The 54,501-nt window shown below is 73.3% G+C and carries 59 protein-coding genes (2 of these 59 only partly in view); 35 read left to right on the forward strand and 24 right to left on the reverse strand.

Annotated features, from left to right (window positions below; all coding sequences use genetic code 11):
- Both egtC and egtD read left to right on the forward strand, forming a co-directional pair.
- A protein-coding gene (egtC, locus tag ACQEVB_RS26245) for an ergothioneine biosynthesis protein EgtC (protein ID WP_432976354.1) crosses the window boundary here: on the forward strand, positions 1-91 show its 3' end. The gene continues 671 nt to the left of window position 1, outside the view; 91 of the gene's 762 nt are visible here — the last part of the coding sequence; its start codon lies beyond the left edge, outside the window; the stop codon is at positions 89-91.
- Positions 88-1,083 carry an L-histidine N(alpha)-methyltransferase gene (egtD, locus tag ACQEVB_RS26250; RefSeq protein ID WP_432976357.1) on the forward strand — a complete coding sequence of 332 codons (996 nt, stop codon included), beginning with the start codon at positions 88-90 and terminating at the stop codon, positions 1,081-1,083. Before egtC ends, egtD begins: the two co-directional genes overlap by 4 nt.
- Before the next feature lie 4 nt (positions 1,084-1,087).
- Here egtD and ACQEVB_RS26255 read toward each other — a convergent pair whose 3' ends face one another.
- A complete protein-coding gene (locus tag ACQEVB_RS26255) occupies positions 1,088-2,299 on the reverse strand; it encodes an FAD-dependent monooxygenase (protein WP_432976360.1) in 1,212 nt (403 codons plus the stop codon).
- Between the two features lie 114 nt (positions 2,300-2,413).
- On the opposite strand from ACQEVB_RS26255, the gene ACQEVB_RS26260 reads away from it, so the two are divergent.
- The 5 genes from ACQEVB_RS26260 to ACQEVB_RS26280 all read left to right on the forward strand — a co-directional run bounded on the left by ACQEVB_RS26260 (position 2,414) and on the right by ACQEVB_RS26280 (position 6,624).
- A complete protein-coding gene (locus ACQEVB_RS26260) occupies positions 2,414-3,334 on the forward strand; it encodes a TetR/AcrR family transcriptional regulator C-terminal domain-containing protein (RefSeq protein WP_432976363.1) in 921 nt (306 codons plus the stop codon).
- The gene (locus tag ACQEVB_RS26265; protein ID WP_432976366.1) at positions 3,331-3,792 is read left to right on the forward strand and encodes a cupin domain-containing protein; all 462 of its coding nucleotides are present in this window, start codon (positions 3,331-3,333) and stop codon (positions 3,790-3,792) included. The genes ACQEVB_RS26260 and ACQEVB_RS26265 overlap by 4 nt, the downstream gene beginning before the upstream one ends.
- Positions 3,765-4,142, forward strand: a complete 378-nt coding sequence (locus ACQEVB_RS26270) for a DNA polymerase ligase N-terminal domain-containing protein (RefSeq protein ID WP_432976369.1) — start codon at positions 3,765-3,767, stop codon at positions 4,140-4,142. Before ACQEVB_RS26265 ends, ACQEVB_RS26270 begins: the two co-directional genes overlap by 28 nt.
- Positions 4,139-5,389, forward strand: a complete 1,251-nt coding sequence (locus ACQEVB_RS26275; protein WP_432976372.1) for an MFS transporter — start codon at positions 4,139-4,141, stop codon at positions 5,387-5,389. The genes ACQEVB_RS26270 and ACQEVB_RS26275 overlap by 4 nt, the downstream gene beginning before the upstream one ends.
- 146 nt (positions 5,390-5,535) lie before the next feature.
- Entirely contained in the window at positions 5,536-6,624 is a 1,089-nt protein-coding gene (locus ACQEVB_RS26280; protein WP_432976375.1) for a VanZ family protein, read from the forward strand.
- Here ACQEVB_RS26280 and ACQEVB_RS26285 read toward each other — a convergent pair.
- The 3 genes from ACQEVB_RS26285 to ACQEVB_RS26295 form a co-directional block, all read right to left on the reverse strand.
- On the reverse strand, positions 6,606-7,439 hold the full coding sequence (locus ACQEVB_RS26285) for an alpha/beta fold hydrolase (RefSeq protein ID WP_432976378.1): 834 nt from the start codon (positions 7,437-7,439) through the stop codon (positions 6,606-6,608). The two genes, ACQEVB_RS26280 and ACQEVB_RS26285, sit on opposite strands and share 19 nt — an antisense overlap.
- 84 nt (positions 7,440-7,523) lie before the next feature.
- A complete protein-coding gene (locus tag ACQEVB_RS26290) occupies positions 7,524-10,334 on the reverse strand; it encodes an aconitate hydratase (protein WP_432976381.1) in 2,811 nt (936 codons plus the stop codon).
- Between the two features lie 225 nt (positions 10,335-10,559).
- On the reverse strand, positions 10,560-11,894 hold the full coding sequence (locus ACQEVB_RS26295) for a hypothetical protein (RefSeq protein WP_432976384.1): 1,335 nt from the start codon (positions 11,892-11,894) through the stop codon (positions 10,560-10,562).
- 309 nt (positions 11,895-12,203) lie between these two features.
- On the opposite strand from ACQEVB_RS26295, the gene ACQEVB_RS26300 reads away from it, so the two are divergent.
- The 6 genes from ACQEVB_RS26300 (at position 12,204) to ACQEVB_RS26325 (ending at position 18,123) form a co-directional block, all read left to right on the forward strand.
- Entirely contained in the window at positions 12,204-13,508 is a 1,305-nt protein-coding gene (locus ACQEVB_RS26300; RefSeq protein ID WP_432976387.1) for an NlpC/P60 family protein, read from the forward strand.
- A 401-nt stretch (positions 13,509-13,909) separates the two neighbouring features.
- Complete coding sequence (locus ACQEVB_RS26305; protein ID WP_432976390.1) at positions 13,910-14,950, forward strand: AAA family ATPase; 1,041 nt, start codon at positions 13,910-13,912, stop codon at positions 14,948-14,950.
- A 65-nt stretch (positions 14,951-15,015) separates the two neighbouring features.
- Positions 15,016-15,897, forward strand: coding sequence for a DUF58 domain-containing protein (locus ACQEVB_RS26310; RefSeq protein ID WP_432980588.1), 882 nt, complete (start codon positions 15,016-15,018; stop codon positions 15,895-15,897).
- The gene (locus ACQEVB_RS26315) at positions 15,897-16,892 is read left to right on the forward strand and encodes a VWA domain-containing protein (protein ID WP_432976393.1); all 996 of its coding nucleotides are present in this window, start codon (positions 15,897-15,899) and stop codon (positions 16,890-16,892) included. The genes ACQEVB_RS26310 and ACQEVB_RS26315 overlap by 1 nt, the downstream gene beginning before the upstream one ends.
- Positions 16,893-16,975: 83 nt before the next feature.
- Positions 16,976-17,821 carry a DUF5753 domain-containing protein gene (locus ACQEVB_RS26320; protein ID WP_432976396.1) on the forward strand — a complete coding sequence of 282 codons (846 nt, stop codon included), beginning with the start codon at positions 16,976-16,978 and terminating at the stop codon, positions 17,819-17,821.
- 20 nt (positions 17,822-17,841) lie between these two features.
- Entirely contained in the window at positions 17,842-18,123 is a 282-nt protein-coding gene (locus ACQEVB_RS26325; protein WP_432976399.1) for a DUF397 domain-containing protein, read from the forward strand.
- A gap of 5 nt (positions 18,124-18,128) precedes the next feature.
- Here the strand turns inward: ACQEVB_RS26325 and ACQEVB_RS26330 are convergent, their stop codons facing one another.
- Genes ACQEVB_RS26330 through ACQEVB_RS26340 form a run of 3 tightly spaced genes read right to left on the reverse strand, consistent with a single transcriptional unit; the run spans position 18,129 to position 20,050 of the window.
- A complete protein-coding gene (locus ACQEVB_RS26330; protein ID WP_432976402.1) occupies positions 18,129-18,962 on the reverse strand; it encodes an alpha/beta fold hydrolase in 834 nt (277 codons plus the stop codon).
- Positions 18,959-19,411 (reverse strand): MarR family winged helix-turn-helix transcriptional regulator, encoded by a 453-nt coding sequence (locus ACQEVB_RS26335; RefSeq protein ID WP_432976405.1) that lies wholly within the window; start codon positions 19,409-19,411, stop codon positions 18,959-18,961. The genes ACQEVB_RS26330 and ACQEVB_RS26335 overlap by 4 nt, the downstream gene beginning before the upstream one ends.
- A gap of 33 nt (positions 19,412-19,444) precedes the next feature.
- Complete coding sequence (locus ACQEVB_RS26340; protein ID WP_432976408.1) at positions 19,445-20,050, reverse strand: winged helix-turn-helix transcriptional regulator; 606 nt, start codon at positions 20,048-20,050, stop codon at positions 19,445-19,447.
- 63 nt (positions 20,051-20,113) lie between these two features.
- On the opposite strand from ACQEVB_RS26340, the gene ACQEVB_RS26345 reads away from it, so the two are divergent.
- The 5 genes from ACQEVB_RS26345 to ACQEVB_RS26365 all read left to right on the forward strand — a co-directional run bounded on the left by ACQEVB_RS26345 (position 20,114) and on the right by ACQEVB_RS26365 (position 25,843).
- Positions 20,114-20,977, forward strand: a complete 864-nt coding sequence (locus tag ACQEVB_RS26345) for an alpha/beta fold hydrolase (RefSeq protein ID WP_432976411.1) — start codon at positions 20,114-20,116, stop codon at positions 20,975-20,977.
- Between the two features lie 11 nt (positions 20,978-20,988).
- Positions 20,989-21,717, forward strand: coding sequence for a 3-oxoacyl-ACP reductase FabG (gene fabG / locus ACQEVB_RS26350; protein WP_432976414.1), 729 nt, complete (start codon positions 20,989-20,991; stop codon positions 21,715-21,717).
- Positions 21,718-21,812: 95 nt separating this feature from the next.
- On the forward strand, positions 21,813-23,378 hold the full coding sequence (locus ACQEVB_RS26355) for a hypothetical protein (RefSeq protein WP_432976417.1): 1,566 nt from the start codon (positions 21,813-21,815) through the stop codon (positions 23,376-23,378).
- Positions 23,375-25,198 carry a cytochrome P450 gene (locus ACQEVB_RS26360; RefSeq protein WP_432976420.1) on the forward strand — a complete coding sequence of 608 codons (1,824 nt, stop codon included), beginning with the start codon at positions 23,375-23,377 and terminating at the stop codon, positions 25,196-25,198. The genes ACQEVB_RS26355 and ACQEVB_RS26360 overlap by 4 nt, the downstream gene beginning before the upstream one ends.
- A gap of 90 nt (positions 25,199-25,288) precedes the next feature.
- Positions 25,289-25,843, forward strand: coding sequence for a hypothetical protein (locus ACQEVB_RS26365; protein WP_432976423.1), 555 nt, complete (start codon positions 25,289-25,291; stop codon positions 25,841-25,843).
- A gap of 33 nt (positions 25,844-25,876) precedes the next feature.
- On the opposite strand, the gene ACQEVB_RS26370 is transcribed toward ACQEVB_RS26365, so the two are convergent.
- Positions 25,877-26,719: an SMP-30/gluconolactonase/LRE family protein gene (locus tag ACQEVB_RS26370; protein ID WP_432976426.1), complete on the reverse strand. Its 843-nt coding sequence runs from the start codon at positions 26,717-26,719 to the stop codon at positions 25,877-25,879.
- Positions 26,720-26,834: 115 nt separating this feature from the next.
- Here ACQEVB_RS26370 and fabI point away from each other — a divergent pair, with 115 nt between their 5' ends.
- Positions 26,835-27,626: an enoyl-ACP reductase FabI gene (gene fabI, locus ACQEVB_RS26375; RefSeq protein ID WP_432976429.1), complete on the forward strand. Its 792-nt coding sequence runs from the start codon at positions 26,835-26,837 to the stop codon at positions 27,624-27,626.
- Between the two features lie 2 nt (positions 27,627-27,628).
- Here the strand turns inward: fabI and ACQEVB_RS26380 are convergent, their stop codons facing one another.
- Complete coding sequence (locus tag ACQEVB_RS26380; protein ID WP_432976432.1) at positions 27,629-28,030, reverse strand: MmcQ/YjbR family DNA-binding protein; 402 nt, start codon at positions 28,028-28,030, stop codon at positions 27,629-27,631.
- 37 nt (positions 28,031-28,067) lie between these two features.
- Between ACQEVB_RS26380 and ACQEVB_RS26385 the strand changes: the two genes are divergently transcribed.
- From ACQEVB_RS26385 to ACQEVB_RS26410, 6 genes are all read left to right on the forward strand, one after another.
- A complete protein-coding gene (locus ACQEVB_RS26385) occupies positions 28,068-29,096 on the forward strand; it encodes a ferrochelatase (protein ID WP_432976435.1) in 1,029 nt (342 codons plus the stop codon).
- Positions 29,097-29,233: 137 nt separating this feature from the next.
- Positions 29,234-29,392: a hypothetical protein gene (locus ACQEVB_RS26390; RefSeq protein WP_432976438.1), complete on the forward strand. Its 159-nt coding sequence runs from the start codon at positions 29,234-29,236 to the stop codon at positions 29,390-29,392.
- Positions 29,393-29,483: 91 nt separating this feature from the next.
- A complete protein-coding gene (locus tag ACQEVB_RS26395) occupies positions 29,484-29,633 on the forward strand; it encodes a hypothetical protein (protein WP_432976441.1) in 150 nt (49 codons plus the stop codon).
- Between the two features lie 3 nt (positions 29,634-29,636).
- Positions 29,637-30,695, forward strand: a complete 1,059-nt coding sequence (locus ACQEVB_RS26400) for a hypothetical protein (RefSeq protein ID WP_432976444.1) — start codon at positions 29,637-29,639, stop codon at positions 30,693-30,695.
- The gene (locus ACQEVB_RS26405; protein ID WP_432976447.1) at positions 30,692-31,750 is read left to right on the forward strand and encodes a SagB/ThcOx family dehydrogenase; all 1,059 of its coding nucleotides are present in this window, start codon (positions 30,692-30,694) and stop codon (positions 31,748-31,750) included. The genes ACQEVB_RS26400 and ACQEVB_RS26405 overlap by 4 nt, the downstream gene beginning before the upstream one ends.
- The gene (locus ACQEVB_RS26410; RefSeq protein WP_432976450.1) at positions 31,747-32,961 is read left to right on the forward strand and encodes an MFS transporter; all 1,215 of its coding nucleotides are present in this window, start codon (positions 31,747-31,749) and stop codon (positions 32,959-32,961) included. Before ACQEVB_RS26405 ends, ACQEVB_RS26410 begins: the two co-directional genes overlap by 4 nt.
- Positions 32,962-33,016: 55 nt before the next feature.
- Here ACQEVB_RS26410 and ACQEVB_RS26415 read toward each other — a convergent pair whose 3' ends face one another.
- On the reverse strand, positions 33,017-34,177 hold the full coding sequence (locus ACQEVB_RS26415; protein ID WP_432976453.1) for a tyrosine-type recombinase/integrase: 1,161 nt from the start codon (positions 34,175-34,177) through the stop codon (positions 33,017-33,019).
- Between the two features lie 138 nt (positions 34,178-34,315).
- On the opposite strand from ACQEVB_RS26415, the gene ACQEVB_RS26420 reads away from it, so the two are divergent.
- Together ACQEVB_RS26420 and ACQEVB_RS26425 are read left to right on the forward strand one after the other, a co-directional pair.
- Entirely contained in the window at positions 34,316-35,362 is a 1,047-nt protein-coding gene (locus tag ACQEVB_RS26420; protein ID WP_432976456.1) for a response regulator receiver protein, read from the forward strand.
- A 78-nt stretch (positions 35,363-35,440) separates the two neighbouring features.
- Complete coding sequence (locus tag ACQEVB_RS26425) at positions 35,441-36,127, forward strand: DUF899 domain-containing protein (protein WP_432976459.1); 687 nt, start codon at positions 35,441-35,443, stop codon at positions 36,125-36,127.
- Here the strand turns inward: ACQEVB_RS26425 and ACQEVB_RS26430 are convergent, their stop codons facing one another.
- The 6 genes from ACQEVB_RS26430 to ACQEVB_RS26455 are packed head-to-tail and all read right to left on the reverse strand — an operon-like array spanning position 36,128 to position 41,108.
- Positions 36,128-36,988, reverse strand: coding sequence for a MurR/RpiR family transcriptional regulator (locus ACQEVB_RS26430; protein ID WP_432976462.1), 861 nt, complete (start codon positions 36,986-36,988; stop codon positions 36,128-36,130).
- A complete protein-coding gene (gene phnE / locus ACQEVB_RS26435) occupies positions 36,985-37,809 on the reverse strand; it encodes a phosphonate ABC transporter, permease protein PhnE (protein ID WP_432976465.1) in 825 nt (274 codons plus the stop codon). Before phnE (ACQEVB_RS26435) ends, ACQEVB_RS26430 begins: the two co-directional genes overlap by 4 nt.
- Positions 37,806-38,585, reverse strand: a complete 780-nt coding sequence (gene phnE, locus ACQEVB_RS26440) for a phosphonate ABC transporter, permease protein PhnE (RefSeq protein WP_432976468.1) — start codon at positions 38,583-38,585, stop codon at positions 37,806-37,808. Before phnE (ACQEVB_RS26440) ends, phnE (ACQEVB_RS26435) begins: the two co-directional genes overlap by 4 nt.
- A 14-nt stretch (positions 38,586-38,599) precedes the next feature.
- Positions 38,600-39,412 (reverse strand): phosphonate ABC transporter ATP-binding protein, encoded by an 813-nt coding sequence (gene phnC / locus ACQEVB_RS26445; protein WP_432976471.1) that lies wholly within the window; start codon positions 39,410-39,412, stop codon positions 38,600-38,602.
- Positions 39,412-40,431 (reverse strand): phosphate/phosphite/phosphonate ABC transporter substrate-binding protein, encoded by a 1,020-nt coding sequence (gene phnD / locus ACQEVB_RS26450; protein WP_432976474.1) that lies wholly within the window; start codon positions 40,429-40,431, stop codon positions 39,412-39,414. Before phnD ends, phnC begins: the two co-directional genes overlap by 1 nt.
- Complete coding sequence (locus tag ACQEVB_RS26455; protein WP_432976477.1) at positions 40,428-41,108, reverse strand: HAD family hydrolase; 681 nt, start codon at positions 41,106-41,108, stop codon at positions 40,428-40,430. Before ACQEVB_RS26455 ends, phnD begins: the two co-directional genes overlap by 4 nt.
- 128 nt (positions 41,109-41,236) lie before the next feature.
- Here ACQEVB_RS26455 and ACQEVB_RS26460 point away from each other — a divergent pair, with 128 nt between their 5' ends.
- The gene (locus ACQEVB_RS26460) at positions 41,237-41,713 is read left to right on the forward strand and encodes a GyrI-like domain-containing protein (protein WP_432976480.1); all 477 of its coding nucleotides are present in this window, start codon (positions 41,237-41,239) and stop codon (positions 41,711-41,713) included.
- A 12-nt stretch (positions 41,714-41,725) separates the two neighbouring features.
- On the forward strand, positions 41,726-42,691 hold the full coding sequence (locus ACQEVB_RS26465; RefSeq protein ID WP_432976483.1) for an aminoglycoside phosphotransferase family protein: 966 nt from the start codon (positions 41,726-41,728) through the stop codon (positions 42,689-42,691).
- On the opposite strand, the gene ACQEVB_RS26470 is transcribed toward ACQEVB_RS26465, so the two are convergent.
- Positions 42,597-43,466: an LLM class F420-dependent oxidoreductase gene (locus ACQEVB_RS26470; protein WP_432976486.1), complete on the reverse strand. Its 870-nt coding sequence runs from the start codon at positions 43,464-43,466 to the stop codon at positions 42,597-42,599. The genes ACQEVB_RS26465 and ACQEVB_RS26470 overlap by 95 nt on opposite strands.
- A 45-nt stretch (positions 43,467-43,511) precedes the next feature.
- Between ACQEVB_RS26470 and ACQEVB_RS26475 the strand changes: the two genes are divergently transcribed.
- The gene (locus ACQEVB_RS26475; RefSeq protein ID WP_432976489.1) at positions 43,512-44,318 is read left to right on the forward strand and encodes a class II aldolase/adducin family protein; all 807 of its coding nucleotides are present in this window, start codon (positions 43,512-43,514) and stop codon (positions 44,316-44,318) included.
- Here ACQEVB_RS26475 and ACQEVB_RS26480 read toward each other — a convergent pair.
- Positions 44,315-44,932 (reverse strand): TetR/AcrR family transcriptional regulator, encoded by a 618-nt coding sequence (locus ACQEVB_RS26480; RefSeq protein ID WP_432976492.1) that lies wholly within the window; start codon positions 44,930-44,932, stop codon positions 44,315-44,317. The genes ACQEVB_RS26475 and ACQEVB_RS26480 overlap by 4 nt on opposite strands.
- A gap of 66 nt (positions 44,933-44,998) precedes the next feature.
- On the opposite strand from ACQEVB_RS26480, the gene ACQEVB_RS26485 reads away from it, so the two are divergent.
- Entirely contained in the window at positions 44,999-45,943 is a 945-nt protein-coding gene (locus tag ACQEVB_RS26485) for an NAD(P)-dependent alcohol dehydrogenase (protein WP_432976495.1), read from the forward strand.
- 12 nt (positions 45,944-45,955) lie between these two features.
- Here the strand turns inward: ACQEVB_RS26485 and ACQEVB_RS26490 are convergent, their stop codons facing one another.
- On the reverse strand, positions 45,956-46,759 hold the full coding sequence (locus ACQEVB_RS26490) for a hypothetical protein (protein WP_432976498.1): 804 nt from the start codon (positions 46,757-46,759) through the stop codon (positions 45,956-45,958).
- A gap of 32 nt (positions 46,760-46,791) precedes the next feature.
- Between ACQEVB_RS26490 and ACQEVB_RS26495 the strand changes: the two genes are divergently transcribed.
- From ACQEVB_RS26495 to ACQEVB_RS26505, 3 genes are all read left to right on the forward strand, one after another.
- Positions 46,792-47,709 carry a DUF3097 domain-containing protein gene (locus ACQEVB_RS26495; RefSeq protein ID WP_432976501.1) on the forward strand — a complete coding sequence of 306 codons (918 nt, stop codon included), beginning with the start codon at positions 46,792-46,794 and terminating at the stop codon, positions 47,707-47,709.
- A 35-nt stretch (positions 47,710-47,744) separates the two neighbouring features.
- On the forward strand, positions 47,745-48,182 hold the full coding sequence (locus ACQEVB_RS26500; RefSeq protein ID WP_432976504.1) for an NfeD family protein: 438 nt from the start codon (positions 47,745-47,747) through the stop codon (positions 48,180-48,182).
- Positions 48,183-48,281: 99 nt separating this feature from the next.
- Complete coding sequence (locus ACQEVB_RS26505; protein WP_432976507.1) at positions 48,282-49,610, forward strand: SPFH domain-containing protein; 1,329 nt, start codon at positions 48,282-48,284, stop codon at positions 49,608-49,610.
- A 94-nt stretch (positions 49,611-49,704) separates the two neighbouring features.
- On the opposite strand, the gene ACQEVB_RS26510 is transcribed toward ACQEVB_RS26505, so the two are convergent.
- From ACQEVB_RS26510 to ACQEVB_RS26530, 5 genes are all read right to left on the reverse strand, one after another.
- Positions 49,705-50,475 (reverse strand): energy-coupling factor ABC transporter ATP-binding protein, encoded by a 771-nt coding sequence (locus tag ACQEVB_RS26510; protein ID WP_432976510.1) that lies wholly within the window; start codon positions 50,473-50,475, stop codon positions 49,705-49,707.
- A complete protein-coding gene (gene cbiQ / locus ACQEVB_RS26515; RefSeq protein WP_432976513.1) occupies positions 50,472-51,236 on the reverse strand; it encodes a cobalt ECF transporter T component CbiQ in 765 nt (254 codons plus the stop codon). The genes ACQEVB_RS26510 and cbiQ overlap by 4 nt, the downstream gene beginning before the upstream one ends.
- Positions 51,237-51,587, reverse strand: a complete 351-nt coding sequence (locus ACQEVB_RS26520) for a PDGLE domain-containing protein (protein ID WP_432976516.1) — start codon at positions 51,585-51,587, stop codon at positions 51,237-51,239.
- Positions 51,584-52,282, reverse strand: a complete 699-nt coding sequence (locus ACQEVB_RS26525; RefSeq protein ID WP_432976519.1) for an energy-coupling factor ABC transporter permease — start codon at positions 52,280-52,282, stop codon at positions 51,584-51,586. Before ACQEVB_RS26525 ends, ACQEVB_RS26520 begins: the two co-directional genes overlap by 4 nt.
- 117 nt (positions 52,283-52,399) lie before the next feature.
- A complete protein-coding gene (locus tag ACQEVB_RS26530) occupies positions 52,400-53,881 on the reverse strand; it encodes an NAD-dependent succinate-semialdehyde dehydrogenase (protein WP_432976522.1) in 1,482 nt (493 codons plus the stop codon).
- A 117-nt stretch (positions 53,882-53,998) separates the two neighbouring features.
- Between ACQEVB_RS26530 and ACQEVB_RS26535 the strand changes: the two genes are divergently transcribed.
- A protein-coding gene (locus ACQEVB_RS26535) for an MDR family MFS transporter (RefSeq protein ID WP_432976525.1) crosses the window boundary here: on the forward strand, positions 53,999-54,501 show its 5' end (the start). Its footprint extends 1,027 nt past the window's final position; the window shows 503 of its 1,530 coding nt (coding positions 1-503); the start codon lies at positions 53,999-54,001; its stop codon lies off the right edge, out of view.

Raw genomic sequence — 54,501 nt, forward strand, 5'->3', positions numbered from 1 at the left:
CTGGCGGGCGGTGCCGGACCGGCACCTCGTCGTCGCCACGCCCGGCAACGTCACCATCCGACCGCTCCACGAGACGGGGAACCCAGCATGAGCGCCGGCACCGGCCTGCTCGACATCCACCTCACCGAGGACGACGCCGCCGCGGCACTGCGCGACGACGTCCGCACCGGGCTCACCGCCCCGTTCAAGCACCTTCCGCCGAAGTGGTTCTACGACGCCCGCGGCAGCGCGCTGTTCGAGGACATCACGCAGCTGCCCGAGTACTACCCGACCCGCACGGAACGGGCGCTGCTCGCCGAGAGCGTGGCGGCGATCGCCGAGGCGTCGGGCGCCGACACGCTGGTGGAGCTGGGGTCGGGCTCGTCGGAGAAGACCCGCCTGCTGCTCGACGCGTTCAGCCGGGCCGGCACCCTGCGCCGCTACGTGCCGCAGGACGTGAGCGCGCCGGCGTTGCGGGCCGCGATGGACGCGCTCGCCGTGGACTACCCGGGGCTGGAGCTGCACGGCGTGGTCGGCGACTTCACCAGCCACCTCGACCGGTTGCCGCGCGGGGAGCGGCGGATGGTCGCGTTCCTCGGCGGCACCATCGGCAACCTGCGCCCGCACGAGCGGCGGGTGTTCCTCGACGAGCTCCGCGCTGTGCTGGAGCCGGGGGAGCAGCTGCTGCTCGGCACCGGGCTGGTGATCGACGAGCCGACGCTGGTCGCCGCCTACGACGACAGCGCCGGCGTCACGGCTGAGTTCAACCGCAACGTCCTGCGGGTGCTCAACCGCGAGCTCGACGCCGACTTCGACGTCGAGGCGTTCGAGCACGTGGCCCTGTGGGACCCGGTGGACGAGTGGATCGAGATGCGGCTGCGCGCGTCCCGCGCGATGACCGTCCACGTGCGGGAGCTGGATCTGGTCGCCGAGTTCGCGGCGGGCGAGGAGATGCGCACGGAGATCTCGGCGAAGTTCCACGTGGCCGGGGTGCGGCAGATGCTGCAGGCCAGTGCGTTCGCGCCGGTCCAGACCTGGACCGACCCGGAGGAGCGGTTCGCGCTGACCCTCGCCACCGCCGTCGACGGGGACGTGCTGGCGTGAGGGCTCAGGCCGCGCAGGTCGTAGCGTAGTCGGGCAGCTCGATCGCGTCGGCCTTGTCGAAGAACCGCGCGGCGATCCAGCGCAGCGGCCAGCCGGTCATGAGGCGGAAGGACAGGGTGCCGAGCCCGATCGCGAGGCGACCGTTCGGGGCGAACCCGGCGATGCCGAGCGGCGGCAGCTCCTGGGCCTGCGCCACGTACGGGCGCATGATCCGTTCGTAGTGCGCGAACGCGGTCGGGTGGTTGCCGCCGGAGCGGCGCATCTCGCCGGCGAGCACGTAGGCGCCGACGAGGGCGAGGCTCGTCCCGAGGCCGGTGAGGGAGGTGGGGGAGCAGGCCGCGTCACCGACCAGGGCGACCCGACCGCGGGTCCAGGTGTCCATGTGCACCTGGTCGATCGAGTCGAAGGCGAGGTCGGGCGCGGTGTCGAGGGCATCGAGGAGCCACGGCACGTTCCAGCCGGTGATGCCGGCGAACCGGTCACGCACCAGCCGGCGCACGGCGGCGCCGTCGCGGCGGTCGATCGCCAGCGGGTCCGAGCGGAAGGCCAGGGCCGCCTTCGCCTCGCCGGGCAGCCGGCCGGGGCGCAGCGACGCGACGCGTCCGCCGGGTGCCCGGTGCATGAGGAACCAGTCGTCGAGGTCGGCGCGAGCCGGGGTGGTGAACCAGGCCTGGTAACCGCCGATCGGCCGGAGGAAGTGCTTCTCAGGCCCGAAGGCGAGCCGGCGGACCGCGGAGTGGGTGCCGTCGGCGCCGATGACGAGATCGAACGAGCGCGCTGCGGACCGCTCGAACTCCACTGCCACGCCGCCGGAGTGCTCGCTGAGCGCGGTGACGGTGTCGTCCCAGACGTGCTCGCAGTCGTCGCGGACCGCTGTGTGCAGCACGTCGGCGAGGTCGCCGCGCAGGATCTCGATCTCGCTGACGATGCCGTTTCCGCCGAAGGCGTCCGCCGGCAGGCTCGCCCGGATCCGGCCGCGGTCGTCGACGTAGGCGATGCCGCGCTGCTCCACGGTGCGGTCGAGGATCTCGTCGAACACGTCCATGCGGCGGGCGACGGTGCGGCCTGCGCCGCGGAGGTCGACCGTCTGCCCGCCCTGCCGCGGGGCCGCGGCGCGCTCGAGGACGGTGACCTCGTAGCCGGAACGATGTAGCCAGTACGCAGCGGCCGAGCCGGCGATGCCGGCGCCGCTGATGAGGGCCGAAGGCTGCTTCATGCCGGCGAGCGTATGGCGTACATTCGCGGGCTGACCAGTGTTTTCGTGTTCCTAGTGCACTAGGGTGCTGAAAGCGCGGGCCGGATGGTGGGTGCACTAGTGCGGAGGTGGCGGATGGCCGAGCAGGCGGGCGCGGCGCGCATCGCATCGGCGCTGCGCGCGCGGATCGTCGCGGGCGAGCTGGCGCCCGGCGACCGGGTGCCGTCGACGCGGGAGCTGACCCGGGAGTGGGGTGTCGCGATGGCGACAGCGACCAAGGCGCTGGCGGCACTGCGACAGGAGGGGTTGACCCGGCCGATCGCCGGCGTGGGGACCGTGGTGGCCGAGACGTCGGCAACGGCCAGGGTGCGACCGCGACCGGCGGGCGACTCGGCGCTGGACGTCGACGCGATCGTGGCGACGGCGGTGCGCGTGGCCGACGTCGAGGGTCTGGAGGCGGCGTCGATGCGGCGGGTGGCGGCGGAGCTGGGAGCGGCGACGATGTCGCTCTACCGGCATGTCGCCGACAAGGACGACCTGGTCCTCCGCATGCAGGAAGCGGCGCTGGGGGAGTGGCGCCCGCCCGACCCGCCCCCGGGCTGGCGGGCCCGCCTCGAGGTGGCCGCCGTGGCGCTCTGGGCCGCGTTCCGGGTCCATCCCTGGCTGGCGCCGGCGATGTCGGTGACCAGGCCGCAGCCGCTGCGGGCCGGGCTGGTCTTCACCGAGTGGTTCCTGACCGCCCTCGACGGCGAACCGATCGGTCTGCACGACGCCTTCGACGTGCACCTGATCCTGTTCAACTTCCTCCGCGGCCTGGCACTCAACCTCGAGTCCGAGGCCGCCGCCCAGGCGAACTCGGGGCTCGACAACGAGGAGTGGCTGGTCAGCACGCGGCCGGCGATCGACAGCCTGGTCACTGGCGGTGACTTCCCGATGATGAGCCGCATGCTGGCGACGGAGTACGACCTGCGACTGGACGCGCTCGCCCACAGCGGCCTGACCTACCTGCTCGACGGTCTGGAGGTGCGCCTGCGCCGCGCTAGTGTCGTGGGGTGACCAGTGACTGGCGGGACGACGGCGTCCGCGTGATCCCCGGCGACGCGCTGGACACCAACACCGCGCAGACCCCGGGCATGCTCCGGGCCGCGGCCGTCACCGGTGCTCGGGTCGGGGCCCAGAAGCTGTGGGCGGGCACCGTGACGATCCATCCCGGTGCGCGCACCGGTGCACACCACCACGGCGAGCTGGAGAGCGTCATCTACGTCGTGCGGGGCCGGGCCCGGATGCGGTGGGGCGAGCGGCTGGAGTTCACCGCGGAGGCAGGACCCGGCGGGTTCATCTACGTGCCGCCGTTCGTGCCGCACCAGGAGATCAACGCGCTCGACGACGAGCCCCTCGAGTGCGTGCTCACCCGCAGCGGCCAGGAGCCGATCGTGGTGAACCTCGACCTCGACGTCGACCACCTGTCCGAGCCCGAGCACGTGCCGTGGATCGACCCGACGCACCCCCGCTGAACGCAGCGCTGACGGGTCCGGCGTTCGTCCTGCACGACCACCGCAAGCCGCGCCCGCACTTCGACCTGCGGCTGGAGGAGCGCGGGGTGCTGCGCTCGTGGGCGGTGCCGCGCGGGCTGCCGGGGCTGGGGGAGAGCCGGCTCGCCGTGCCCGTCCCGGATCACGAGCTGGAGCACCTGACCTACACCGACGAGCACAAGTCGATCGCCGACATCGGCTGGTGGGAGGAGCACAGCCGCACGGAGCGGCGGATCGTGTTCACGCTGCACGGGCGGGCCGCCCCGGTCCGGTACGTACTGGTGCACACCGGACCGGACTGGCTGCTGCGCCGCACGACCGAGCAGCCATGACGGCGGACGGATCCAGGGCCGCACACCGCGCCACCGACCAGCGCCGCGTCCTGCGCGTGCTCGTCGCGGCGCAGGTGCTGAGCGGCGCGGGGCTCGCGGCCGGGATCACCGTGGGCGCGCTGCTCGCCCAGCAGATGCTCGGCGGCACCGCGCTGGCCGGCCTCCCGAGCGCCCTGTTCACCATCGGTTCGGCGGCGGCCGCCGCGGGCGTGGGTCGGCTCTCCGACGCGCGCGGTCGCCGGCGCGGCCTGACCGTCGGGTACGCCGTCGGTGCGTTGGGCGCGCTGGGTGTCGTGGCGGCCGCGGTGACGGGCAGCGCGGTGCTCCTGTTCGCCTCGTTCGTCGTCTACGGCGCCGGGACGGCGACCAACCTGCAGGCCCGGTACGCCGGTGCGGACCTGGCCGTGCCCGCGCAGCGGGGCCGCGCGGTCAGCCGGGTCCTGCTGGCCACCACCCTGGGCGGGGTGCTGGGGCCGAACCTCACCGCGGCGACCGGCGCGCTCGTCGCGCCGTGGGGCATCCCGCCGCTCGCCGGCCCGTTCCTGCTGGCTGCGCTGGCCTACGCGGCAGCGGCGGCCGTGCTGGCCGTCCTGCTGAAGCCGGATCCGCTGCTGCTCGCGCGCGAGCTGTCGACGGCGGAGGCGGTGCTCGTGCCCGATCCGGCCGCGAGCCCGGCCGTCGCGTCGACGGGATCGGTCGCCGTCGGCGCGCTGGTCATGATCGTCACCCAGCTCGTGATGGTCGCGATCATGACGATGACGCCCGTCCACCTGATCGACCACGGGCACGGCGTCGCCGTCGCCGGCGTGGTGATCGCGGTGCACGTGGCGGCGATGTACCTGCCGTCCCCGATATCCGGGTGGCTGGTGGACCGGCTGGGCCCGCTGCCGGTCGCGGCACTGTCCGGGGCCACGCTGCTCGCCGCGGCCGTGCTCGCCGCCACGGCGCCCGCCGGATCGGTGCCGCTGCTCACGGTCGCGCTCGCGCTGCTCGGCCTCGGCTGGAACTTCGGCCTGATCAGCGGCACGGCCATCCTCGCGGCCGTTCCGCTGTCGGTGCGGGCGCGGACCCAGGGCGCGGTGGACGTGACGATCGCGCTCTCCGGCGCGGTGGCCGGCCTCGCGTCGGGGCTGGTCGTGGCTGCGGCCGGGTACCCCGCGCTGTCGCTGGTGGGCGCAGTGATCGCCCTGGCCATGGTCCCGGTGGTGGCGGTGGCGCAGCTGCGCCGCGCCTCGCCCACGGTGTGACGCGCGGCGCCAGGACGACGTCACACACCGAGTGCGGTCCGCACACAGGTTGCAGCATGTGTGCGGACCGCACTCGGTGTGTGAGGTCGCGGGAACCAGTCCCTCGTGTGACGCGGCGTCACCACTGATCCTGCCAGAGTGATCGTGTGGGTACGCGGATCATGCCGGCTGTCATCGCCGTGCTGGCCGGGACGGCGCTGGCGGTCGTCCTGCTGGTGCCGTTCGTGGCGGCGAGCTACCGGCGCCGGGGCGAGCTGGGGTGGGGGCGGGCGCTGCTCGCCGCCGGCGCGCTGGTGTACGCGCTGGCGCTGGTGGCGTACGTGCTGCTCCCGCTGCCGACCACCGACACGGTGTGCGCCGCCGGCCCGCAGCTGCGGCCGTTCGCCTTCCTCGGTGACGTGGCGAAGTACCACGTCGGCAACCCGCTGCGGAACCCGGCGATCCAGCAGGTGCTGTTCAACGTGGCGCCGTTCGTGCCGCTCGGGGCGTTCCTGTGCTACCTGGGGCGTCGCTCGATCGTGGTCGCGACGGTGGCCGGGTTCGGGGTGTCGTTGCTGGTCGAGTGCACCCAGCTGACCGGTGACTGGTTCCTGTACCCGTGCCCGTACCGCCTCTTCGACGTCGACGACCTGATCGCCAACACGGCCGGCGCGCTGCTCGGCGCGGCGGCGGGCCCGCTGCTGCGGTTCGTGCCCGGTCAGCGGTTGCACGCTGCTCCGCCCGGCGAGCCGCGCCCGGTCACGGTCGCGCGGCGGCTGCTCGGCGTGCTCTGCGACCTGCTCGGGGCGTGGCTGACCGGGGCCGTATTGACGGTGGTGCTGCGGACGGTCCTGCTGCTGACCGGTGACGACATCGCGCCGGGCCCGGTCTGGCTGGCACCCGTGGAGGCGGCGCTCGGCGGGTGGCTGCCGTGGCTCGTGCTGTTCGTGGTGGTGCCGATGATCGGGCGCGGCGGCACGGTCGGGCAGCGCGCTGTGCTCCTGCGCCCCGCCCTGCCCGACGGGGAGGTGCCCGGCCGCGCCCGGTTGCTGGCGCGCAGCGTCGTGGGCGTCGGTGGCTACGTCCTGCTGCAGGTGGCGGACGCGGCGGGCGGGTTCGCCGCCCTCTGGGGCGTGATGAGCCTCGTCGGGATCTGGCGCAGCCTGGGGCACCGTGGCATCGCCGGCCGGCTCACCGGCACGCTGCTGGTCGACCGCCGCGCCGCGGTGCCGGTGAATCAGCCGACCTCGCGCTGAACCGGCGACGCGGCGACCTGCGCGAACCCGCGGATCGTCTCGGCGATCAGGTCGGGTGCCTCCAGCATCGGGACGTGCCCGACGTCGGGCAGCCGGGTGACGGTGGCGTCGGGCAGGCCGTCGAGGAAGTGCCGGGCGAACCAGCGCTCCGGCACGACGCGGTCGCGGCCACACAGGACCAGCTGCACCGGGCAGTCGACCTGGTCGAGGCCTTGCACGCCGTGTCCCGTGCGCAGGGCGTTCCACAGCAGCGGGAGGTAGCCCGTGCACCCGTAGGCGGCGGCCATGGCGTGGGCCGTGTCCTCGAGGCTCACCATGGCCAGGTTGCCGCTGACGAACCGCAGGTAGAAGCTCCGCAGGAACGCGCGGTCGTTGGCGAACGGCGCCAGGAACCGGGCGGCCGGCCAGGAGGCGAGGAAGCCGAGGCCGAGCGCCACCGACGCCACGGTGCGCCCCGCCCAGCCGCCGGCCGGCGCGATCGCGGTGACGCTGCGAGCGCGGCCGCGGCGGGCCAGCTCGAACGCCGTCCAGCCGCCGAGGGAGTTGCCGGCGACGTGGCAGGTGCCCCAGCCCTGCTCGTCGAGCATGCGCTCGACGGCGTCGGCGATGTGCGGCACGTCGACCTTGCGGGCCGGCAGCGGCGGGCCGCCCCAGTGCCCGGGAAGCGTCGGGGCGAACACGGCGAACTCGTCCGCGAGCTGCGGCCCGACGGCCCGCCACACGTGGTGCGACATCGTGAACGGGTGCAGCAGGAGCAGCGGCTCGGCGGCACCGTCATCGGGACCCACCCGCAGCGATGCGGTCGGCAGGATCATCGCAACAGTGTTACCTACCGTCGGTAACAACGCCAGCGGTGACGGCCGGGACCGGGGCTCCGGTCCCGGCCGTCACCAGTGCTCTCAGCCGCGCAGCATGCCCCGCAGGACGTACTGCATGATCCCGCCGTTGCGGTAGTAGTCCGCCTCGCCGGGGGTGTCGATGCGCACCTTCGCGTCGAACTCGACGGTCTCGCCGTTCTCCTTCGTCGCCGTCACGTGGACGGTGCGCGGGGTGGTGCCCTCGTTCAGCTCGGTGACGCCCGAGATGTCGAACGTCTCGGTGCCGTCCAGGTGCAGGCTGGCCGCCGACTCGCCCTCGGGGAACTGCAGGGGCAGCACGCCCATCCCGATGAGGTTGGAGCGGTGGATGCGCTCGAAGCTCTCCACGATCACGGCCTTGACGCCGAGCAGCGCGGTGCCCTTGGCCGCCCAGTCGCGCGACGAGCCGGAGCCGTACTCCTTGCCGCCCAGCACCACCAGCGGTGTGCCGGCGGCGGCGTAGTTCTGCGCGGCGTCGTAGATGAACGCCTGCGGGGCGCCCTCCTGCGTGAAGTCGCGGGTGTAGCCGCCGCTCACGTCGTCGAGCAGCTGGTTCTTGAGCCGGATGTTCGCGAAAGTGCCGCGGATCATCACCTCGTGGTTGCCGCGGCGGGAGCCGTAGGAGTTGAAGTCCTTCTTCTCCACGCCGTGCTCGGTGAGGTACTGCCCGGCCGGGGTGTCGGCCTTGATCGAGCCGGCGGGGGAGATGTGGTCGGTGGTGACCGAGTCGCCCAGCTTCGCCAGTACCCGCGCGCCCGAGATGTCCTGCACGGGCGACGGCTCGGGCTGCATGCCCTCGAAGTACGGGGGCTTGCGGACGTAGGTCGACTCCGGGTCCCACTCGAACGTCTCGCCCTCCGGCGTGGGCAGCGAGCGCCACCGCTCGTCACCGGCGAAGACGTCGGCGTAGTCCTTGGTGAACATCTCCTGGCTGATCGAGTTCTCGATCACCTCGGCGACGTCGGCCGCCGACGGCCAGATGTCCTTCAGGTACACGTCCGAGCCGTCGGTGGCCTTGCCGAGCGGCTGCTGCTCGAAGTCGAAGTCCATCGTGCCGGCGAGCGCGTACGCGATCACCAGCGGCGGGCTGGCCAGGTAGTTCATCTTGACGTCGGGGTTGATCCGGCCCTCGAAGTTGCGGTTGCCCGACAGCACCGAGACCACGGTCAGGTCGGCCTCGTTGATCGCCGCGGAGATGTCCTCCTCCAGCGGTCCCGAGTTGCCGATGCAGGTGGTGCAGCCGTAGCCGACGAGGTGGTAGCCGAGCTTCTCCAGGTACGGCCAGAGACCGGCCTTCTCGTAGTAGTCGGTGACGACCTTCGAGCCCGGCGCCATCGACGTCTTCACCCACGGCTTGACCGTGAGGCCCTTGTCGACGGCGTTCTTGGCCAGCAGGGCGGCCCCGAGCATCACCGACGGGTTGGACGTGTTGGTGCACGAGGTGATCGAGGCGATCACGACGGCGCCGTGGTCGAGGACGAACTCGCCGCGGCTCTCCGAGCGCACCGTGGTGGGCTTGGACGGGCGGCCGTTGCCGCCCTCGGCGGCGGAGAACAGCACCGGCTGCTCGTCGGCGCCACTGCCCGGGGCGGGCGAGTCGCTGGCCGGGAACGACTCCTTGCCGGCCTCGTCGACGCCCGCGGGGGCGCCCTCGGGGTCGTCGGTGTAGTCGTGGATGGCCTTGCGGAACGCCGGCTTGGCGTCGGTGAGCTCGATGCGGTCCTGGGGGCGCTTCGGGCCGGCGATCGACGGCACGACCGTCGACAGGTCCAGCTCCAGCGTCTCGGAGTAGACCGGCTCGCGGCTCGGGTCGTGCCAGAGGCCCTGCTCCTTGGCGTAGGCCTCCACCAGCTCGATCTGCTCGGCGGAGCGGCCGGTGAGCTTGAGGTACCGGACGGTCTCCTCGTCGATCGGGAAGATCGCCGCGGTGGAGCCGAACTCGGGGCTCATGTTGCCGATGGTGGCGCGGTTGGCCAGCGGCACCGCGCCGACGCCCTCGCCGTAGAACTCGACGAACTTGCCCACCACGCCCTGGCGGCGCAGCATCTCGGTGATCGTCAGCACCACGTCGGTGGCGGTGGCGCCGGGCGGGATCTCGCCGGTCAGCTTGAAGCCGACGACCTTCGGGATCAGCATCGAGACGGGCTGGCCGAGCATCGCGGCCTCGGCCTCGATGCCGCCGACGCCCCAGCCCAGCACGCCCAGGCCGTTGACCATGGTGGTGTGCGAGTCGGTGCCGACGAGCGTGTCGGGGTAGGCTTGCCCGTTGCGGGTCATGACGACGCGGGCGAGGTGCTCGATGTTGACCTGGTGCACGATGCCGGTGCCCGGCGGGACGACCTTGAACTCGTCGAACGCGCCCTGGCCCCAGCGCAGGAACTGGTAGCGCTCCTTGTTGCGCTGGTACTCGAAGTCGACGTTGCGCTCGAACGCGTCCGGGCGGCCGAACACGTCGATGATCACCGAGTGGTCGATGACCAGCTCGGCCGGCGCGAGCGGGTTCACCTTCGCCGGGTCGCCGCCCAGCTCGGTGACGGCCTCGCGCATCGTGGCGAGGTCGACCACGCAGGGCACGCCGGTGAAGTCCTGCATCACCACGCGCGCGGGCGTGAACTGGATCTCCGTGTCGGGCTCGGCCGCGGGGTCCCAGCTCGCGAGCGCGCGGACGTGGTCGGCGGTGACGTTGGCGCCGTCCTCGGTGCGCAGCAGGTTCTCCAGCAGCACCTTGAGGCTGAAGGGGAGGCGCTCGGCGCCCTCGACGGCCGAGAGCCGGAAGATCTCGTGCTCGGCGCCGCCTGCCTGGAGGGTGCCCCTCGCCCCGAAGCTGTCTGGTCCGGTGTCTGTGCTGGTCACTGGGGTCGTCCTCCTGAGCGGTGGTGGCGCGTCGTTCGGCGGGTCTGCTCGGTTTCCCGGAGTCTCGCGCACCCATACGTCACGGTCGCCGCGGACCCCTCACTGCAAACAGTACGCGCGTCCTGTTTGGGAGTCGAGCGGGGCCCAGGACGTCACACAGCGCGCGGCCACGACACACAGGTTGCAACCTGTGTGAGGCGGCCACGCGCTGTGTGAGGTCGGAGTTCAGCCCTGCGCCAGCGCCAGCAGGTCGCGCACGTCCTGCGGGTCGAGCGCGTGCAGCGCGTCGCCGTACAACGTGGTGACCGTGCGGAACGGGCTCACGTAGAACGCGCCGCCGTCCTGGACCGCCACGATCCGCGGGTTCGTCACCACGGCGAAGAGCTTGGGCAGCACCCGGTCCAGTACGGGCGGGCCGGACACGCCGCCGCCGAAGTCGTCGAAGCTGCAGAGCCGCTGCTCCGTGCCCTCGCTCCCGGCCTGCACCACGATGCAGGCGCCGTCGCGGGTGACCGTGGCCGTCTCGCCGCCGGCGTTCTCCACGACGACCTTCTGCACCTGCAGCGCGGTGCCGCCGGGGATCGACGTCTCGGTGGTCTGCAGGTCGACCAGGCGGGCGCCGGACGCCTCACCGCCCGTGGCCGCCACGATGGCGTCGCCCACGTCGTGCAGCACCTGCAGCTCGCTCGGCGGGGCCAGCTCGACCAGCCGCCGGACGTTCCCGTCGAGCGCTGCCGTGACCGTCTGGCGGAGGGCGTCCGTGGCCGACGACGCGCCGCGCGCCGGCACCGACGTCTTCGGCCACGGCGTGCCCGTCGAGCGCAGGAAGTAGTCGGCCGCCGTGTAGAACGCGCTGACGTACCAGCGTCCGTCCACACGGACGGTGGCGACGCGGATGCCCTCCGGGACCTCGGTCGCGATGTCGATCGTGGTCGGCATACCGGCGACCGACACCCCGTTCGGGAACGCAGCCTTGCGGAACGAGTCGGTGAAGATCTGCTGGCTCTTGTCGTCGGCCACCGAGATCTTGCCGGCGACCAGCTTGGTGATGACGACGTCGTCGCGCACGGGCTCGGCAGCGGAGTCGTCGAACCGCAGGTCGCTGACGGTCGCCGACGCGGCCATGAGGTCGGCGTCGGGCCGGATGATCTCCAGGCGCTTCAGCTCGCCGGTGATCGTCGTCTGCATGTCGACGAGCAGCGTGCGCTCTCCGGGGTGCAGGCGGCTCAGCGCGGACAGCGTCGAGCCGGACTGCAGGTCGGCGGCCAGCAGCGAGACGGCCTCCTTGGACGTCGACGCGCCGCCGAACTTGGTGAACAGGTTGAACGCGTACGCCGCGCCGGCGCCCAGCGCGAGCACCGCGATGATCGCGGTGATGATCGGCCACTTCCGGCGGCGCCTGCGCACGGGGACGGGCGGCATGTGCGGCGGGGGCGGCGGTGGCCAGCCCGGCGGGGGCGGCCCGGGAGCCTGGAGTGTGGGCGGCAGCTCGCGCGTGTGGACGGCGGGGCCGGGCGCCCACGGCGGCGGCACGCCGGGGCCGGGCGTTGGGTGGTTCATCTGTGTCCTCGATCAAGTCGCGGCCGTTCGTGCGCCCCCGTGGTCGCACCGACCTCGCCGGCAATGGTGTCCAGCGGCCGGGCGCGCCGGTGCTCCCGGCGCGGTAAGGCTTTGCGGCGCCGTGGTGAGGGAAAGGTTGCCGTTCGGTCAGGGTCGCCGATGCCGGGCGAGCCGGCGGGGCCGCGCCACCCGGCTGGGTGGTGGTCGTCGCTCGTCCGAACGATCTCCCCGCGCGGCGATCCGGGCGGTGAGCCCGCCCGATGACACGCTCCCCGCGCATTTCCCCGGTACGGGCGACGAGGAGGACGGGTGCGGGCGCTCGGCAGGGCTGTCGTCGCACCGCTGGTGGCGGTGCTGCTGCTGGCCGGCACGCCCGTCGCGACGGCCGACCCGGTGCCGCCGACGCCGCCGCCGAACCCGACCGACGGCCAGCTCTCGGCCAGCCGTGACGCGGTCGGCGCCCGCGCGGCCGAGGTGGGCCGGCTCAGCACCCAGCTGGCCGATCTCGACCAGCAGACCGACGACCTGCAGGCCGCTCTCGCCACCCGCCGCGAGGACGCGGAGGCGGCGCTGGTCGACCTGGCTGCCGCCCAGGACGCCGCCGCAGCTGCTGCCCGCAAGGCGGACCTGGCCCGGGCCGAGACGGACGCCGCCACCGCCGCGATCGACGCGGCCCGCGCCCGCATGGACGACCTGCTCGCGCACACCTACGAGCAGGGCCCCGACCTGGGCCCGCTGGGTCTGCTGTCCACGGCGACGGGCCCCGACGACCTCATCGACCGGGCCCAGTACGGCAACCTGATCGCCGAGCAGCAGCGCTCGGTGCAGGACTCGTTGGAGAAGGCCCGCATCGGCAAGGCGAACGCCGACGCCGCCGCCCGGGCCGCGCTCGACGAGGCCCGCCGACGGCAGGCCGCTGCGGCCACCGCCAAGACCGCTGCCGACGGCGCGCTTGCCGCCGCCGACGCGGCCGCCCGAGCGCAGGCCCGGCAGCTGGCCGCCATCGCCGCGCAGCGCGCGCAGGTGCAGGCCCAGCTGGACGCCGCCGTCTCGGCGGACGCCGGTCTGCGCGCCCAGCGGGACCGCTTCCGCCAGTGGCAGGCCGACCAGGCGGCCGCGCAGGCCAGGGCCCAGCAGGCCGAGCGAGCCGCCGCCGCGCAGCGCGTGGCCGCGGCGGGCGCGGCGCCCGGTCGCGGGGGACCGGGCGCGATCCAGCGGGTGATCGACCGGGCGATGTCGCAGCTCGGCGTCCAGTACGTGTGGGGCGGCGGCAACGGTCGCGGTCCCACCACCGGCATCCCCGACGGCCTCGGCTCGCCGCTCGACCGGATCGGCTTCGACTGCTCCGGCCTCATGCTCTACGCGTTCGGCGGCGCCGGCATCTCGCTGCCGCGGGTGAGCCGCAACCAGTTCAACGCCGGCACCAAGGTCCCGATCTCCGACATCCGCCCCGGCGACATGCTGTTCTGGGCCGACCCCGGCGAACCCATCCACCACGTCGCGATGTACATCGGCAACGGCAACATGATCGAGGCGCCCTACACAGGGGCGAGCGTGCGGGTGACGAAGGTGCGCACGAAGGGCCTGCTCCCCGAGGCAACCCGCATGCTCTGACGTGACACGACGCCCGCGGCCCCCTCGTCCCGGCGAGTCCCGCATTCCACGGGGCGAGTCCCGCATCCCGCAGGGCAAGTCTTGCGTTTCGCCGGGCGAGTCACGCGTCTCGACGCGTTCACCGGAGCGGAGTGCGGCCAGGACCGGACGAGGCAGAGACCCGGCCGCCACGGATCGCGAGGCCGGGCGAGTCCTGCGATCCGCCGGGCGAGTTCCGCCTTTCGGTCGGACCGGTTCGCGCGTGGTCGGGCGGCTCGTCGAACCGGGCTCGCCGTGCTCGTTCCTCCGCAAACGCGCAACTCGCCCGGCGAAACGCGCAACTCGCCCGGCGGAACGCGCAACTCGCCGAGGCGGGCGGGGGCCTCACGGGCGTCTCACCCCGGACAGGGTGGAATGGGGCGGTGAGCAGTGCGCAGGATTCCGTGCCCGCCCCGGCCCGCGAGGGTGAGAAGCTCGAGCGGATCGTCTTCGAGATCAAGCGCGTCATCGTCGGGCAGGACCGGCTGGTCGAGCGCATGCTCGTCGGCCTGCTGGCGAAGGGGCACCTCCTGCTGGAGGGCGTGCCGGGGGTCGCGAAGACCCTCGCCGTGGAGACGGTGGCGAAGGTGGTCGGCGGCTCGTTCGCCCGCCTCCAGTTCACGCCCGACCTGGTGCCGGCCGACATCCTCGGCACGCGCATCTACCGGCAGGGTCGCGAGGAGTTCGACGTCGAGCTGGGCCCGGTGGTGGCGAACTTCGTGCTCGCCGACGAGATCAACCGCGCGCCCGCGAAGGTGCAGTCGGCGCTGCTGGAGGTGATGGCGGAGCGGCACCTGTCGATCGGTGGGCAGACCTTCCCGATGCCGGCGCCGTTCCTCGTGCTGGCCACGCAGAACCCGATCGAGAACGAGGGCGTGTACCCGCTGCCGGAGGCGCAGCGCGACCGGTTCCTCTTCAAGATCGTGGTCGAGTACCCGAACGTCGAGGAGGAGCGGGAGATCGTCTACCGCATGGGGGCCACACCGCCCGCCGCGCAGCAGGTGATCGACCCCGACGAGCTGGTGCGGCTGCAGGGCGTGGCCTCGCAGGTGTTCGTGCATCACGCCCTCGTCGACTACGTGGTGCGGCTGGTGGTCGCCACCCGCACCCCGGCCGAGCACGGCCTGTCCGACGTCGCCGGCTGGGTCTCCTACGGGGCGTCGCCGCGCGCGACGCTGGGCATCGTGGCTGCGGCGCGGGCGCTCGCGCTGGTCCGCGGCCGCGACTACGTGCTCCCGCAGGACGTGCTCGACGTCGCCCCCGACGTGCTGCGCCACCGCCTCGTGCTCTCCTACGACGCGATCGCCGACGGCGTGCCGATGGACCACATCATCGGACGGGTGGTCGGCGCGGTGCCGTTGCCGCAGGTCAGCGCGCGGCCGCAGGGCGGTCAGCAGTACAGCGGGGCGGGCGCGACGTCGTGACGGCTTCGGCCCCGCCCGGGAAGCGGCGGCCTCCGACGAGCCCGCCGTCGTTCCGCGACGGCCGGATGGAGGCGTCGCTGCGCGCACTGGAGCTGACGGTGCGCGGCCGCCTCGACGGGCTGCTGCAGGGCAACCACCTGGGCCTGGTGCCCGGGCCGGGCAGCGAGCCCGGTGACGCGCGCGCCTACCAGCCCGGCGACGACGTGCGCCGCATGGACTGGGCCGTCACCGCACGCACCACCGAGCCGCACGTCCGCCAGACCGTCGCCGACCGCGAGCTGGAGACGTGGGTCGTGGTCGACCTGTCGGCCAGCCTCGACTTCGGCACCGCGTCGTGCGAGAAGCGCGACCTCGCGATCGCCGCGCTGGCCGCGATCACCCACCTCACCCGCGGGGGCGGCAACCGCATCGGGGCGATCGTCGCCACCGGTGAGAAGACGATGCGGCTGCCGGCGCGCGGTGGCATCGCGCACGCGCACACGTTGATCCGCCGGGTCGCGGAGACCCCCCGCGCGCAGACCGGTTCCCGCGGCGACCTCGCCGCCGCCGTCGAGCAGCTCCGCCGGCCGCCGCGTCGGCGCGGGCTGGCCGTCGTGATCTCCGACTTCCTCGGCGAACCGACGTGGGAACGGCCGCTCCGGGCGCTGTCGGCGCGGCACGAGCTGCTCGCCGTCGAGGTGCTGGACCCGCGCGAGCTGGATCTCCCCGACGTCGGCACGGTCGTGCTGGCCGACCCGGAGTCGGGCCGCCAGCGCGAGGTCGTCACCACGCCGTTGCTGCGCCGCGAGTTCGCCGCCGCGGCCGCCGAGCACCGCGACCTCGTCGCCCGCACGTTGCGCCGCTGCGGCGCCGCGCAGCTCACCCTGCGCACCGACTCGGACTGGGTCGCCGACGTCGTGCGGTTCGCGCTCTCCCGCAAGCGCATGTGGTCGGGGGGCGGCCGCTGATGGACGGGCTGTTCGCCTACCCGTGGTGGCTGCTCCTGCTCCTCGTCGTGGCCGGGCTCGCCGGCGGCTACCTGCTGCTGCTGCGCCGCCGGCGCCGCGACACGATGGCGTTCACCAACCTGGAGCTGCTCGACAAGGTCGCGCCCGACCGCCCCGGCTGGTGGCGGCACATCCCCGCCGCCGCGCTGATCCTCTCGCTCGCCGTGCTGGCGATCGCGCTGGCCGGGCCGCAGGCCGAGGCGAAGGTGCCGCGCAACCGGGCGACGGTCGTGCTCGTGATCGACGTGTCGCTCTCCATGAAGGCGACCGACGTGCAGCCGAGCCGGCTGGCCGCCGCGCAGGCCGCGGCGAAGTCGTTCGCCGAGCAGCTCACGCCCGGCGTCAACCTGGGGCTCGTCTCGTTCGCCGGGACGGCCGCCGTGCTGGTGTCGCCGACCGCCGACCGCGAACCCGTCAAGCGGGCCATCGACGGCCTGGAGCTCTCCGAGGCGACGGCCACAGGCGAGGCGATCTTCGCGGCCCTCCAGTCGATCGACTCGTTCTCCCAGTCCGTCGCCGCCGCGACCGACGAGGGTCCGCCGCCGGCCCGGATCGTGCTGATGAGCGACGGCGCGCAGACCCTGCCCGGCGGCGACCGGCCCGAGGAGCTGCCGCGCGGCTCGTTCACCGCGGCCCGCGCGGCGGCGCAGCAGAAGATCCCGGTCTCGACGATCTCGTTCGGCACCGCGTACGGGTCGATCGAGATCAACCCGGGGGAGCGCACACCGGTGAGCGTCGACGACGCGGCGATGCGCCGCATCGCCGAGCTGTCGGGCGGCCAGTTCTTCACCGCCGCGTCGGAGGCCGAGCTGCGGCAGGTGTACGCCGAGCTGGGGGAGCAGATCGGCTACGAGACCCGCCGCGTGGACGTCAGCCGGCCGTGGCTGGTGGGTGCCGCGCTGCTGCTCATGGCCGGGGTCGGCACCGGGCTCGCGCTGGGGCGCCGGCTGCCCTGACCTGCGCGAGGTGGGAATCCCACCTCTCCGATTCTCCGTGTCACGATGTGCTGTCGATCGATCACCGAGGGGGCAGCGCGACCGTGGGCACTTCGCGGGGGAACGTCCGGCGGCGGGTGCTGGGGCGGCGGCTGCGCCTCATGCGCGAGGACGCCGGCTTCACGTTGGACTGGGCCGCCCCCAAGCTGTACTGCTCGGTCAGCAAGCTGGCCCGGATCGAGGCGGGGCAGCAGGGCATCGATCCGCACCTGGTCAAGAGCATGCTCGACCTCTACGACGTCGGCGGCGACCGGTGGACCGAGACGCTGCAGCTCGCGGCGGAGGCGCGCAAGCGGCCGTGGTGGGCGCAGTACCGGCTGGGCGGCGACTTCGGCTACGTGCAGTTCGAGACGGACGCCGAGCACGTGCACGACTTCGCGCCGGGGTTCATACCGGGCTTGCTGCAGACCCGCGACTACGCGCGGATCATGTTCACCTCGGATGTCGTGGAGTGGACCGACGAGCAGTTGAAGGCGGAGCTGGAGGTCCGGATGATCCGCCAGCGGCGGCTCTCCGATGAAGCGAACCCGCTCCGGCTGGTGGCGGTGGTGGGGGAGGCGGCCCTCCGGAACCCGATCGGCGGGCCGCAGGTGATGCGGGCTCAGCTGGCCCACATCGCGGAGGCCGCGGCGCTCCCTACCGTGACCCTGCATGTGCTGCCCGCCCACCCGGGTCCGCACGCCTCGCTGGCCTCCGGCTTCATCGTGCTCAGCTTCGGCAACCTCGGCGAACCGGACATGGCCTACGTCGAACACGCCCTGGGTGCGGCCCATCTGGAGGGCGAGCAGGAGGTACTGCTGGCCCGGAAGAAGTTCGACCAGCTGCGTACGCTGGCACTGGGCCCGGCCGAATCTCTGGACCTGCTGCGGGAGATCGCCGCGGCCACGTGACCGGCGGAAGGATCACAGCCATGCACAGTGCCGCAGAGGTCGAGCGGCTCGCCTGGCGCACCAGCAGCTTCAGCGGCGGGGGGCAGAACGGCAGCGGCTGCGTCGAGGTCGCCCCGCTCTGGCGCACCAGCAGCTTCAGCGGTGGCGGACAGAACGGTGACAGCTGCGTGGAGGTCGCCCCCGTCCCGGCCGGCATCGCCGTCCGCGACACCAAGGACCGCACCCGCACCCCGCACGTGTACTCCGGCGCCGCATGGTCGGCGCTGCTGGCGGGCGTCCGCGCCGGCGACCTCGACGCCTGACGCCGTCACCCCAGCGCGGCGAGGAAGCGCCGCAGCAGGCGCTCGAACAGCTCCGGTTGCTCCAGGTTGGCCATGTGCGCGGCGTTCTCGACGACCGCGAGCTGCCCGTGCGGCACGGTCTCGACCAGCTCCCTGACCATGCGCACGTGGTCGGGCGCGTCGATCGCGCCCGTCACGCCGAGCACCGGCGCGGTGATCCCCGCGGCGCGGGTGGCGGCGTCAGGCAATGAGCTGGGCGGCGGCCCGCCGTGCACCACGTGCGTGGTGATGGTGTGGGCGATCATGTCGCGGCAGCGCGCGACCACGTCCGGATCGACGTCGTCGAGCGCGCGGTACGGGCCGACCAGCCCGATCTCCAGGAACGTCGCGGTCCAGGCCTGCGCGTCGAACGCGGCCGCCGCGGCGGCCAGCGCGGCGAGGCGGTCCTGCATCCACGGATCGCGGAACAAGTGCCCGTCGGCGGAGGCGCTGCTCGCGCCCGTGCCCAAGGCCACAACCGCGCGGACCAGGCCGGGGTGCGCGATCGCCACGTCCAGCGCGGTGGCGCCGCCCATGGAGAGCCCGACGAGCACGGCCGGCCCGAGGGCGAGTTCCCGCAGCACCGCGGCCACGTCGTCGTAGTGCCGGAACGGTGCCACCGGCGTCGACGACCCGCCGTGGCCGCGGGCGTCGAGCCGCACCACGGTGCACCTGTCGGCGAGCGCGAGCTGCGGGTCCCACATGCGCCGGTCCATCGCGCCGCCGTGCAGGAACACGACGGGCGGGCCGTCGCCGACGCGGTCGTAGGCGATGTGGCCGCCGTCGACGGGGACGGTGCCGGCGGTGAGCGTGCGGGTCATGGCGACTCCTCGGTGATTCGGGTGACGCCGGCGACGAGCGCGTCGAGGACGCGGACGGTGGTCGCGACGTCGGCGGGGTCGAGATCGGCGGCGATGGCTGCCAGGTTGCGCAGCTCTGCCTCGTGGACGCGGTCGAAGGTCGTGCGGCCGCGGTCGGTGAGGTCGACGAGCGGGGAGCGACGGTGGGCCGGGTTCGGCCGGGTGGTCACGAGACCCTGCTCGTGCGCCTGGTCGACGAGGCGCTGGATGACCTGTCGCGGCATCGAGAGGGTGCGGCCGATGGCCGGCACGGGCGCCGGCCCCCCGTCGGTCAGGACCTCCAGCAGCGCGCGGACACCCAGGGTGAGCTGCTCGGATTCCAGCGCCGCGGTGACGGCGCGGGCGGAGAGCAGGTGCAGCGGCCGCACCCGGCGCAGGACCGCGTACAGGTCGGACGGCTCCGTGCTCATGACACTGATGATGTTAAGACGACACTGTCGGTGTCAATCGAATGAGAAGTGGCCCAGGAAGCGGTCCGCGACGGCACGATCGCCCGTGACGACCAGCCCGGCCTCCTCCGGCCGCGTGCCGCGGGCGGCGGCATGCACGGCCTCGGGCGTGCCGGTCAGCACCGCATCGGGGTTGACGCCTTCGCCGCGCTCCAGCGTCGCCAGCTCGCCGTCGACGACGCGGGCCGTGTAGCTCTCGCGACCGATGCGCAGGGCGAGGGTGGCCGTCCACGGCGGGCCGGACGGGCGGAACGCGCGGCGCAGTCCGAGTGCGGCGGGATCGGGCAGCGCCACCCCGTCGAGCTGCTCGCCCATGCCCCAGTCGGCGAGTGCCCGGAACACCGGTTCGAGGTCGCGCCCCCGCGGGGTGAGGGCGTAGACCGTGGCCGCGCGCTCGCGCCGTTCCAGCACGCCGTGCGCGACGAGGTCGCGCAACCGCTGCGTGAGGACGCTGGGGGCGATGCCGGGCAGGCCGGCCGCGAGGTCGGAGAAGCGCTTCGGGCCCAGCCGGAGATCGCGCAGGACGAGCATCGCCCAGCGATCGCCGATCACGTCCAGCGTGTGCGCGACCGGGCACGCCTGGCCATAGGTCCGGCTCATCCCACCTCCCTGTAGGAAAAGAATAGTAACTGCTATGGTTCTCCTAGTCGAAGGGGATGGCCGATGGAACAGTTCGTGACCGCGCGGGACGAGGCCCGCCTGTGCGTCGAGGCCTTCGGTGATGCCGCCGATCCGGCGGTGCTGCTCATCGGCGGCGCGGCCTCGCCGATGGACTACTGGGAGGACGGCTTCTGCGCGCTGATCGCCGCAGGCGGCCGGTACGTGATCCGCTACGACGCCCACGACACCGGCCGTTCCACGACGTGGCCGGTCGGCGAGCCCGGGTACACGTTCGCGGAGCTGCGGGACGACCCGATCGCCGTGCTCGACGGGCTCGGGATCGCCCGCGCGCACGTCGTCGGGATCTCGATGGGCGCCTCGATCGCCACCACGCTCGCCACCCGGCACCGCGACCGGGTCCTGACCCTCACGCTGGCCACGTCCAGCCCCGGCGGCCCGGACCTGCCGCCGCCGAGCTCGGCGATCCAGGCGTCGTTCGCCGAGCCCGCACCGCCCGTCGACCCGTCCGACCGTGCTGCGCTCGTCGCGAAGATGGTGGCCGACCTGCGCCTGTTCGCCGGCACCCTGCCCTTCGACGAGGAGCGCCTGCGCGCCCTCGTCGAGCGGGTGGTGGACCGCAGCGATTCCCCCGCATCAGCCGACAACCACTGGATCCTCGTCGGCGGGGACGACGGCGAGGAGCCGATCGATCTCGGCTCGATCACCGCGCCGACCCTCGTCTGGCACGGCACCGCGGATCCGCTCTTCCCGCTGCCGCACGGCCGGGCGTTCGCCGAGCGGATCCCGAACGCCCGTCTCGTCGTGCTGGACGGGGTCGGTCACGAGTACCCGCCGCCGTCGACGTGGGACCGCGTGGTGACCGAACTCCTGGCCCACACCGCACAGGTGACGCCCGCCCTGCCCTAGGGTGGGCGACCGTGACTGCTGAGGGCGCATCCGGGCGCAGCGTGCTGGTGACGGGCGGGAACCGCGGGATCGGGCTGGCGATCGCGACGGCGTTCGCAGCTCAGGGCGACAAGGTCGCGGTGACCTACCGCGGCTCGGCCGAGGGCCTGCCCGAGGAGTTCCTGCCGGTGCAGTGCGACGTCACCGACGCCGACGCCGTGGACGCCGCGTTCACGACCGTCGAGGAGAAGAACGGGCCCGTCCAGGTGCTCGTCTCCAACGCCGGCATCACCGACGACGGCCTGCTCATGCGCATGAGCGAGGACTCGTTCACCCGCGTCGTCGACGCCAACCTGAGCGGCGCCTACCGCGTCGCGAAGCGGGCGTCGCGGGGGATGCTGAAGGCCCGCGGCGGCCGGATGATCTTCGTGTCGTCGGTGGTCGGGCTGCTCGGATCGGCGGGGCAGGTGAACTACGCGGCGTCCAAGTCGGGGCTGGTGGGGCTGGCCCGCTCGATCGCCCGCGAGCTGGGGTCGCGCGGCATCACCGCCAACGTGGTGGCCCCCGGGTTCGTCGACACCGACATGACCCGCGCCCTGCCCGACGCCCGCCGCAAGGAGATCGTGGCCGCGGTGCCGCTGGGCCGCTACGCCGACGTCTCCGAGATCGCCGGCGTCGTCACGTGGCTGGGCTCGGACGCGGCCGGGTACGTCACCGGCGCCGTGATCCCCGTCGACGGCGGCCTCGGCATGGGGCACTAACGGCTTCGGCCGTTCGGACGCCGAGTCGACGAGCGCCTTTCGAACATTCCCGAAGCATCTCCGGGGGCGCGGCGTGGATGCCTAGGTTCGGTCGGATGGACCAGGTGATGCCCACGATCGAGTACTGGCGCGACCGCATCGAGGACCACCCGCTGCACACCTGGTTGGTGACACCCGAGGAGGGCGTGGAGCCCGAGCAGAAGCTCTGGTTCGCGCTCTACTTCACGAACTTCATCATGTACTTCCGGGAGCTGAACCTCTACCACATCAGCTACGGCGAGGACCGCGTCCTGGACGCGCAGCGCGAGGCGATCTCCGCGCACGCCGACGAGGACATGACGCACTCCCGGATGTTCATGCACGACCTGCGCACCCTCGACTGGGACGGCATGCTCGGCTGGCGGCCGTCGGAGCTGTACTGGTGGCTGTTCCTGTCCGGGGTGAACGAGGACCTCCGCCGGCGCGTCACCCAGATCACGAAGCTCGTCATCGAGGCGGAGGACCCGGTGGTGCGGTTCGCCGTCGTCGAGTCGATCGAGGCGTGCGGCAACGCGCTCTTCCGGCACACCGGCGGGCCGGCCGCGGACTTCCAGGAGCGCACCGGCAAGGAGCTCATCTACTGGGGCGCCTTCCACCTGGCGCGGGAGACCGGGCACGCCGTCGACGACGACGCGTTCGACCACGCCGTCCTCACGCCCGAGCAGCGCGAGGCCGCGCGGCGCAAGGCGACCCGCATCTTCGAGCTGATCGACGAGCAGAACAGCGACATGCTCCGGCTGGCCCAGGAGACGATCTCGCAGGGCGGTTTCGGCTACCGCCGCGCCGTGCACGCCACGCCGCCGAAGCACCTGGAGACGATCCCCGGCCCGGAGGTGTTCGACTTCAACTTCTGGCCCGACACCGACGCGCACGAGAGCCAGCGCGAGATCCAGGCGACGTGGCGGCGGCTGCGCCGGTCCCTGCGCGAGTCGGAGCACATGCGCTTCTTCACCGCCCGTGACCTGGACGAGGCGATCGCCAAGCTGCGCTTCGCGGTGCTCTACAGCGCGACCGACACCTGCGGCACGCCGACGGTCTACAAGTACATGCTCCCGTACCCGATCCCGGTGAACGCGCAGCAGCGCGCGATCAACCGGCTGTCGAAGCGGTTCGGCCGGCGCGCCGCGATGCTGTTCGTCGACTGGCAGTCGCTGCAGCTCGACGAATGCCTGAACTGGCCGGTCAGCCGCACGCTCGACTTCATCTACCTGGACAAGGCCACCGACTCCCACCGCGACACCCGCGGCATCATCACCCACCACATCGACGTCACCCTCGACCCGGTGCTGCGCTACTGGACGATCGCCACGTTGAAGGGCCTCACCGAGACCTACGCGACCGCGACCGGCGAGCTGGCCGAGTGGGTCGCCCGCGACACCGGGCTCGACCTGCCGTACATGACGCTGCGGCTGCGCCCCGATCCGGTGGAACTGGAGGACGACCCGCAGGCCGACGACATCCAGTTCTGGCGGGTGCCCGTGTCGGAGGCGACCGCGCAGCAGGGCGTGGAGCTGGTCACGGCCATCCATGCGCAGATCACCGCGCGGCTCGACGCGATGGTCACCTCGTGGGAGCGGCAGGACTACCCCGAGGTGTTCCGGCACGTGGACGCGCTCCGGTGACGGTCACCGCACCCGCCACCGTCACGGCGGTCATCTTCGACGTCGGCGGCGTGCTCGCGCACCCGGCGGCCGGGCAGTTCGCGCCCTCCTTCTTCGGCAGCCGCGACACCGACTCCGACCACCCGTGGCACCGCCTGGAGCGCGGCGAGCTGACGATGGCCCAGGCGATGCCGCTGCTGGACCTGCCGCCCGGCCCGCCCACCCCGCCGCGGCCGTACGTGCTCGACGAGGACTACCTGGAACTGGCCGAGCAGCTGGCCGCGGCCGGGTTCCGGCTCGCGCTCTGCACCAACACCCCGCGGGAGGCGGCGCCGCTGTGGCAGGCGCTCTACCCGTGGGCCGACGTGTTCGACGTGATCGTGCGGTCCTGCGACATCGGCGCCCGCAAGCCCGACCCGCGGATGGTCGCCACCGCGCTGGAACGGCTCGGATCGCCGGCGGCGGAGACCCTCTTCGTCGACGACCTGCCGGCCAACCTCGCCGGCGCCGCGCCGCTCGGCGTCACCCCGATCGCGGCCGGCGACCCGGACGCGATCGCGACGATACGTGCTCTCACGGGAGTGGCCCGCGACGCACCACGCGTGCAGATCGGGCCACGCGGGCCGCGACGCCCTCCCATCACCAGCCCGGCCGACAAGCTCCTCGTCGACGTCCTGTTCGACCCGGACCACCGCGCCGACCCGTACCCGCTGCTGCACGAGCTGCGCACGATCTCCCCGATCCACCAGCTCGGCGAGCACCCCATCTGGTACGCCACGCGCTACGCGGACTGCCGGCAGGTGCTGGTGGACCCCGGGTTCGTGAAGGTCACCGAGTACCTGGCGCTCGACTTCGTCACCGGCGACCCGGTGCCGCCGCCACCGGCCGGGATGGTGCTGCCGCTGGCGTTCGTCGACCCGCCGGAGCACACGCCGATCCGCAAGGTCATGAACACCGGGTTCACCCGCCGCCGGCTCGACGGGCTGGGGGACTGGCTGCACGAGCTGGCGTCCGGCATCGTCGGCGAGGCGCTGAAGAGCGACCCGCTCGACGTCGTCGAGGGCATCTCCTACCCGCTCGCCATGCGGGTGATCTGCGACCTCGTCGGCGTCCCTGCGGAGGAGCGGAACAACTTCCGCGACCTCATGAAGGACGCCTCGGTGATCTTCGAACCCGGCCTGCCACCGGAACGGATCTTCGAGGCGGTCAGCGCGATCGTGACGATGACCGGGTACTTCACCGACCTCGCCGACACCCGGCCCGGGCTGCTGCGCGACCTGCTCGGCGAGGCCCGCGCGGCCGACGGCGTGACGCCCGACGACGTGATCGCGAACGTCACGTTCCTGTTCTTCGCGGGGTTCGAGACCGTCGCGCACCTCATCTCGACGACGCTGCACATGATGAGCCGGCACCCCGACCAGTTCGCGCGGATCGTCGCCGACCCGACGCTGGCGATGGCGGCCGCGTCGGAGGTGGCGCGCTACCACTCGCCGGTGCAGACGAACTCGCGGATCGCCAGCACCGAGCTGGAGCTCGGCGGGGTCACCATCCCGCCCGGCGGGGTAGTGGTGACGATGCTCGGCGCGGCCAACCGCGACCCCGCCGCCTACCCCGACCCGGACCGGTTCGACATCACCCGCGGCGGCCCGGCCCCGCTCGCGTTCGGCACGGGCATCCACTACTGCCTCGGTGCGCGGCTCGCGCTGCTGGAGGCCGCGACGGTGCTGCGGTGCCTCGTCGAGGCCGGGGTGCGCGAACTCGTCCCGCGCCAGGACGACTGGAAGCACGCCATCGTCCTGCGCGGGTTCGAGGAGCTGGAACTGGACGTCCGCTTCCGCTGAGAGGTGCGCGGCCGAGGAGCACGCGCCTGTATCACGGCTCCGGCGAGGGGGCTCTGCATGCTGTCCCCCGCCAGAGTTCGAGGAGCCCAGATGTCTCCGATCCCGCCGACCCGGCATGCGCTCCGCACCGCGATCACCGCGGCGCTGACGCTCGCGCTCACCACCCTGCTCGCGTTCACCACGACGGCCGCGTTCGCGGCCGAGTCCGGACGCCAGACCGTCAAGAACAGCGACCGCGTCTGCATGCAGGCCAATGCCGAGTTCACCTGGAACCCCGGTTCCCCCGGCGGCTTCGCGGTCAAGCAGGCGTCCGTCGAGATGTTCGCGCTCAACCCCGGCAGCTGCCAGGGCACCCTCACCCTCCCGGCCCGGTCGATGCGCATCAGGCTCGACCTCTACAAGCTCGAGAACGGCTCGTGGACCCGATGCCAGCGGGGCCAATGGGAGTACGGCGGCGGGGGCGACACGCGCAGCGGCGACATCGTCTACGAGCAGACCGCCACCTCCCGGCAGGTCTACTCGACACCGCCGTGCGGTCCCGGCACCTACCGCGCCCGCGCCCTGCCCCGCGTCTGGAACGGATCGGCATGGGAGGGAGAAGCGGAGAACATCACGCTGGACTCCCCCGAGATGAACGCGACCTGACTCGGTCGTCCTCGCCCTCCGAGGGCTGCCGGCTCACGGCCAGCCGGCGCCCGGCACGTCGACCTTGACGGCGAGCAACTGACCGGAGCCCGGGGCCACCATGTCCGTCTCGGTCATGCCCTGCCAGGTGGCGGCCGTGACGAACAGCGTCCGGCCGTCGGGTCCGCCGAGCGCGCAGGCGAAGCCGCCGCGGTCCAGCGCGACGGTCTGCAGCACGGCGCCGCCCTCCGCGACGCGCACGCATCGCTGGTTGGGCACGTCGGCGTACCAGACGGCAGCGTCCGCGTCGGTGCAGATGCCGTCCGGCACGCCGTCGCCCAGGTCGGCCCACACGCGCCGGGCGGACAGCCCGCCGTCCGCGTCGATGTCGAACGCGACCAGGCTGTGGCGGTAGGAGTCCGCGACGATCAGCGTGGAGTTGTCGGCGGTCACCGCCATCCCGTTGGGGAAGGCGATGTCGTCGGCGACCTGGCGCACGGAGCCGTCCGGTGCGGCCAGGACGACCGAGCCGGGCCGGAACTCCTCGCCCGTCATCGGGTTGGAGCCTGCGCCGTTGACGTAGACGTTGCCGCGACCGTCCGCGACGACGTCGTTCCAGCCCGGCCGGCCGAGGTCGGCGTACGTGACCAGGCTGCCGTCGGGCTCGCACCGCAGCACCTCACCGGCCGCGGAGGAGACGATCACCATCCGGTCGCCCGGCAGCCAGGCGGTGCACAGCGGCAGTGACGCCACCCGGGCCACGACCTCGCTCGACCCCGCCAGGTCGACGGCGACGACCTCGCCGGCCGTCCAGTCCGAGAAGTACAACCGGTCACCGTGCCAGCGCGGCGACTCCACCAGCCCCCGACCGTCGACCAGCGTTCGAACCTCGCCCATCGCGTCCACCGTCCCTCGTCGTCAGCAGTGTTCGCCCCTACACGAACGACCGGTGGCCGGATCGACAGGAACAGGCCGGATTCTCGTGGCGGTCGATCACCCATAGGGTGGGCGCATGGGTCTCCTCGACGGCAAGCGCCTGCTCGTGACCGGTGTGATCACCGACGCCTCCCTCGCCTTCCACGTCGCGAAGATCGCGCAGGAGCAGGGGGCGCAGGTCGTGCTCACCGGCTTCGGACGGATGCGGCTGGTCGAGCGCATCGCGCAGCGGCTCCCGCAGGGCGCGCCCGTCGTCGAGCTGGACGTGGCCAACCAGGAGCAGCTCGACTCGCTCGTCGAGCGGGTCTCCCCGCACCTGGGGGAGAACCCCGGTCTGGACGGCGTGCTGCACTCCATCGGCTTCGCCCCGGCGTCGTGCCTGGGTGAGGGCGCGTTCCTGAACGCGCCGTGGGAGGACGTCGCGCAGACCATCCAGGTCAGCGCGTACTCGTTGAAGTCGCTGTCGACGGCGCTGCTGCCGCTGCTCGGCCCGGGAAGCTCGATCGTCGGCATGGACTTCGACAACCGCCAGGCGTGGCCCGCCTACGACTGGATGGGCGTGGCGAAGTCGGCGCTGGAGTCGGTCACCCGCTACCTCGCCCGTGACCTCGGGCCCAAGGGCATCCGCGTCAACCTGTGCGCGGCCGGCCCGGTCAAGACGATGGCCGCCAAGTCCATCCCCGGCTTCTCCGCGTTCGAGGACGCCTGGGACGGCCGCGCGCCGCTCGGCTGGGACGTCAACGACCCGATCCCCGTCGCGAAGACGGTCTGCGCGATGCTCTCCGACTGGCTGCCCACCACCACCGGCTCGATGATCTGGGCGGACGGCGGGTTCCACGCGATCGGCGTGACCTCGCCCGGCGCGTAGGGCTACCGGCTGGCCAGCCACTGGTCGGCCCGGCGCTTCGACGCCTGCGACAGCCACGCGTCCTCGATGACCTCGGCGAGCTGGGAGCGGGTGAGCTCGCCGAGGCGGCTCGCGCGCACCAGCACCGAGCGGTGCCCGTCGAAGTGCGGGGTGGTGAAGAACGGCAGGTCCGGGTCCTGGACGAGGGCGAACTTGTCCTGCTCGTCGGGGACCCAGATCACGATGACGTCCTGGTAGCGCTCGCCCGTGTCGGGGTCGACGGCGTCCGGTCGCGGAGTGCGGAAGAAGACGAACGACTTGCCTCCGACCTGGTAGACGCGGTTACCGCTGCCGCCGGTCACGACGGTGACGTGCGGCATCGATCCGGCCAGGTCGTGGACGTCCTGCTCGGTCGCCGGGGGCATGCCGCGCAGTGTGCACCGGCGCTGGGAGGATCGCCATGTGCCCCTCCCGATCGACGCGCTGCTCCTCCTCTCCTTCGGCGGACCCGAGGGACCGGCCGACGTCCGCCCGTTCCTGGAGAACGTCACCCGCGGCCGCGGGATCCCGCCGGAGCGGCTGGACGCGGTCGAGGAGCACTATCGGCACTTCGGCGGTGTCAGCCCGCTGAACGCGCGCAACCGTGAGCTGATCGCGGAGATCGAGAAGCGCATCGACGTGCCCGTGTACTTCGGCAACCGCAACTGGCACCCGATGGTGGAGGACACCGTCGCCGAGATGGCCCGGGCCGGGGTGCGGCGCGCCGCCGTGTTCGCCACCAGCGCGTACGGCGGTTACTCGGCCTGCCGCCAGTACGACGACGACATCGCGCGGGCCCGCGCCGCCGTCGGTGCGACCGCGCCGGAGCTGGTGAAGTTGCGGCACTTCTTCGACCACCCGCTGTTCGTCGCCGCCAACGCCGACGCCGTGCGCGCCGTCCGTGGGCAGGCCGGCGCCGGTGCCCGGCTGGTGTTCACCGCGCACTCCGTGCCGGAGTCCGCCGACCGGGCGGCCGGGCTCCCCTCCGACGGGGGCCGGCGCTACTCGCGGCAGGTCACGGAGGCCGCCCGGCTGGTCGCCGCCGAGCTGGGCGAGCCGGAGCACGACGTGGTGTGGCAGTCGCGGTCCGGCCCGCCGCAGGTCCCGTGGCTCGAACCGGACATCCTCGACCACCTCGACGCGTTGCACGCCGCCGGCGTCCCGGGCGTGGTGATCTCGCCGATCGGGTTCGTCTCCGACCACGTCGAGGTCGTGTGGGACCTCGACACCGAGGCGCGCGACCGGGCCGCCGAGCTGGGGATGGGCTTCGCCCGGGCCGCCACCGCGGGGCCCGATCCGCGGTTCGCCGACATGGTCGTCGAGCTCGTCGAGGAGCTGCGTCACGGCGTCCCCGCGCGCCGGCTCTCCACAGTGGACAGCGCTGGGGCCACAGTGGACGGCGCGCCCTGCGCGGACGGGTGCTGCGTGCCCGTCCGGCGGCCTGCAGGGTGACCGTCAGGTAAGGGTTTTCTGCCGCCGCAGCCGTACAGGCCTGTCGTCCCGGACCTGTCGAGAAGGCGGTGTCGATCATCAATCTGGACGTCGAGCCCGCGACCACCAGGGTCCGGGCCGACCGAGAGGTGACCGACATGAGCATCCAGGAGATGGCGCAGGCTGCGATCGAGCTCCGTGCCGACGACGTTGCTGCGCTGGAGCAGTTCGCCGAGCTGGAGGACGCCGCGTTCGAGGGGTACGTGAGCGACTACGCCCAGGCGCTGATGGTCTGCAAGGGCTGCCACGGCGGCTGATGCCCCCGGGCCCGCGGGCGCTGACCGCGTGTCGCGCCCGCGGGTCCACCGCCTCCGTCCGTCTCCGCCCGCCCGTCTCCGAGGAGGAGTCATGCAGCCGTTGCTGCCCACGCTCGTGCGTGACCAGTGGTTCGCCACCCCGTCCCGTCCGCCCGCACCCCGCCCCCAGGTTGCCGAGGTGCGCCGGATCGCGGTGCCGCGGCATGCGATCGCTCGACCGGTCCTCGCCCGGGGAGCCTGAGCCATGCAGTCCCTGCTGCCGATGCTGCTGCGCGACCAGTCGTTCAGCACCGAGTCGCCGACCCGCTCGCGCGACTTCCAGCACCGGGTCGGCCGCCCGGACACCGACCACGGCCCCGGGCCGCAGCCGTGCGTCGTGCTGCTGACCAGGGCCGCCGACCGCGAGGCCGACATGCTGTCGCTGCACCTGGCCGCCGCGTCCGTGCCGGTCGTGCGGTTCGACTGCGACCGCGTGCCCGGCACCGGGGTGTCGTACGCGGTCGGCGCCGAATCGCACCTCGACGTCGACGGGCTGAGCGCGCGGCCGCTGGTCGTGTGGTCGCGGTACTTCACGCTCGACTCGGTACCTGCATCGGGCGGCGACCGCCGGCTCGCCGGCTACCTGCGCGGGCAGTGGGCCGGGTGGCGGGACCTGCTCGTCGGGAGCGGCGGTGCCCGGGTGCTGAACCCGGCGACCGTGCCCGACCGGATCACCCAGCTCCGCGTGGCGTCCGGCGTCGGGCTGCGGGTGCCGGCCACGGTCGTGACCAGCACGCCGTCCGCTGCGCTCGCCGCGCTGCCCGGCACGGGTGACGTGATCCTGAAGAGCCTGGCCGAGCACTACATCGAGTCCGAGCCGGGCCGGCTCGACGGACTGTTCGCCCGCCGGCTCACGCGCGCCGAGCTGGCCGCGAACCCCGACACCGAGGGCGCGCCGGTGATCGTCCAGGAGTTCGTGCCGGCGAAGGGGGAGTGGCGGGTCTACGCCGTCGGCGACTCGTTCCACACCTTCTCGGCCGGCCCGCACGCCGCGCACGCCCCGTTCACCGACGCCGCGTCGGTGCCGGTGCACCGCGTCGCCACCCCGGACGGGATCCGCGCGCCGCTGTCCGAGCTGATGCGGCGCTGGCAGCTCGACGTCGCCGCGTTCGACCTGCTCGACACCGCGGACGGCCCGGTGTTCCTCGAGGCCAACGCGTCCTGCGACTGGCTGTGGCTGGAGCACGCCACCGGCTCGCGCGTCGTCACCGATGCCGTCGTCGACCGGGTGGTCACGGCGTACCGGGAAGGCGTCGCGGCATGACCACGCGCATGAAGGTGGCCGAGTGCGCCGCCCTGCACTGGAACGGCGGCCAGCTCGTCTGGGACGGGTACCTGCGCCGCCAGCAGTTCGCGCTCACCCCGACCAGCGAGGCGGTGCTGCGGTTCTGCGCCCGCTGGCGCGGCCCTGACGAGCTCGGTGAGCTGCTGCCCGTCGCCCAGCACCTGCTCGACGCCGGCGTGCTCGTCGCGGAAGGGTCGCCGGAGCACGCGGAGGAGCAGCGGGTGCTCGCCCGCTGGCAGGACTGGGGGCCGGCCGCGCGGTTCCTGCACTTCTCGGCCCGGGCGCCGCGCGACGCCCGGTTCCTCGACCTCGCCGCCGACCACGAGCGCATGGTCGCCAAGGCGACGGTGGTTCCGCCGCCGGAGCCGGTCAAGACCTACACCGGCACGCCGCTCGTGCCCGTCCCGACGGGCCGGCCGGACGACGCGCAGTGGCCACGCGCCGCGTTCCTGGAGGCGGCATACGCGCGGCGCTCGACCCGCACCTTCGCCGACGAGCCGTTGCCGCTGGCCGACCTGGGCGCGATCCTGCAGGTCGCAGGCGGGTTCGTCGACATCGTGGACGACCCGGAGACCGGCCCGTCGACGTTCAAGACGAGCCCGTCGGCGGGTGCGCGCGACCCGATCGAGCTGTACGTCCACGCCCGGGACGTCGCCGATCTCCCGGCCGGTGTGTACCACTTCTCGCCGGCACGCGGCGGTCTGGAGGCGATCGGTCCATCGGTCGACGCCCACCGGCTGGTCGCGGCGCTCGGCGGGCAGCCGTGGCTGGCCGCGGCGCCGGCGCTGCTGATCTACACGGCCGTCGTCGAGCGGGTGCAGTGGCGCTACGAGAGCCGCCGCGCCTACCGCGACGTGCTGATCGGGATGGGGCACGTCAGCCAGACCGTGCTGCTCACGGCCAGCGCCATGGGGTTGGGAGCGGTCACCGCGACCGCCGTCAGCGACGAGGCGCTCGAAGAGCTGCTGGGCTGCGACCCGGTCGCCGAACCGGTGCTCGGGGTGACGGCGATCGGCGTGCCGGTGCGGCCGTGAACAGGCGCGACTTCACGCTCCTGTGGCTGGGCCAGGCGGTGTCGCAGCTGGGCAGCCGCACCTACGGGGTCGCGTACATGCTGTGGGTGCTGCACGTGAGCACACCGGTGGTGCTCGGGCTCGCCGCCACGGTGACGCTGGCCGGGTTCGCGGCCGGGCAGCTGCCGGCCGGGTGGCTGGCCGACGCCTTCGACCGGCGCCGGGTGCTCGTCGTGACCGACCTGGTCGCGGCCGCGGCGGCGGGGTCGTTCCTGGTGATGGCGGCGCTCGACCGGTTCTCGGTGGCCGGGCTGCTCGTCGCGGCGACCGTGCTCGGCGTCTGCTGGGCCGTCCGGCAGCCGACCGAGCTGGCCGCCGTACCGGCCGTGACCGGACCCGACCGCGTCCAGCCGGCGGTCGCGATCATGCAGGCCAGGGCGTACGCGGCCGGCCTGGCCGGGCCGCTGCTGGCCGGGGTGCTCTTCGCGGTCGCGCCGTGGTTGCCGTTCCTGCTCGACACGGCGTCGTACCTGGTGGCAGCGGTCGCGACCGCGGCCATCCGTACCCCGCTGTCCGGTGCCGTGCGTGCCGCGGGACGGCTCGCCGACAGCGTCGCCGAGGTGCGGGCCGGGCTGGCGGTGTTCTGGAGGCAGCCGTTCGTGCGTGCGTCGGCGCTGCTGTCCGGGGCGGGTGCGCTGGTCGTCGGCGGGGTGGGGATCTGCGTGCTGGTGCGCCTCACCGCCGACGGGGCGCCGCCGGCGGTCACCGGCCTCGTGCTCGGGATCGGCAGCGCCGCGGGCCTCGGCGGCGCACTCGCCACCCCGCTGCTGCTGCGGCGGTGCGGGGAAGGGGCCCTGCTCGTCGCGGCGCCCTTGGTCACCGCAGCGGCCGTCGCCGCGCTGGCGGCGGGCAGCGGCCCGGTGGCGCTCACCATCGCCTACGCCGCGGTGTTCCTGCTGCAGCCGGCGTGGGACGCCGTCGTCACCGGCCGGCAGCTCCTCCTCGTCGACGACGCCGTCCGCGGGCGGGTGCAGGCGGCCGCCGGGCTGGTCATGGCCGTCCCGATGGCGGCGACTCCCGCACTGGCCGGCGCCGCCACGCAGCTGGCCGGCCCGACGGCGACGCTCGCCGCCGGGGCGGTGGTGATGGCTGCGGTTGCGGCGGGCGCGGCCGTGCTCGCCCGCCCGCGCGCCGTCCCACAGCCTGCGGCCACTTCGCAGACCGCGGGGTGACCTCGCAGAGGTTCGGCGGTCTGCGAGGTGGCCTCAACCTCTGCGAGGTCGCCGGTCAGGAGCGGTTGATCGCGGCTGCCACCGCGTCGGCGCCGGTCGTGGCGCGGGTGCGGAGGCCGCGGTCGTAGTGCTCCGTCGTCGAGATGGAGGCGTGGCCGACGTCGGCGCGGACGTGCTGGATCGGCACGCCGTTCTCCAGCGCGATCGTCACGTACGCGTGGCGGAGCGCGTGCGGGTGGACGCGGTCGACGACGCCGTCGAGCTCCGGTCCGCCGGCCGCGGCGATGCGGCGCAGCAGCCGGTACAGGTCGGTGCGCGAGCAGCGGGCGCCGTGCCGGGTCGCGATCATCGGGCCGCTCCCCGTTCCGGCGCTGCCGCGCAGGGCGGGCACCGCGGCGCCGGTGAAGCGGTCGCGCTCGGCGAGGTAGGCCTCCAGCGCGTCCGCGGCCAGCGCGGTCAGGTACACCTCGCGATGCCGCCCGCCCTTCCCGACGACGCGCAGCACGTCCTCGCCGCCGGTGCGGTAGCGGTCGCTGCGGTCCAGCCCGGTCAGCTCCGAGATCCGCAGCCCCAGCGTGAGCAGCGCGACCACGGCGACCGCGCGGCGGGCGAGCAGCCGGTCGACGGCCCGGTCCGGCGCGAAGTGCAGGGTGGGAGCAGCGGCGAGCAACGCGGCGAGCTGCTCGGGAGTGAGCCGCACCGTCGGTGACGCGTCGCGCGCGCCACCGGTCAGCCCCAGCCGGCCCCGGTGCAGCGCGGCCGGGTTGCCGCTCACCACCCCGGTGACGGCCAGGTGCCCGTACAGGGCGGACAGCGTCGACAGCATCCGCTGCTGGGTCCGCCGGGCCGCACCCAGCGCCGACAGCGCGTGCAGCCAAGCGGTGACGTGCGCGCCGGTGGCCTCCCGCGGGTCGAGACCGCGGGCCGCGCACCACCGGAACCACGCCACGTCGTGCAGCCTGCCCCGCGCCGCAGCGGGCGGACGCCGGCCGCCCGTCGCCGGTTCGGACCCGCCGCCGATCGCATCTGCCCAGGTCACGGGCAGTCCGAGGGCGAGAGCGTAGGTGCGGCGGGTGCCGCTGTTGGCGTACTGGGCGAGCCAGCCGGCCACCTGCTCACGCAGCACGTCGGGATCGTCGACGCCCGGCCATGCCGTCTCGGCGGCGGGTCGGCTCGGGGGCAGCGCGTCCAGGACGGCCAGCGCGTCGGTGATCACGCGTCGATCGTCGCAGGGGGGTGGTGCTCCGAGACGCCGCCACGCCGAGCACTGCCAACGAAACATCAGTTTCGTTGGCGGAGGTTACGGCGTGTCGAACCGAAACCCGAGTATTGGTTGTGCGATACCGTTCTGATCATGACGGAACCGGTCGCTCGCTGCGCCTACGGGAAGTGCCGAGCAGAGCTCCCACCTCCCGGAACACGTGGCGGACGGCCGCGGACGTTCTGCCGTGACCGCCGCTGGGAGGGCGACCGCACCTGCGCCCAGATGGCCCGTCAGGAACGGGCGGCGCTCGAAGCGCTCGGCCTGGACGGCGCGACTGCCGCCTACGCGCTCGACGCCGATCGCCTGCGCGAGCACGTGCAGGCCGTGCAGGAGCCGGTGGCCGCCCTCGCCACGGCGCTGGCCGACGTCCTGGCCCGCCTCGACGAGGTGCAGCGCGACGCGGTCCTGGCCGTCGAGCAGGCCAACCGGCAGGCGGCGGACGCGGAACGGGCCCGGGTGGCCGCCGACGAGTCGCGGGAACGCGCGCTGCGGGACGCGCGCCGCAGCGCCGAGACCGCGGCCGCGGCCGTCGAGGAACGGGACGAGGCGGTGCAGCGGGCGGCCGCCGCGGCGGCGCAGGCGCTGGCCGCCACCGAGGCGCTGGGTGCGGCCCGCGCGGATGCGGCCACGGCCCGTGCCGAGCAGGAGCGGGCGAGCGCCCGGGCCGAGGCTGCCGAGCGGACAGCTGGCGAGTCCGCGGTGGCTGCGGCGGTGGCCGCGGAGCGGGCGGAGTCCCTGGCGGATCAGCTCTCGACGGCTGAGCGGCGGCTGGCGGAGCAGGCGGCGGCGCTCGCGGAGGTGACGGCGCGGGCCGACGTGATGGCCGAGCGATGGGCCACCGAGCAGGCGGCCCATCGCGCGTGTGCCGCGCGGCTCGACGCCGCGGAGGCGCAGCTGACCGCCGAGCAGGCGACGCACCGTGAGGTGGCGGCACGGCTGGAGGCGGAGGTCGCCGCCCGTCGCGACGCAGAGGAGGCCGCGGCACGCGCGCGGAACGAGCTGGCGGCTGCGCAGGTCCGGGCTGCGGAGGACGCCGTGGCACACGGGGCCGTGCGCGACGAGCTGGCCCGCCTCCGCGCCGAGCGCTCGGCCGCAGCTGAGCTCACCGCGCTGGTCAGGACGGCGCTCGGGTCCTAGGAGCGCGCGTTTCGTTCAAGCCCGCCACCGGCCGTCCCCCTAGCGTCGGGGGCGACGGAGAACGAGGGGAGCCCGCTCATGGCCATGCCGCCGATCGTCGACCAGGACACCTGGCGCGCGGAACTGGCTCAGCTGCGCGTACGGGAAAAGGCAGCCACCAGGGAACTGGACGCGATCGCCGCGCAGCGCCGCCGGCTCCCGATGGTGGAGCTGCCCGACTACACGCTGGTCGGGGCCGACGGGCCGATCCGGCTCGCCGACGTCTTCGACGGCAAGTCCCAGCTCATCACCTACCACCACATGTGGTTCCCGGACGAGGAATGGCAGTGCGGCGGCTGCACCAGCTTCACCTCGTCGTTCACGCGGCTGGGCTTCCTCGACAACTACGACGCGCGGTTCGTCATCGTCACGCCGGCGCCGATCGACCAGGCACTCGCCTACGCCGAGCGCGTCGGCAACAGGATGGACTGGTACTCCACCGCCGACAGTCCCTTCGGTGCCGCCGTCGACGCGCCGCACGACGGCGGCTTCGCGCTGAACGTGTTCCTCCGCGACGGGGACACCGTCTACCGCACCTGGCACACGACCGGTCGCGGCGTCGAGCAGCTCACCTACACGTTCGCGCTCGCCGACGTGCTGCCCTACGGGCGGCGGGAGGAGTGGCAGGACTCGCCGGAGGGGTGGCCGCGGGTCCCGACCTACAGCCTGTGGCTCGACTCGCCCGACGTCGCGCGCCTCTACGGTCCGCGCGCAGACGCGCGGTAGTCAGTCGGCCAGGTTCGCGCTCACGATCTCCAGGGTCAGCGCCGCCGCGGCGCTGGCCTGGTCACCGAGCCGGTCGGCGAGCGCCGCGACGAGCCCTTCCAGCAGGATCACCTGCGGGATGCGGCTGGTGAGCGTCAGCTCCTCGCGGAAGGTCAGGTCGCTCATGCCGACGACGAGCGCCACGTCGGCGGCCGCGACGACGGGGGAGCGGGCGAACGCGGTGACCACCACCACGGTCGCGCCGGCGAGCCGGGCGGCCTCGGTGGCCTGCACGGTCGAGCGGCTGGCCCCGGAGCCGCTGATCACCAGCGCGACGTCGGCCGGCCCGAGCTGGCGGGCCGCGATCTGCTGGGCGATGACGTCGGCCGGCGCCTCCGCCGGGCGGCCGATCCCGCCAAAGCGGCCGGCCGTGTCGGCGGCGAGCGGCGCCGAGAGCCCGTTGCCGATCACCACCACCCGCCGTGCCGTCGCCAGTGCGTCCACCGCCCGGGCCACGTCGGCGTGGTCGAGCAGCGCGAGCATGCCCGGCACCGAGTCCGCGACCTGCTGGAACGTGGACGCCACGATCGGGCCGGGACCGTCCGCCGCCGGAGCGGGGCCACGGCGGGGGCCGGCGTCACGGGCCAGCAGCACCCGCAGCTGCTGGTAGCCGGAGTAGCCCAGGCTCTGGCAGGTGCGCACCACGGTCGCCCGGGAGGCGCCCGCCGCGTCCGCGACCTGCTGCGACGACATCTCCACGACGGCGTCGGGCTGTTCCAGAAACACCGTCGCGACGGCCCGCTCGGTCGGCAGCAGGGAGGGCAGCACCGAGCGGATGTGGGCGAGCACACCACCCCCCGCGGCGGTCACCTGCTGCGTCATTTCCTGGGCCCGTGCACGATCCGCCGGCGCAGCGCGCCGGACGCGAGGTCGATCAACACCGTCACGACGATCACCACGATCAACAGTGTGCCGACCGAGTCCCAGATCCGGAACTGGACGTTGTCGGCGAGCATCTTCCCGATGCCGCCGGCGCCGATCAGGCCGAGGATCGCCGAGGCCCGCACGTTGATCTCGAAGCGGTAGAGCCAGAAGGCCAGCACCTCCGGCGTCACCGTCGGCCAGAGCCCCCAGCGCAGCACCTGCGCCGTCGAGCCGCCGGCGGCGCGCGCGGCCTCGATCGGTCCGGGCTCTGCACCCTCCATGGCCTCGTAGCCCCACTTGCCGAGCGTGCCGATCGAGCCGATCCCGATCGCGAGCGCGCCGGTGAAGGCGGTGAGCCCGGTGACCGACAGGATCAGCACCGCGATCACCACTTCGGGCACCGCCCGGATCAGCGCGAACAGCCCCCGCAGCGGCCAGCGCAGCCACGCCGGGCCGATCCCGTTCGTGGCGAGGAACGACAGCGGCAGCGAGATCACGATCCCGATCACCGTGCCGAGCCACGCCATCTGCACCGACAGCACGGTCGCGGCGAACGCCTCCGGCACCGCCGAGAGGTCCGGCGGCAGGAACATCAGGCCCAGGTAGCGCACCAGGTTCGACGGGAACCCGACGAGCTGCGACCAGTCGATCTGCACGCTCCAGAACGCACCGATCACGAGCGCCGTCAGCGCGACGGCGACGAGCCGGGCGCCGATCCGACGCGGCTTCGACGGCCGGGGCGTCGAACCCACGGTGGGCGGGGCGGCGAGGACGCTCATGACACGAGCCTCCGCCGCAGCCACGACGACACGGCTTCGAGCAGCAGCACCGCCACCAGGATCTCCAGGATGATCAGCGACAGCTGGTGGTAGCGGTAGAACGTGCGCACCTGGTCGATGAGGATGCCCAGCCCGCCGCCGCCGACCAGCCCGATCACGGTCGAGGCGCGCACGTTGAGCTCCAGCACGTAGAGCGTCTGGGAGGCGAACACCGGCAGGACCTGCGGGAACACCGCCGCACGGTCGGCGCGCACCCAGGTGGCCCCCGTCGCGAGCGCGGCCTCGAGCGGGCCGCGGTCGACCGCGTCGATGGCCTCCGACACCAGCTTCACCACGATGCCGACGTTGAACAGGACCAGCGCGATCGTGCCCGACAGCGCACCGACCCCGACGATCGTCACGAGGATCGAGGCGTAGAGCAGGTCGGGCACCGCCCGCACCACGTTCATCACCGAGCGGGTCACCGCCACCAGCGGCGCCGACGGGTCGGTCACGCGGGAGGCGAGGAACGACAGCGGGAGGCCCACCAGGGCGCCGAGCGCGGTCGCGATGACGGCCATCTGCAGCGTCTGCGCCAGCGCCGGCAGGGTGTTCGGGAAGAACCAGTAGTCGGGCTGGGTGAGCAGCACGAGCTTGTCGACGGCGTTGCCGAGGTTGCGCACCAGCGCGCCGACGTCGGTCTCGACGCCGATCGCCGTCCATACGGTGATCGCCGCGACGGCCCCGGCGACCGCCCAGCCCTTCCAGGCGGTGCGCGGCTTGACCGGCCGGTCCATCACAGCGCGGTCCACTAGAGCGCCGCCTTCGCGTCCATCACGTCCTCGCCGGTGAGCGAGCGGCCGTAGATGTCGGCGAACACCTGCTCGTCGGCGCCGGCGGCATCGCCGTCGTACACGATGCGGCCCTCGCGCAGCCCGATCAGCCGTTGCCCGTAGCGCCGCGCGAGGTCGAGGAAGTGCAGGTTGATCACGACGGTGATGCCGAGCTCGCGGTTGATGCGCTCGAGGTCGCGCATCACGACGTGCGAGGTCGGCGGGTCGAGCGACGCCACCGGCTCGTCGGCCAGGATCACCGACGGGCGCTGCGCCAGCGTGCGCGCGATCGCGACGCGCTGCTGCTGGCCGCCGGACAGGTTGCCGGCCTTCACGTACGCCTTCTCGACGATGCCGACGCGTTCCAGGCACTGCATGGCGAGCTCGACGTCGTCGGCCGACCAGGCGCCCAGCAGCGTCCGCCAGGTCGAGGTGTGGTGCAGCCGGCCCATCAGCACGTTGTTCAGCACGGTGGTGCGCTTGGCCAGGTTGAAGCCCTGGAACACCATGCCGATGCCGCCGCGCAGCGCCCGCAGCTCCGAGCCGCGGCTGGTGGGCAGGTGCCGATCACCGACGGAGATCGAGCCCTCGGTGATCGGCACCAGCCCGTTCACGGTGCGCACCAGCGTCGACTTCCCCGCGCCGGACAGCCCCACCACGGCGACCAACTGCCCCGCCGGGATCTCCAGGTCGATGTCGCGCAGACCGGTGACCCCGCCGGGATAGGTGACGCCGACCCCGCGGAAGGTGATGGCCGCCCCGGACGGGGAAGCCGCGCTGGTGCTGTCCATCAGCCGAGCCCGAGGCCCGCGGCGGCCGCCTGGGCGCGCTGCAGAGCGGTCGTGTCGGCGGGGGCCAGCCCGGTGATCTGGTAGATCGCGGTCAGCGCCGCGACGCCCTCCGGGGTCTTGGCGTAGTCGAGCATGGCGTCGCTGATCTTCTTCTGCCACGCCGGGTTGAGCTTGCCCGACAGCGAGACGCCGTCGTTGGGGATCTCGTCGGTCAGCGCGAAGACGACGACCTTCTTGCCGACGTCCGGCGTGTCCTTCTGCACCACCGTGCGGGCGTCCCAGTAGGAGACGCCGACCTCGGCGTCGCCGCGGTAGACCGACAGCACCGAGGCGTCGTGCGCGGTGACCTGCAGCGGCGTGATGTCCGACGGCGTCACGCCCTGCGCCTTCAGCGCCGTGATCGGGAAGATGTAGCCGGCCGACGACGCGGCCTGCAGCACCGACACCTTCGCGCCCTTGATCTTCGGCAGCGCGTTCAGCGCGACCGGCCCGTTGCCGGCGGCGGTGCCGTTGCAGAACAGGTTGCCCTTGGCGTCCGGGGTCGGGGTGTCGGCGCAGTACTTCGCCGGGTTGTTGGTGAAGAACTGCGCGGCGTAGGTGGACTTGCCGGCCCGGACGGTCTGCAGCGCGGGCAGCGCGCCGTACCGGCTGCACGCCTGCACCATCTGCAGCGGCGGAAGCATGCCGATCTGCGCCTGGTCGGCGCCGATGGCCTCGACGGCGGCCTGGTAGTCCTGCGTGATCACGCCCTTGACCGGGATGCCGAGCCGCTGCGTCAACGCCGCTTCGAGCGGCTTCACCGTCTGGACCAGCTTGTTCGCGTCACCGGACGGGACGAGCGCCAGCGTGAGCGCTTTCGGGTCGGCGGCGCCCGGGTCGTTCTTGCCCGTGCAGGGGCCGGCAGGCGCGCCACCGGCGCCCTGCGTGCCGGTGCCCTCCTGCACGCCGCAGGCGGCGGAGAGGAACGCCAGCGCGAGCAGCGCGACGGCGGTGCCTACTCGTGATCGACGGACGATCATGTCGGGTTCTCCAGCTGTGTGGGGTCGGTGACCCAGGCGGCGAGTGCGGGGTAGAGGTCGGGCAGGTGCCGGGCCCGCAGGTGCGCGGGCCGGTCGTCGGCGGCGTCGCGCGGCAGGTACGCGGTGGCGCACCCGACGCGCAGGGCGGGATCGATGTCGTTGACCCACACGTCGCCGATCGACATCAGCTGCGCCGGCGGGGCGCCGGCGAGCAGCTCGGCGAGGACGGGTGGGAGCCCGGCGGGCTTGCCGGCGTCGGTGCGGACCGCGTCGAAGCCGGCGGTGAGACCCAGCGCGTCGAGGGTCTCGACGAGGCCGGTGAGCGGTGCGTTGGTGACGAGCACCCGGCGTGCGTGGCCGCCGACCTCGTCGAGGAACCCGGCGAGGCCTGCCGGCGCGGCCACGTCGAGCGCGCCGGTGGCGAGCCGCTCGCGGCTCACCGCGTAGGCCTTCTGCAGGTCGTCCGGGGTGACGTACGGCGCGGCGAGCGCGGCGACCGCGCCGTAGCCGTCCGCGAAGCCGTCAGCTGCCCCGTCGAGGTGGCGGTCGAGGCCCTCGAGCACGGCCGTCGCGACCTCGTCGGCGAGCCCGCGCACGGCCTCCTCGGCGTACGCGCGGACGGGCCCGTCGCCGAGGCAGACGGTGCCGTCGAAGTCGAAGACCAGAACCGGGAGCACGCGCAGCACCATAGACCAGCATGAACAGATCGTTCACGATCGTGTCCGACGTGAAACAGAAGTTCACGGAGCGTTCACGATGAGGTCGGACCGCGACGGAGGTCAGAGCGGTCATGGAGGAACCCCACGTGGCAGATCGCCCCGCCCAGCCCTACGTCGGCATCACCGCGCCGGTGACGATGAGCTCCATCGCCGTCGTCGCCGATCGCATCCCGGAGCTCTTCGCGCACCTCGCCGCGCACGGAGCGCCGCCCGCCGGCGCGCCGTTCCTGCGGTACCACCGGATCGACATGGAGAGCGAGCTGATCGTCGAGGCGGGGGTGCCGGTCGCCACCGCCGTGCCCGGGGCCGGCGACATCCGGCCCGGGACGCTGCCTGCCGGCCGGTACGCGACCGTGCTGCACACCGGGCACCCCGACGAGCTCGTCGCGGTCACCGGACACCTCCTCGACTGGGCGAAGCGGCAGGATCTGGAGTTCGACTGCCGGCCGACACCGGAGGGCGAGGTGTGGGGCTGCCGGCTGGAGACGTACCTGACGGATCCGCGCGAGGTTCCCGACCTGCACCGGTGGCAAACCGAGTTGGCCTTCCGGCTGGCCGGTTGATACGCATCAGGCGTGCACGTCGACCAGATCACGATCACCGTCGAGGACGCGCGCCGCCTGGTGGACGAGCAGTTCCCGCAGTGGCGCGGGCTGCCGCTGCGCGCCGTGGCCTCGGCGGGGACGGTGAACGCGATCATCCGGATCGGTGACGGGCTGACCGCGCGGTTCCCGCTCCGCGGGCGCGATCCCGTCCGCGTGCGGGCGGAGCTGGAGGCGGAGGCCGCGGCAGCGCGCGAGCTGGCCGCCTGCAGCCCCGTCCCGACACCGCGACCCGTCGCCATCGGGGAACCGGGGGAGGGCTACCCGCTGCCGTGGTCGGTGCAGACCTGGGTGCCCGGCCGGGTCGCCACCCCGCACGAGCCCGCCGGCTCGACCGCGTTCGCCCGCGATCTCGCGGCCTTCATCAGCGCCCTGCGCGCCGTCGACACCCGCGGTCGGCGGTTCGCCGGCACCGGCCGCGGCGGCGACCTGCGCGACCACGACGACTGGATGCAGACGTGCCTGCGGGAGAGCGAGGGACTGCTCGACGTGCCCCGGCTGCGTGCCCTGTGGGCCGAGCTGCGCGACCTCCCGCCCGCCGGTCCGGACGTGATGTCCCACCACGACCTCATCCCCGGCAACGTCCTCGTCCGCGACGGACGGCTCGCCGGCGTACTCGACGGGGGCGGGTTCGGCCCGGCCGACCCGGCGCTCGACCTCGTCGCGGCCTGGCACCTGCTCGACGACGCGCCGCGCGCCGAGCTCCGCCGCCTCCTCGGCTGCGACGACGTCGAGTGGGCGCGCGGCCGCGCCTGGGCGTTCCACCAGGCCATGGGCCTGGTCTGGTACTACGCCGAGACGAACCCGCCGATGAGCGCGCTCGGACGCAGCACGCTCGACCGGCTCACGCGCTCCTGGCGTCGAGGGCCCGCAGCGCCGGCAGGCGTTCCGCGAGCTGCTCGCACCGCGCGACGGGGGAGTCCGACATCGTCAGGATGATCTCCGTGACGCCGACCCCGAGGTAGCCGGTGATCAGCTCCTCCATCCGGTCGCCGTCGCGGGCGACGTGGATCTGCACCGAGCGGCGGATCTCCGCCGGGTCGCGGCCGACGTCGGCGCAGTGCCGGTCGAGCACCGCCGACAGCTCGGCGACCTCCTCCACCGGGTTCCCGGGCGCGTTCCACACGTCGCCCTGCTCGGCCACCAGCCGCAGCGTCCGCCGGCGGCCGGTGCCGCCGATCCAGATCGGCGGGTACGGCCGCTGCACCGGCTTCGGCTCGGCGATCGCGTCGACGAGCTGGTAGTGCCGGCCCGCGAACGACGTGCTGGGCTCGGTCCACAGCGACCGGATGATCGGCACCGCCTCCTCCAGCCGCGTCGCGCGGTCGCCGACCGTGCCGAACGGCAGGCCGAGCATCGTGTGCTCGTTCTCGGCCCAGCCGGCGCCGATCCCGAACTCCAGCCGCCCGCGCGACAGGTGGTCGACGGTGACCGCGGCCTTCGCGAGCACCGCCGGATGCCGGTAGGTGTTGCCCGTGACCGCGCAGCCGATCCGGGTGCGCGTGGTCCGCGCCGCCATGCCGGCGAGCAGCGTCCACGCCTCGAAGATGTCGGAGCGGTGGTCGTCGCGCAGGCTCGCGAAGTGGTCCATGATCCAGCAGTGGTCGAAGCCGGCGTCGTCGGCGATCCGCCAGACCGCCTCCAGCTCGTCGATGGTGGCGTTCTGGCTGACCTTGAGCCCGATGCGCAGTGGGTGCATGGGTGGTGGATGCATGGGTGCAGTGTTGACCTCCCGCCCGGCGAGGCGCACCGTCGAACCATGGCTGCGCCCACGACGTCCATGCCCGCCTTCGAGCCGACGCAGGAGGGCATCTCGCTGCCCCGACCGCCCGAGTTCGCGACCGTCGAGGAGGAGCGGCTGCACCGCAAGCAGCAGCTCGCCGGCGCGTTCCGCATCTTCGGCCGGTTCGGGTTCGGCGAGGGCGTCGCCGGGCACATCACCGTGCGCGACCCCGAGTTCCCCGACATGTTCTGGGCCAACCCGTTCGGCATGTCGTTCCGGCACATCCGCGTTTCCGACCTGATCCTCGTCGACCACTCCGGCACCGTCCGGCACGGCAACAAGCCGATCAACCGCGCCGGGTTCGTCATCCACTCGCAGGTGCACAAGGCCCGCCCCGACGTCGTCGCCGCCTGCCACGCCCACTCCGTGTACGGCAAGGCGTGGTCGTCGCTGGGTCGGCTGCTCGACCCGATCACCCAGGACGCGTGCACCCTCTACGGCAACCACACCGTCGTCACCGAGGGTGCCGGCGCCGTCGTCGTCGACGAGGAGGCGGGCCGGCTGCTCGCGGAGGGGCTCGGCGACAACGCGATGTGCTTCCACCGCAACCACGGCATCTTCACCGTCGGGCACACCGTGGCCGAGGCGGCGTGGTGGTTCGTCAACACCGAGCGCAACTGCCAGGCGGCGCTGCTCGCCGAGGCCGCCGGCAGCCCGACGCTCATCGACCCCGCCAACGCCCGGTTCACGCAGGAGCAGACCGGCAGCCACTACGCCGGCTGGTTCGCCTTCCAGCCGCTGTGGGACGAGGTCGTCCGCACCGACCCCGACCTGTTCGACTAGCGCATCGCGGCCTCGAACGGGACTGGTACTGGCGGGGGCAACGGGCGGGCCACCCCCGCGCGGAACGACTGCAGCAGGTAGGCCACGAACCGGTGCGACGCGGCCGCGGTCGCGTCGGGGGTGGCGAGCCGGATCCCGCGGTTGGCCTGCAGCACGAGCGCGATGTCGGCCACGTCGAAGTCGCTGCGCAGGTCGCCCGACTCCTGGGCGCGCCGGACGAGCTCGGCGAGCCCGCGTTCGGTGCGCTCGCGCAGCGCCGCGAACTCCACCGCGTGCGGCAGGGCGGCCACGAACGCCGCGGAGAACCCCTGGTCACGGGCCTGCATCGCGCACACCTCGACGATCACGCGGCTGAACGCGCGCCAGGGATCGGGATCGGCGAGCGCGCGGTCGAGCAGGCCTGCGCAGATCGTCATCTCCTCGGTGAACGCCTCGGCGACCAGCGCCTCGCGCGTCGGGAACCGGCGGTACAGGGTGGCGACACCGACGCCCGCCCGGCGCGCGATCTCGCTCATCGGCACGTCCAGCCCGTTGTCGCCGAACGCCGCCCGGGCGACCTCGACGATCCGGTCGCGGTTGGCGGCGGCGTCGGACCGCAAGCGAGGAGATGTCACCGGCACACCTCTCACTTTAGGCGGAAGTGGACGACCCCCTCCACTTCCGCTGCTACTCCTGGAGCCATGACTCCCAGCTCGATGAACCTGGCCGTGTACGACCGCTACGGCCCGCCCGACGTCCTGCGAGTGACCACCGGCCCCGTGCCTCGTCCGCGGGCGGGGGAGGTGCTGGTGCGGGTGCGCGCGGTGTCGGTCAACGGCGGCGAGCTGCACATGCGTTCGGGCGAGCTGCGTCCCTTCTCCGGCAACCGGTTCCCGAAGCGGATCGGCCTCGACCTGGCCGGTGACGTCGTCGATCCCGGCACCAGCCGCTTCGTCGCGGGCGAGCCGGTGTGGGGTCTGCTCGGCGTGCGGATGGGAGCGGCGGCGGAGTACGTCGCCGTCCCGGCCGACCGGCTCGACCGCATCCCCGACGGGCTGGACGCCGTCCACGCTGCCGCGCTCGCGTCCGGGACGACCGCCGTCACCGCGCTGCGGGACGTCGCAGCGCTCGCCCCGCGGGAGCGGCTGCTGGTGCGTGGCGCGACCGGCGGTGTCGGGCACGTCGCGGTGCAGCTCGGGCGGGCCATGGGGGCGCACGTCACCGGCCTGGCGAGCGCAGCGAACCTCGACCTGGTGAAGGAGCTCGGCGCCGACGAGGCGATCGACTACCGGGAGCCCGGCGAGCTGGGCGGGTTCGACGTCGTGCTGGACACCGTCGGCACCGACCAGGAGGCGTTCCGCCGGCTGCTCGCGCCGCGCGGGCGGATGGTCGCGATCTCCTTCGACACGGCGCACCTGCTCAGGTCGGTCGGCTACCTCCTGACGCACGCGCCGCGCCGCACCCGCTGGGTGCGCTTCTTCAGCGGCAACCCGCGAACGCCCCTGTTCGCGGAGCTGGGCCGGTGGGCGAGCAGCGGCCAGGTGCGCCCGCACGTCCACGCGGTGTACCCGCTGGCCGAGATTGCCGCTGCGCACCGGGCACTGGAGCAGGGCGGGGTGCGCGGGAAGCTCGTCGTGAAGGTCTGACGGTGCGCGGAATCAGGCTGGGGCCAGCACCCGGACCGCCTCCGCCACCGCGGCGCGCCTCGCCACCCGCACCGCCGTCTCCAGGGGGCGCAGCGCCTCCCGACGGGCGCTCGCCGCCGACGCGGACAGCGCGCCGCCCGGGTCGTCGAGCAGCGCGGCGGCCAGGATGGCGGAGACCTCGTCGGCCTGCTGCAGCACCCGCAGCGGCTGACCGGGCATACCGTCCGGCCAGCGCGACTCCGGTCGGGCCCGCAGCGCGGCCGCGATCTCCTCCCGCACGCCGGGGCGGTGCCGGGCGACCCCCAGCGAGGTCAGCACCGACGCCGACTGGCGGACCTGCTCGCGCAGGTCCCGCTCGGCCTGCGACACGGCCACGTACTCCGGGACCGGGCCGGGGTCGGGCACCGGGTACACGGTCCAGCGCAGCACGCCGTCGACGACCGGGGTGGGCACGATGCCCAGGCCACCGGTGGGCAGGGCGACCTCGGGGAAGAGGACGCCTTCGCCGGCCGCCGTCGCTTCCCGGCTGAACACGCCGGGCCCCGGCAACCCGCGCACGTCACCCGGCGCGGGGAGGACGAGCCGGGCGGGGGTGCGGGGAGCCGAGCGGCGGATCGCGGCGAACAGGAAGGTCAGGGTGGTCGGGCGGCTCGCGAGCGTGGGGAGCGACGCGGCCTCGGCGGTGGTGTCGTCGGCGGCATGGACCTCGTGCAGCTGGCCCCAGGGAGCCAGCGCGTCGAGGACGTCGTCCGGTGCTGCGGCACCGGCGAGCCACGCGGACGCCCACACCGTGAGGGTGGCGGAGGGGCAAGGCACCCGGCCAGGCTAGCCACGACCCCCGTGGCGGCATGCCTGCCGTGCGGGTGAACACCGCCACGCACGGTGACGCCGCCGGGCGCGTGTCGCAGCCGCCGACGGGGCGCTCGGGCTGGTACGAACCGGGGGTGCCCCGCGCTCACGACTACGCCGGACTGTTCGCCGCCGACGGCACCCGGACCCGCACCCGGAAGGTCGTCCCCGAGGTGCCGGCCGAGGCCGGTCTCGTCGTCGAGGACCCGGCCAGCGGGTTCTGCGGGGCGGTCGTCGAGGTCAGCGTGCGGGACGTGACGCTGGAGGATCGGAAGGGCCGGCGCCGGGTGTTCCCGATGGCGCCGGCCGGGTTCCTGTTCGAAGGGCGGCCGGCCACGCTCGTCGTGCCGAAACGGGCGCCGGCGGGACCGGTGCGCTCGGCGTCGGGCTCGGTCGCCGTCGTCGGCCACAAGGCGCGCACCGCCCGCGCGTCGCGGATCTGGGTGGAGGGCATCCACGACGCCGCCCTCGTCGAGACGGTGTGGGGGCACGACCTGCGCGTCGAGGGCATCGTGGTCGAGCCGATGCACGGCATGGACGACCTCGTCGCCGCCGTCCGCGACTTCGCCCCCTCGCCGCGGCGGCGGCTCGGCATCCTCGTCGACCACCTGGTGGCCGGCTCGAAGGAGACCCGGGCCGCCCAGCAGGTGATGGGGGAGAACGTGCTGGTCACCGGCCACCCCTACGTCGACGTGTGGGAGGCGGTGAAGCCCGCGACCGTCGGTATCCGGGCGTGGCCGCAGGTGCCGCGCGGCACCGACTGGAAGACCGGCGTGTGCGACGCGCTGCGGTGGGGCGAGCCCGCCGACGGTGCCCGCCGCGTGCTCGGCGCGGTGCGCAGCTACACCGACCTGGAGACCCCGTTGATCGGGGCCGTCGAGCGCTTGATCGACTTCGTGACCGAGATCGAGAAGTAGCCTGCACGCTGGGCGTTTTCTGGCAGGATCGGTGCATGTTGCCCGCCGCGATCTGGCTCGCGGCAGCACTGGTGCTCGCGTCGGCAGAGGTGCTGTCGGGCGAGTTCGTGCTGCTGATGCTCGGCGGTGGCGCGGTGGCGGCCGGAGTTGGTGCCCTGCTCGGGCTCAGCGTCGCCGCCAGCGCGCTGGTCTTCGTCGTCGTCTCGGTGCTGCTGGTGTTCGCGGTGCGACCGGCGCTGCGCCGCCGGCTCGACCGGGCCACCGGTGCTGTCGGTGCCCTGCACAGCGGCGCGCTCGTCGGTCGCACCGCGGTCGTCGTCGCGCGCGTGGACGACCACGGCGGCCGGATCCGCATCGGGGGCGACGTGTGGACCGCCCGCCCGCTCGAGGGGGGACACGCCATCGAGGAGGGCGAGTCGGTGATCGTCATGCGCATCTCGGGCGCCACGGCACTGGTCGTGCCGGAAGGCTGACCGCAGCGCAGCAACGAGGAGTACACCTGGGGTGACGCCACCGGCTCCCTGGGTGAATGATCACCCCGCTGATCCGGGGGACGTTCGAGGAGGACCGCGTTGGAAAGCTCTGTTCTGCTGGTCGTGGTGGTGCTGCTGGTCCTGTTCGTCGTCGTGGCGCTGGTCAGAGCCGTGCAGATCATCCCGCAGGCGACGGCTGCCGTCGTCGAGCGGCTGGGCAAGTTCAAGGCCGTCGAGGAGCCCGGGCTGGTGTTCCTCGTGCCGTTCGTCGACCGGATCCGGGAGCGGATCGACCTCCGCGAGCAGGTCGTGTCCTTCCCGCCGCAGCCCGTGATCACGAAGGACAACCTGACGGTCAACATCGACACCGTCGTCTACTACCAGGTCAACGACCCCAAGAACGCCGTCTACGAGATCGCGGACTACATCAACGGCGTGCAGCAGACCACCACCACGACGCTGCGCAACGTCGTCGGCGGGATGAGCCTGGAGGAGGCGCTGACCTCCCGCGACCAGATCAACACCGTGCTGCGCGGCGAGCTCGACGACGTCACCGGCCGCTGGGGCATCCGCGTCGCCCGCGTCGAGCTGAAGGCCATCGACCCGCCGCCGTCCATCCAGGCGTCGATGGAGCAGCAGATGAAGGCCGACCGCGAGAAGCGCGCCATGATCCTCACGGCCGAGGGCCAGCGGGAGTCGGCGATCCGCAGCGCTGAAGGGCAGAAGCAGAGCCAGATCCTCACCGCCGAGGGCCAGAAGCAGGCCGCGATCCTCAACGCCGAAGCCGACCGGCAGAGCCGCATCCTGCGCGCGCAGGGCGAGCGGGCCGCCCGCTACCTGCAGGCACAGGGGCAGGCGAAGGCCATCGAGAAGGTGTTCGCCGCGATCAAGGCGGGCAAGCCCACGCCGGAGCTGCTGGCCTACCAGTACCTGCAGACGCTCCCGCAGATGGCGCAGGGCGACGCCAACAAGGTGTGGATCGTGCCGTCCGACTTCGGCAAGGCGCTGGAGGGCTTCTCCCGCATGCTCGGCGCGCCCGGCGACGACGGGGTGTTCCGCTTCGAGCCGTCCGCGTCCGACGACACGGCGTCCAACCCGGCCGACGACGACGAGTCGGTGAAGGACTGGTTCGACACCGCGTCCGACCCGAAGCTCGCCCAGGCCGTCGCAGCGGCGGAGGCGCAGGCCCGGGCCGACGTGCCGGCGCTGGGGGCGGCGCCCGCCCCGATCCCGTCGTCCGACCCGGTGCCGCCGTCCGCCGCCGAGACCGACGAGGTCACCCGCAAGATCGAGCGGGCACGGGCGGAGAGCGCCACGCCGACCCCGCCGCGCGGGCTGCCGCCGGTGCCGCCGGCGCCGCACCCGCGGCCGAACCCGCAGGACGCCGGCCCGGCTCGTCCGGGCTACCCGTCGCCGCCCCCCAGCTGAGCGGACGCCGGACGGTTCGTGATCAAGGGCAGAACGTCGTGCGCAGAGATCAACTCGCGACCTTCTGCCCTTGATCACCGAACCGCCGCCGCGCTCAGTCCAGGCGGAACCCGTAGGGCAGCTCCAGGCGGTGCCGCCTCAGCAGCTCCGTGTCGCGCAGCAGCTCGTGCGTGGGCCCGTCGGCCACCACCACGCCGTCGTCGATGACGACGCTGCGCGGGCACAGCTGCAGCGCGTAGGGCAGGTCGTGCGTGACCATCAGCATGGTCGCGTCCAGGCCGAGGAGCACGTCGGCGAGCTCGCGGCGGGCCACCGGGTCCAGGTTTGCGGACGGCTCGTCGAGCACGAGGATCTCCGGGTCGCACGCGAGCACCGTGGCGAGGGCGACCCGGCGGCGCTGCCCGCCGGACAGGTGCAGCGGTGAGCGGTCGCGGTGCTCGGCCATCCCGACGGTCGCGAGCGCGGCGTCGACGCGGGCGGCCAGCGCAGCACCGGTGACGCCGAAGTTGGCCGGCCCGAACGCGACGTCCTCGGCGACCGTGGGCATGAACAGCTGGTCGTCGGGGTCCTGGAAGACGATGCCGACGCGGCGGCGGATCTCCTGCAGGTTCGCCGGCGCCACCGGCAGCCCGCCGACGGCCACGCTGCCGTGCCCCGCGGCGAGGATCCCGTTGAGGTGCAGCACGAGCGTCGTCTTGCCGGCGCCGTTCGGTCCGAGCAGCGCGACCCGCTCCCCGCGCTCGATGCGCAGCGACACCCCGAACAGGGCCTGGTGGCCGTCGGGGTAGGCGAAGGCGAGCTCGGTGACCTCCAGCGACGGGGCGAGGGCGGTCCCGGCGTCGGCCGTCGCAGGCTCGGCCGTCACGTGAGGACCCAGCCCGTGAGCGCGAGCGCGGCCGCCAGCACGGCCGGCGCGAGCCCGACCGCCCACTGCCGCGCCGTGGTGCGCTGGTCCGTGAGCTGCGGCATCCGGCCGGTCCAGCCCCGGGACAGCATGGCGAGGTGGACGCGCTCGCCGCGCTCGTAGGAGCGGACGAACAGCGTGCCGACGCCCCGGGCCGTGGCCCCGGCCTGCCAGAGGAACCGCGGATCGTGCCCGCGGGAGATCCGGGCGACCCGCATCCGGTGGCCCTCCCCGGCGATGACGTCGAGGTAGCGCAGCATCAGCGTGGCGATCGTCGTCACCAGGTGCGGGGCGCGCAGCCGCTGCAGGCCGAGCAGGAGGTCGCGCACCGGGGTGGTCGCGGCCAGCGTGAGCGACGTGAGCACCCCGAGCGTGCCCTTGGCCAGGATGTTCCACGCGCCCAAGAGCCCCGGCTCGGACAGGCTCATCCCCAGCCACTCGACGTACGGGCCGGCACCGGCGAAGGGCAGCAGCACCGCCAGCACCACGAACGGCGCCTCGATCAGGCTGCGCCGCAGCATCCAGCCGAACGGGACGGCCGCCACCAGCCAGATGCCGGCGAGCAGCAGCAGGTAGCCCGCGAAGACGCCGAACGCCTCCCGCGGCGTGGCGACGACGCAGCAGACCCCGACGACGGCCGCGACGATCTTGACCTCGGGCGGCAGCCGGTGCACGGGGGAGTCGCCCGGCCGGTGCAGCGGGTGGGCGTGCCCGGCGCCCATCTACGGGACGCGCCGGCGCAGGAGCCGGAAGAGCCCGGCGGCGACCGCCGCGCACACGAGCACCCCGATCACCCCGGCCACGCCGTTCGAGCCCGCCGCGCCACCGACCGCGTAGTCGGCGAGCGGACTGCCGGCGGTGGCGCTGTCGGTCGCGTGCTGGGCGATGCACGTGCCGTCGAGTTGCTCGTGGCCGTCGACCTGGGTCACCTGGCAGCCGTGCAGGGTGACGCTGTCCAGGCCGTCGGGCGCGGAGCTGGCGAGGTACGACAGGCCACCGGCCACGAGGAGCGCGACGAGCAGGAAGCCGGCGAAGAACCAGGTCAGCCGCCTGTCGCGGGTGGGCGCGGTCACGAGACGGTCCGCAGGGCCAGCGCGGGCGCGCTGCCGCGCAGGGCGTGGACGAGGTCGGGCCGGATCGCCGCGACGGCCGCCACCGTCGCGGCCGTGATCACGCCCTCGCCGATGCCGATGAGCGCGTGGAACCCGACCATCAGCCCGAACACCGTGCCCAGTGAGAGCCCGGCCGCGCCGCCGACCGCGTACTGCAGGACGAACCCGAGCGACGCGGCCACCGTGCCGAGGAACGCCGCGACGAACGCCGTGGCGACCAGGCCACCGCGGCCGCGCCGGGCCAGGCCGCGCAGCGCGACCACGACGCCGTAGCCGACGAACGTGCTGATCAGCGCCATGTTCGTGATGTTGGCGCCGAGCGTGGTCAGCCCGCCGTCGGCGAACAGCAGTGCCTGCACCGCGAGCACGATCGCCACGCACAGCGCCCCGACGTACGGGCCGACGAGCAGCGCGACCAGCGCGCCGCCGAGCAGGTGCCCGCTGGCTCCGGGAAGGATCGGGAAGTTGATCATCTGGACGGCGAAGACGAACGCCGTGACCAGCCCGGCCATGGGCGCCGTGCGGTCGTCGAGGTCGCGCCGTGCGCGCATGGAGCAGAACCCGACGCCGCCGACGGCGACGAGCCAGAAGAGCACGACCGCCGGCACGTCCAGCAGCCCGTCGCTCATGTGCATCGCTACGACGGTGTCGGTCATCCGACCTCCCCAGTGGTGACCGGGGAAGGCTAATGCTGACCCGATGCAATCGCCAATAATTGGCGACAAGACTCTCCGGGTGGACGGGCCGGCACCTGCTCGACCAGGCGGAGGGGGTCAGCCCGAGAAGCCGATGGCGATGTACTTGGTCTCGAGGAACTCCTCGATGCCGATCCGGCCGCCCTCCCGGCCCAGCCCCGACTGCTTGATGCCGCCGAACGGCGCCGCGGGGTTGGAGACCAGGCCGGTGTTGAGCCCGACCATGCCCGCCTCCAGCCGCTCCGCCACCCGCAGCGCGCGGTCCAGGTTCTCGGTGTACAGATAGCTGACCAGCCCGAACTCCGTGTCGTTCGCGGCCGCGAGGGCGGCGTCGTCGTCGTCGAACACGGAGATGGGGGCGACCGGGCCGAAGATCTCCTCGGTGCCCAGGCGGGCGTCGAGGGGCACGTCCTGCAGGACGGTCGGACGGTAGAAGTAGCCAGGACCGTCCACCGCCTCGGCGCCGACGACGACGGACGCGCCGCGGTCGACCGCGTCGCGCACCAGGCCGTCGACCTTGTCCCGACCCTTCCCGTCGACCAGCGGCCCGACCTGCACGCCTTCCTCGGTGCCGCGCCCGACGGTCAGCGCGCCCATCCGCTCGGCCAGCTTCTGCGCGAACGGCTCGGCCACCGAGCGGTGCACGAGGAAGCGGTTGGCCGCCGTGCACGCCTCGCCCATGTTGCGCATCTTCGCCTGCATCGCGCCCTCGACGGCCTTGTCCAGGTCCGCGTCGGCGAACACCAGGAATGGGGCATTGCCGCCGAGCTCCATCGACGTGCGCAGCACCTTGTCGGCGCACTGCTCCAGCAGCAGCCGGCCCACCGGCGTGGAGCCGGTGAACGAGAGCTTGCGGGCGCGCCCGTCGCGGATCAGCGGCTCCATCACCCCGCCGGCGTCGGACGTGGTGACGATGTTGAGCACGCCCGGCGGCAGCCCTGCCTCGGTGAGGATCGCCCCGATCATCTGCATCGACAGCGGGGTGAGGTCGGCCGGCTTGATGACCATCGCGCAGCCGGCGGCGACCGCCGGGCCGATCTTGCGGCTGCCCATGGCGGCGGGGAAGTTCCACGGCGTGACGAACAGGCAGACACCGACCGGCTGCTTGTGCACGAGGAAGCGGCTCGCCCCGTTCGGCGCGACCGCGTACCCGCCGTCGATGCGCACCGCCTCCTCGCCGAACCAGCGGAAGAACTCCGCGGCGTAGGCGATCTCGCCCTTCGCCTCGGCGAGCGGCTTGCCCATCTCCAGGGTCATCAGCAGTGCCAGGTCGTCGGCGCGGGCGGTCATGATCTCGTACGCGCGTCGCAGGATCTCGCCGCGCTCGCGCGGTGGCATCGCGGCGAAGTCCGCCTGCGCGGCGACGGCGGCATCGAGAGCGGCCATGCCGTCCTCGGGTGTGGCGTCGGCCACGTTGCTGAGAGGTTTGCCAGTCGACGGGTCCTCGACGGTCAGCGTGCGGTCACCGGTGGCCGATCGCCACTCGCCACCGATGAACAGGCCGGTCGGCGTGGCCTCGACGACGCGGTTCTCGTCCTGGGGGGTGAGGGAGTTCGCCATGGGCCGATCCTCGCATCGCCCGAACTGCTCTGCACGGGACCGATGAATTCGGAGGTTTCTGTCGGTCTGCATCCCTAGATTGGGAATGGAACGACCGACGAGACAGCTGAGGTTCCCGTGACTGACCAGACCACACACTTCGACGAGGGGGCGGCGCCGGTGTCCACGGCGCCGCGGAGCGAGGTGGCCGACACCGGGGCCGACACCGGCGCCGACACCAAGGCCGGTGCGATGCCCCGCCGCGACGTCATGATCATCGCGGTGCTGCTCGTCTCGACGTTCGTCGTGATCCTCAACGAGACGATCATGAGCGTCGCGCTGCCGGTGCTGAAGGACGACCTGCACGTCGACTTCAGCCAGGTGCAGTGGCTGACCTCCGGCTTCCTGCTCACCATGGCCGTGGTCATCCCGGTCACCGGCTTCCTCATCCGGCGGATGCGCAGCCGGGTGCTGTTCGTGCTGGCGATGTCGCTGTTCAGCGCGGGCACGCTCATCGCGGCGCTGGCGCCGGCGTTCGAGGTGCTGCTGGTCGCGCGCGTCGTGCAGGCGAGCGGCACCGCGATCATGATGCCGCTGCTGATGACCACGGTGATGACGCTCGTGCCGGTGCAGCGACGCGG

The organism is Pseudonocardia sp. CA-107938 (assembly GCF_050936315.1).
Classification (GTDB): domain Bacteria; phylum Actinomycetota; class Actinomycetes; order Mycobacteriales; family Pseudonocardiaceae; genus Pseudonocardia.

Bases quoted from the DNA above. Each gene is read 5' to 3' on its own strand.
- cbiQ (WP_432976513.1), bottom strand. From the start codon at position 51,236: ATGGGCGCCGGGCACGCCCACCCGCTGCACCGGCCGGGCGACTCCCCC.
- ACQEVB_RS26495 (WP_432976501.1), top strand. From the start codon at position 46,792: ATGCCTGCCGTGCGGGTGAACACCGCCACGCACGGTGACGCCGCCGGG.
- ACQEVB_RS26525 (WP_432976519.1), bottom strand. From the start codon at position 52,282: ATGACCGACACCGTCGTAGCGATGCACATGAGCGACGGGCTGCTGGAC.
- ACQEVB_RS26325 (WP_432976399.1), top strand. From the start codon at position 17,842: ATGCACAGTGCCGCAGAGGTCGAGCGGCTCGCCTGGCGCACCAGCAGC.
- ACQEVB_RS26330 (WP_432976402.1), bottom strand. From the start codon at position 18,962: ATGACCCGCACGCTCACCGCCGGCACCGTCCCCGTCGACGGCGGCCAC.
- ACQEVB_RS26470 (WP_432976486.1), bottom strand. From the start codon at position 43,466: ATGCATCCACCACCCATGCACCCACTGCGCATCGGGCTCAAGGTCAGC.
- ACQEVB_RS26345 (WP_432976411.1), top strand. From the start codon at position 20,114: ATGGAACAGTTCGTGACCGCGCGGGACGAGGCCCGCCTGTGCGTCGAG.
- fabI (WP_432976429.1), top strand. From the start codon at position 26,835: ATGGGTCTCCTCGACGGCAAGCGCCTGCTCGTGACCGGTGTGATCACC.
- egtD (WP_432976357.1), top strand. From the start codon at position 88: ATGAGCGCCGGCACCGGCCTGCTCGACATCCACCTCACCGAGGACGAC.
- ACQEVB_RS26275 (WP_432976372.1), top strand. From the start codon at position 4,139: ATGACGGCGGACGGATCCAGGGCCGCACACCGCGCCACCGACCAGCGC.
- ACQEVB_RS26315 (WP_432976393.1), top strand. From the start codon at position 15,897: ATGGACGGGCTGTTCGCCTACCCGTGGTGGCTGCTCCTGCTCCTCGTC.
- phnD (WP_432976474.1), bottom strand. From the start codon at position 40,431: ATGATCGTCCGTCGATCACGAGTAGGCACCGCCGTCGCGCTGCTCGCG.
- ACQEVB_RS26390 (WP_432976438.1), top strand. From the start codon at position 29,234: ATGAGCATCCAGGAGATGGCGCAGGCTGCGATCGAGCTCCGTGCCGAC.
- ACQEVB_RS26255 (WP_432976360.1), bottom strand. From the start codon at position 2,299: ATGAAGCAGCCTTCGGCCCTCATCAGCGGCGCCGGCATCGCCGGCTCG.
- ACQEVB_RS26285 (WP_432976378.1), bottom strand. From the start codon at position 7,439: ATGATCCTGCCGACCGCATCGCTGCGGGTGGGTCCCGATGACGGTGCC.
- phnE (WP_432976465.1), bottom strand. From the start codon at position 37,809: ATGAGCGTCCTCGCCGCCCCGCCCACCGTGGGTTCGACGCCCCGGCCG.
- ACQEVB_RS26370 (WP_432976426.1), bottom strand. From the start codon at position 26,719: ATGGGCGAGGTTCGAACGCTGGTCGACGGTCGGGGGCTGGTGGAGTCG.
- ACQEVB_RS26380 (WP_432976432.1), bottom strand. From the start codon at position 28,030: ATGCCCCCGGCGACCGAGCAGGACGTCCACGACCTGGCCGGATCGATG.
- ACQEVB_RS26355 (WP_432976417.1), top strand. From the start codon at position 21,813: ATGGACCAGGTGATGCCCACGATCGAGTACTGGCGCGACCGCATCGAG.
- ACQEVB_RS26500 (WP_432976504.1), top strand. From the start codon at position 47,745: ATGTTGCCCGCCGCGATCTGGCTCGCGGCAGCACTGGTGCTCGCGTCG.
- ACQEVB_RS26295 (WP_432976384.1), bottom strand. From the start codon at position 11,894: ATGAACCACCCAACGCCCGGCCCCGGCGTGCCGCCGCCGTGGGCGCCC.
- ACQEVB_RS26430 (WP_432976462.1), bottom strand. From the start codon at position 36,988: ATGACGCAGCAGGTGACCGCCGCGGGGGGTGGTGTGCTCGCCCACATC.
- phnE (WP_432976468.1), bottom strand. From the start codon at position 38,585: ATGGACCGGCCGGTCAAGCCGCGCACCGCCTGGAAGGGCTGGGCGGTC.
- ACQEVB_RS26405 (WP_432976447.1), top strand. From the start codon at position 30,692: ATGACCACGCGCATGAAGGTGGCCGAGTGCGCCGCCCTGCACTGGAAC.
- ACQEVB_RS26485 (WP_432976495.1), top strand. From the start codon at position 44,999: ATGACTCCCAGCTCGATGAACCTGGCCGTGTACGACCGCTACGGCCCG.
- ACQEVB_RS26400 (WP_432976444.1), top strand. From the start codon at position 29,637: ATGCAGTCCCTGCTGCCGATGCTGCTGCGCGACCAGTCGTTCAGCACC.
- ACQEVB_RS26335 (WP_432976405.1), bottom strand. From the start codon at position 19,411: ATGAGCACGGAGCCGTCCGACCTGTACGCGGTCCTGCGCCGGGTGCGG.
- ACQEVB_RS26475 (WP_432976489.1), top strand. From the start codon at position 43,512: ATGGCTGCGCCCACGACGTCCATGCCCGCCTTCGAGCCGACGCAGGAG.
- ACQEVB_RS26260 (WP_432976363.1), top strand. From the start codon at position 2,414: ATGGCCGAGCAGGCGGGCGCGGCGCGCATCGCATCGGCGCTGCGCGCG.
- ACQEVB_RS26365 (WP_432976423.1), top strand. From the start codon at position 25,289: ATGTCTCCGATCCCGCCGACCCGGCATGCGCTCCGCACCGCGATCACC.
- ACQEVB_RS26530 (WP_432976522.1), bottom strand. From the start codon at position 53,881: ATGGCGAACTCCCTCACCCCCCAGGACGAGAACCGCGTCGTCGAGGCC.
- ACQEVB_RS26340 (WP_432976408.1), bottom strand. From the start codon at position 20,050: ATGAGCCGGACCTATGGCCAGGCGTGCCCGGTCGCGCACACGCTGGAC.
- ACQEVB_RS26310 (WP_432980588.1), top strand. From the start codon at position 15,016: ATGGAGGCGTCGCTGCGCGCACTGGAGCTGACGGTGCGCGGCCGCCTC.
- phnC (WP_432976471.1), bottom strand. From the start codon at position 39,412: ATGGACAGCACCAGCGCGGCTTCCCCGTCCGGGGCGGCCATCACCTTC.
- ACQEVB_RS26425 (WP_432976459.1), top strand. From the start codon at position 35,441: ATGGCCATGCCGCCGATCGTCGACCAGGACACCTGGCGCGCGGAACTG.
- ACQEVB_RS26395 (WP_432976441.1), top strand. From the start codon at position 29,484: ATGCAGCCGTTGCTGCCCACGCTCGTGCGTGACCAGTGGTTCGCCACC.
- ACQEVB_RS26420 (WP_432976456.1), top strand. From the start codon at position 34,316: ATGACGGAACCGGTCGCTCGCTGCGCCTACGGGAAGTGCCGAGCAGAG.